Origin of the sequence: Nonomuraea sp. NPDC005650, from assembly GCF_040605375.1 — a bacterium.
Lineage (GTDB): Bacteria > Actinomycetota > Actinomycetes > Streptosporangiales > Streptosporangiaceae > Nonomuraea.
The window spans coordinates 169,479-226,121 of record NZ_JBEXCR010000018.1; the positions used below are offsets into that span (position 1 = coordinate 169,479).

At 70.8% G+C, this 56,643-nt stretch carries 52 protein-coding genes (2 of these 52 running past the window's edge); 22 read left to right on the top strand and 30 right to left on the bottom strand.

What is annotated here, in order from left to right:
- Together ABZS69_RS30155 and ABZS69_RS30160 are read left to right on the top strand one after the other, a co-directional pair.
- On the top strand, positions 1-1,345 hold the 3' portion of the coding sequence (locus ABZS69_RS30155; protein WP_355378493.1) for a DUF1996 domain-containing protein. It extends 647 nt beyond the left edge of the window; the window shows 1,345 of its 1,992 coding nt (coding positions 648-1,992); its start codon lies beyond the left edge, outside the window; the stop codon is at positions 1,343-1,345.
- A 122-nt stretch (positions 1,346-1,467) separates the two neighbouring features.
- On the top strand, positions 1,468-2,112 hold the full coding sequence (locus ABZS69_RS30160) for a protein-L-isoaspartate(D-aspartate) O-methyltransferase (RefSeq protein WP_355378495.1): 645 nt from the start codon (positions 1,468-1,470) through the stop codon (positions 2,110-2,112).
- Between the two features lie 6 nt (positions 2,113-2,118).
- On the opposite strand, the gene ABZS69_RS30165 is transcribed toward ABZS69_RS30160, so the two are convergent.
- Positions 2,119-3,096 carry a hypothetical protein gene (locus ABZS69_RS30165; RefSeq protein ID WP_355378496.1) on the bottom strand — a complete coding sequence of 326 codons (978 nt, stop codon included), beginning with the start codon at positions 3,094-3,096 and terminating at the stop codon, positions 2,119-2,121.
- A 532-nt stretch (positions 3,097-3,628) separates the two neighbouring features.
- Between ABZS69_RS30165 and ABZS69_RS30170 the strand changes: the two genes are divergently transcribed.
- Positions 3,629-4,093 (top strand): ATP-binding protein, encoded by a 465-nt coding sequence (locus tag ABZS69_RS30170; RefSeq protein WP_355378498.1) that lies wholly within the window; start codon positions 3,629-3,631, stop codon positions 4,091-4,093.
- Between the two features lie 60 nt (positions 4,094-4,153).
- Here ABZS69_RS30170 and guaA read toward each other — a convergent pair whose 3' ends face one another.
- Positions 4,154-5,701 (bottom strand): glutamine-hydrolyzing GMP synthase, encoded by a 1,548-nt coding sequence (gene guaA / locus ABZS69_RS30175; RefSeq protein ID WP_355378499.1) that lies wholly within the window; start codon positions 5,699-5,701, stop codon positions 4,154-4,156.
- A gap of 97 nt (positions 5,702-5,798) precedes the next feature.
- On the opposite strand from guaA, the gene ABZS69_RS30180 reads away from it, so the two are divergent.
- Positions 5,799-6,749: a hypothetical protein gene (locus tag ABZS69_RS30180; protein WP_355378501.1), complete on the top strand. Its 951-nt coding sequence runs from the start codon at positions 5,799-5,801 to the stop codon at positions 6,747-6,749.
- On the opposite strand, the gene ABZS69_RS30185 is transcribed toward ABZS69_RS30180, so the two are convergent.
- Both ABZS69_RS30185 and ABZS69_RS30190 read right to left on the bottom strand, forming a co-directional pair.
- On the bottom strand, positions 6,740-7,561 hold the full coding sequence (locus ABZS69_RS30185) for an SDR family NAD(P)-dependent oxidoreductase (RefSeq protein WP_355378502.1): 822 nt from the start codon (positions 7,559-7,561) through the stop codon (positions 6,740-6,742). The genes ABZS69_RS30180 and ABZS69_RS30185 overlap by 10 nt on opposite strands.
- A gap of 167 nt (positions 7,562-7,728) precedes the next feature.
- A complete protein-coding gene (locus tag ABZS69_RS30190; RefSeq protein WP_355378504.1) occupies positions 7,729-9,222 on the bottom strand; it encodes a DUF885 family protein in 1,494 nt (497 codons plus the stop codon).
- A gap of 80 nt (positions 9,223-9,302) precedes the next feature.
- Between ABZS69_RS30190 and ABZS69_RS30195 the strand changes: the two genes are divergently transcribed.
- Positions 9,303-10,046 (top strand): N-acetyltransferase, encoded by a 744-nt coding sequence (locus ABZS69_RS30195; RefSeq protein WP_355378506.1) that lies wholly within the window; start codon positions 9,303-9,305, stop codon positions 10,044-10,046.
- Positions 10,047-10,052: 6 nt separating this feature from the next.
- Here the strand turns inward: ABZS69_RS30195 and ABZS69_RS30200 are convergent, their stop codons facing one another.
- Complete coding sequence (locus ABZS69_RS30200; RefSeq protein WP_355378508.1) at positions 10,053-11,030, bottom strand: pyridoxal-phosphate dependent enzyme; 978 nt, start codon at positions 11,028-11,030, stop codon at positions 10,053-10,055.
- 141 nt (positions 11,031-11,171) lie between these two features.
- Positions 11,172-12,677, bottom strand: coding sequence for a succinic semialdehyde dehydrogenase (locus ABZS69_RS30205; RefSeq protein ID WP_355378510.1), 1,506 nt, complete (start codon positions 12,675-12,677; stop codon positions 11,172-11,174).
- A 73-nt stretch (positions 12,678-12,750) separates the two neighbouring features.
- Here ABZS69_RS30205 and ABZS69_RS30210 point away from each other — a divergent pair, with 73 nt between their 5' ends.
- The 3 genes from ABZS69_RS30210 to ABZS69_RS30220 all read left to right on the top strand — a co-directional run bounded on the left by ABZS69_RS30210 (position 12,751) and on the right by ABZS69_RS30220 (position 18,431).
- Positions 12,751-14,967 (top strand): protein kinase, encoded by a 2,217-nt coding sequence (locus ABZS69_RS30210; protein WP_355378512.1) that lies wholly within the window; start codon positions 12,751-12,753, stop codon positions 14,965-14,967.
- A gap of 31 nt (positions 14,968-14,998) precedes the next feature.
- The gene (locus ABZS69_RS30215) at positions 14,999-17,008 is read left to right on the top strand and encodes a beta-propeller domain-containing protein (RefSeq protein ID WP_355378515.1); all 2,010 of its coding nucleotides are present in this window, start codon (positions 14,999-15,001) and stop codon (positions 17,006-17,008) included.
- 169 nt (positions 17,009-17,177) lie between these two features.
- Entirely contained in the window at positions 17,178-18,431 is a 1,254-nt protein-coding gene (locus tag ABZS69_RS30220; protein ID WP_355378517.1) for a S8 family serine peptidase, read from the top strand.
- Between the two features lie 59 nt (positions 18,432-18,490).
- On the opposite strand, the gene ABZS69_RS30225 is transcribed toward ABZS69_RS30220, so the two are convergent.
- From ABZS69_RS30225 to ABZS69_RS30235, 3 genes are all read right to left on the bottom strand, one after another.
- Positions 18,491-18,970, bottom strand: coding sequence for a DinB family protein (locus ABZS69_RS30225; RefSeq protein WP_355378519.1), 480 nt, complete (start codon positions 18,968-18,970; stop codon positions 18,491-18,493).
- A 67-nt stretch (positions 18,971-19,037) separates the two neighbouring features.
- Positions 19,038-20,774, bottom strand: a complete 1,737-nt coding sequence (locus ABZS69_RS30230) for a glycerol-3-phosphate dehydrogenase/oxidase (RefSeq protein ID WP_355378521.1) — start codon at positions 20,772-20,774, stop codon at positions 19,038-19,040.
- Between the two features lie 102 nt (positions 20,775-20,876).
- Positions 20,877-21,647 (bottom strand): DeoR/GlpR family DNA-binding transcription regulator, encoded by a 771-nt coding sequence (locus ABZS69_RS30235; RefSeq protein WP_355378523.1) that lies wholly within the window; start codon positions 21,645-21,647, stop codon positions 20,877-20,879.
- 128 nt (positions 21,648-21,775) lie between these two features.
- Between ABZS69_RS30235 and ABZS69_RS30240 the strand changes: the two genes are divergently transcribed.
- Genes ABZS69_RS30240 through ABZS69_RS30255 form a run of 4 tightly spaced genes read left to right on the top strand, consistent with a single transcriptional unit; the run spans position 21,776 to position 25,521 of the window.
- On the top strand, positions 21,776-22,648 hold the full coding sequence (locus ABZS69_RS30240) for a sugar isomerase (RefSeq protein WP_355378525.1): 873 nt from the start codon (positions 21,776-21,778) through the stop codon (positions 22,646-22,648).
- Positions 22,645-23,778, top strand: coding sequence for an N-acetylglucosamine-6-phosphate deacetylase (nagA, locus tag ABZS69_RS30245; protein WP_355378526.1), 1,134 nt, complete (start codon positions 22,645-22,647; stop codon positions 23,776-23,778). The genes ABZS69_RS30240 and nagA overlap by 4 nt, the downstream gene beginning before the upstream one ends.
- Entirely contained in the window at positions 23,778-24,686 is a 909-nt protein-coding gene (locus ABZS69_RS30250) for a 1-phosphofructokinase family hexose kinase (protein WP_355378528.1), read from the top strand. The genes nagA and ABZS69_RS30250 overlap by 1 nt, the downstream gene beginning before the upstream one ends.
- Before the next feature lie 10 nt (positions 24,687-24,696).
- Positions 24,697-25,521 carry a class II fructose-bisphosphate aldolase gene (locus ABZS69_RS30255; RefSeq protein ID WP_355378529.1) on the top strand — a complete coding sequence of 275 codons (825 nt, stop codon included), beginning with the start codon at positions 24,697-24,699 and terminating at the stop codon, positions 25,519-25,521.
- On the opposite strand, the gene ABZS69_RS30260 is transcribed toward ABZS69_RS30255, so the two are convergent.
- Genes ABZS69_RS30260 through ABZS69_RS30270 form a run of 3 tightly spaced genes read right to left on the bottom strand, consistent with a single transcriptional unit; the run spans position 25,511 to position 27,300 of the window.
- The gene (locus ABZS69_RS30260) at positions 25,511-25,945 is read right to left on the bottom strand and encodes a GNAT family N-acetyltransferase (RefSeq protein WP_355378531.1); all 435 of its coding nucleotides are present in this window, start codon (positions 25,943-25,945) and stop codon (positions 25,511-25,513) included. The two genes, ABZS69_RS30255 and ABZS69_RS30260, sit on opposite strands and share 11 nt — an antisense overlap.
- Positions 25,942-26,718, bottom strand: a complete 777-nt coding sequence (locus ABZS69_RS30265) for a phosphotransferase (RefSeq protein WP_355378533.1) — start codon at positions 26,716-26,718, stop codon at positions 25,942-25,944. Before ABZS69_RS30265 ends, ABZS69_RS30260 begins: the two co-directional genes overlap by 4 nt.
- A gap of 9 nt (positions 26,719-26,727) precedes the next feature.
- Positions 26,728-27,300, bottom strand: coding sequence for a TetR family transcriptional regulator (locus ABZS69_RS30270; protein ID WP_355378535.1), 573 nt, complete (start codon positions 27,298-27,300; stop codon positions 26,728-26,730).
- Between the two features lie 69 nt (positions 27,301-27,369).
- On the opposite strand from ABZS69_RS30270, the gene ABZS69_RS30275 reads away from it, so the two are divergent.
- Entirely contained in the window at positions 27,370-27,930 is a 561-nt protein-coding gene (locus ABZS69_RS30275; protein WP_355378536.1) for a dihydrofolate reductase family protein, read from the top strand.
- On the opposite strand, the gene ABZS69_RS30280 is transcribed toward ABZS69_RS30275, so the two are convergent.
- The 3 genes from ABZS69_RS30280 to guaB are packed head-to-tail and all read right to left on the bottom strand — an operon-like array spanning position 27,908 to position 31,714.
- Positions 27,908-29,101 (bottom strand): sigma-70 family RNA polymerase sigma factor, encoded by a 1,194-nt coding sequence (locus ABZS69_RS30280; protein WP_355378538.1) that lies wholly within the window; start codon positions 29,099-29,101, stop codon positions 27,908-27,910. The genes ABZS69_RS30275 and ABZS69_RS30280 overlap by 23 nt on opposite strands.
- A 5-nt stretch (positions 29,102-29,106) precedes the next feature.
- Entirely contained in the window at positions 29,107-30,228 is a 1,122-nt protein-coding gene (locus ABZS69_RS30285; protein ID WP_355378540.1) for a GuaB3 family IMP dehydrogenase-related protein, read from the bottom strand.
- A gap of 4 nt (positions 30,229-30,232) precedes the next feature.
- Positions 30,233-31,714 (bottom strand): IMP dehydrogenase, encoded by a 1,482-nt coding sequence (gene guaB, locus ABZS69_RS30290; RefSeq protein WP_355378541.1) that lies wholly within the window; start codon positions 31,712-31,714, stop codon positions 30,233-30,235.
- A gap of 643 nt (positions 31,715-32,357) precedes the next feature.
- Between guaB and ABZS69_RS30295 the strand changes: the two genes are divergently transcribed.
- Together ABZS69_RS30295 and ABZS69_RS30300 are read left to right on the top strand one after the other, a co-directional pair.
- Complete coding sequence (locus ABZS69_RS30295) at positions 32,358-33,347, top strand: LuxR C-terminal-related transcriptional regulator (protein WP_355378542.1); 990 nt, start codon at positions 32,358-32,360, stop codon at positions 33,345-33,347.
- 39 nt (positions 33,348-33,386) lie between these two features.
- A complete protein-coding gene (locus tag ABZS69_RS30300) occupies positions 33,387-33,764 on the top strand; it encodes a DUF5319 domain-containing protein (protein WP_192789930.1) in 378 nt (125 codons plus the stop codon).
- A 109-nt stretch (positions 33,765-33,873) separates the two neighbouring features.
- Here the strand turns inward: ABZS69_RS30300 and ABZS69_RS30305 are convergent, their stop codons facing one another.
- Positions 33,874-34,509, bottom strand: a complete 636-nt coding sequence (locus tag ABZS69_RS30305; protein WP_132334441.1) for a sigma-70 family RNA polymerase sigma factor — start codon at positions 34,507-34,509, stop codon at positions 33,874-33,876.
- A 647-nt stretch (positions 34,510-35,156) separates the two neighbouring features.
- On the opposite strand from ABZS69_RS30305, the gene ABZS69_RS30310 reads away from it, so the two are divergent.
- Complete coding sequence (locus ABZS69_RS30310) at positions 35,157-36,365, top strand: sialidase family protein (protein ID WP_355378544.1); 1,209 nt, start codon at positions 35,157-35,159, stop codon at positions 36,363-36,365.
- A gap of 93 nt (positions 36,366-36,458) precedes the next feature.
- Here the strand turns inward: ABZS69_RS30310 and groL are convergent, their stop codons facing one another.
- Together groL and groES are read right to left on the bottom strand one after the other, a co-directional pair.
- Positions 36,459-38,078: a chaperonin GroEL gene (gene groL, locus ABZS69_RS30315; RefSeq protein ID WP_355378545.1), complete on the bottom strand. Its 1,620-nt coding sequence runs from the start codon at positions 38,076-38,078 to the stop codon at positions 36,459-36,461.
- Between the two features lie 73 nt (positions 38,079-38,151).
- A complete protein-coding gene (gene groES, locus ABZS69_RS30320) occupies positions 38,152-38,466 on the bottom strand; it encodes a co-chaperone GroES (protein ID WP_197093639.1) in 315 nt (104 codons plus the stop codon).
- A 250-nt stretch (positions 38,467-38,716) separates the two neighbouring features.
- Between groES and ABZS69_RS30325 the strand changes: the two genes are divergently transcribed.
- Together ABZS69_RS30325 and ABZS69_RS30330 are read left to right on the top strand one after the other, a co-directional pair.
- Positions 38,717-39,979 (top strand): class I SAM-dependent methyltransferase, encoded by a 1,263-nt coding sequence (locus ABZS69_RS30325; protein ID WP_355378547.1) that lies wholly within the window; start codon positions 38,717-38,719, stop codon positions 39,977-39,979.
- A gap of 184 nt (positions 39,980-40,163) precedes the next feature.
- Entirely contained in the window at positions 40,164-42,152 is a 1,989-nt protein-coding gene (locus ABZS69_RS30330; protein WP_355378548.1) for a hypothetical protein, read from the top strand.
- A gap of 310 nt (positions 42,153-42,462) precedes the next feature.
- Here ABZS69_RS30330 and tsaD read toward each other — a convergent pair whose 3' ends face one another.
- From tsaD to ABZS69_RS30390, 12 genes are all read right to left on the bottom strand, one after another.
- The gene (gene tsaD, locus ABZS69_RS30335) at positions 42,463-43,494 is read right to left on the bottom strand and encodes a tRNA (adenosine(37)-N6)-threonylcarbamoyltransferase complex transferase subunit TsaD (RefSeq protein ID WP_355378550.1); all 1,032 of its coding nucleotides are present in this window, start codon (positions 43,492-43,494) and stop codon (positions 42,463-42,465) included.
- A complete protein-coding gene (gene rimI, locus ABZS69_RS30340) occupies positions 43,487-43,918 on the bottom strand; it encodes a ribosomal protein S18-alanine N-acetyltransferase (RefSeq protein WP_355378552.1) in 432 nt (143 codons plus the stop codon). The genes tsaD and rimI overlap by 8 nt, the downstream gene beginning before the upstream one ends.
- Positions 43,919-43,929: 11 nt before the next feature.
- On the bottom strand, positions 43,930-44,574 hold the full coding sequence (tsaB, locus tag ABZS69_RS30345; RefSeq protein WP_355378554.1) for a tRNA (adenosine(37)-N6)-threonylcarbamoyltransferase complex dimerization subunit type 1 TsaB: 645 nt from the start codon (positions 44,572-44,574) through the stop codon (positions 43,930-43,932).
- 43 nt (positions 44,575-44,617) lie between these two features.
- Positions 44,618-45,547 (bottom strand): aminoglycoside phosphotransferase family protein, encoded by a 930-nt coding sequence (locus ABZS69_RS30350; protein WP_355378556.1) that lies wholly within the window; start codon positions 45,545-45,547, stop codon positions 44,618-44,620.
- 44 nt (positions 45,548-45,591) lie between these two features.
- The gene (locus ABZS69_RS30355) at positions 45,592-46,128 is read right to left on the bottom strand and encodes a class F sortase (protein ID WP_355378558.1); all 537 of its coding nucleotides are present in this window, start codon (positions 46,126-46,128) and stop codon (positions 45,592-45,594) included.
- A gap of 2 nt (positions 46,129-46,130) precedes the next feature.
- Complete coding sequence (locus ABZS69_RS30360; protein WP_355378559.1) at positions 46,131-46,796, bottom strand: hypothetical protein; 666 nt, start codon at positions 46,794-46,796, stop codon at positions 46,131-46,133.
- Between the two features lie 168 nt (positions 46,797-46,964).
- Positions 46,965-47,423: a tRNA (adenosine(37)-N6)-threonylcarbamoyltransferase complex ATPase subunit type 1 TsaE gene (tsaE, locus tag ABZS69_RS30365; RefSeq protein WP_355378561.1), complete on the bottom strand. Its 459-nt coding sequence runs from the start codon at positions 47,421-47,423 to the stop codon at positions 46,965-46,967.
- Positions 47,420-48,472, bottom strand: coding sequence for an alpha/beta hydrolase (locus tag ABZS69_RS30370; RefSeq protein ID WP_355378562.1), 1,053 nt, complete (start codon positions 48,470-48,472; stop codon positions 47,420-47,422). Before ABZS69_RS30370 ends, tsaE begins: the two co-directional genes overlap by 4 nt.
- Before the next feature lie 45 nt (positions 48,473-48,517).
- Complete coding sequence (alr, locus tag ABZS69_RS30375) at positions 48,518-49,651, bottom strand: alanine racemase (RefSeq protein ID WP_355378627.1); 1,134 nt, start codon at positions 49,649-49,651, stop codon at positions 48,518-48,520.
- Between the two features lie 104 nt (positions 49,652-49,755).
- Positions 49,756-51,213, bottom strand: coding sequence for an NAD(P)H-hydrate dehydratase (locus ABZS69_RS30380; RefSeq protein WP_355378564.1), 1,458 nt, complete (start codon positions 51,211-51,213; stop codon positions 49,756-49,758).
- Positions 51,214-51,222: 9 nt separating this feature from the next.
- Positions 51,223-51,573, bottom strand: coding sequence for a holo-ACP synthase (locus ABZS69_RS30385; protein ID WP_355378566.1), 351 nt, complete (start codon positions 51,571-51,573; stop codon positions 51,223-51,225).
- A 13-nt stretch (positions 51,574-51,586) separates the two neighbouring features.
- The gene (locus ABZS69_RS30390; RefSeq protein ID WP_355378568.1) at positions 51,587-52,993 is read right to left on the bottom strand and encodes an alkaline phosphatase PhoX; all 1,407 of its coding nucleotides are present in this window, start codon (positions 52,991-52,993) and stop codon (positions 51,587-51,589) included.
- A gap of 194 nt (positions 52,994-53,187) precedes the next feature.
- On the opposite strand from ABZS69_RS30390, the gene coaA reads away from it, so the two are divergent.
- The 4 genes from coaA to ABZS69_RS30410 form a co-directional block, all read left to right on the top strand.
- A complete protein-coding gene (coaA, locus tag ABZS69_RS30395; RefSeq protein ID WP_355378629.1) occupies positions 53,188-54,090 on the top strand; it encodes a type I pantothenate kinase in 903 nt (300 codons plus the stop codon).
- 161 nt (positions 54,091-54,251) lie between these two features.
- The gene (locus ABZS69_RS30400; RefSeq protein WP_355378570.1) at positions 54,252-55,187 is read left to right on the top strand and encodes a DUF389 domain-containing protein; all 936 of its coding nucleotides are present in this window, start codon (positions 54,252-54,254) and stop codon (positions 55,185-55,187) included.
- A gap of 40 nt (positions 55,188-55,227) precedes the next feature.
- A complete protein-coding gene (locus ABZS69_RS30405; protein ID WP_355378572.1) occupies positions 55,228-56,136 on the top strand; it encodes an ABC transporter ATP-binding protein in 909 nt (302 codons plus the stop codon).
- Positions 56,129-56,643, top strand: the 5' portion of a protein-coding gene (locus ABZS69_RS30410; RefSeq protein WP_355378574.1) for an ABC transporter permease. It continues 343 nt past the right edge of the window; only the first 515 of its 858 coding nucleotides appear in the window; it begins with the start codon at positions 56,129-56,131; its stop codon lies off the right edge, out of view. Before ABZS69_RS30405 ends, ABZS69_RS30410 begins: the two co-directional genes overlap by 8 nt.

Consider the following 56,643-nt stretch of genomic DNA (forward strand, 5'->3'; position numbering starts at 1 on the left):
AGTCGACCGCAACCTCGCCCAACTCGACAAACAACTCCAGGAGGCCAACAACCGACTCGCCACCTCAACAGGACAAGGCGGCCCCAACTTCGTCCAGAACGCCATCCTCGGCCCCCTGGCCGACAAACGCGCCGCCGCCCTCGACCGCATCGCCATAGCCATCGGACGCGTCGCAGAACGCCCCACCGGCCTCGACAAACTCGCCACCTGCTCGCTCGGCGACTCCGCCCAGAACTCGGCGGACGCCGGGCTGTCGGCCGACGACTACGTCGACATCCGCGACGTGCCCAAGGCAAAGCAGCCGCAGCAGGGTGCGGACGCCTCAACGGGCACGTACGCCTCCCGATGCGGCACGAACCGCGACGGCCACTCCAACACCGACAACCTCATCCTCGCCCCGGGCATGTCGGACGGGGCCCAGCTCACGCTGGACTACGTGGGCAACATGTCCACGGACGCGTTCTCGACCAACGAGAGCCTGGCCGCCGCGGACACCACCTGCCGCGCCAGTGCCGACCGGTCCGCCTACTTCTGGCCGACCCTGCGCGTACGCGGATCCGACGACGCATCCGCCACCCCATCAGCCACCCCGTCCAACGACAAATCCGCCACCGCGTCAGCCACCCCGTCCGTCGACAAATCCGCCACCGCGTCCGACGCACCGTCCGACGCCCAATCCGACGCCCCGTCGGACTACGCGTCCGACGCCCAATCCGATTACGCATCCGACGCCCCGTCCGACGACGTATCCGCCTCCCCATCCGCCACTGGGGCCGACACGAACAGCGACACGAACAGTGGCACCGACAGTGGCACGAACAACGCCGGCACCCCCGTACAGCCGACGTCGGTGAAGCTCGAATACCGCGGCAATCCCACCTCGGAGGTGACGGCGGCTCCGCGGTTCCTCAGGATGCTCTCCGGCGACGCCCGGGCTGTCACCAACGGCGCTGACAACGCCCGGCCGACGTTCACCTGCACGGGCTTCACGGACCGGGTGACCGACAAGTACCCGCTCTGCCCCTCCGGCAGCGACCTGGTCCGCGTCTTCGACATGCCCAGCTGCTGGGACGGCCAGAACCTCGACAGCGCCGACCACCGCACCCACCTCGTCTTCCCTGACGAGAGCGGCGCCTGCCCCAGCGGCACCGAAGCCGTGCCACAGCTCCGGATGACGCTGACCTACGACGACGTGCCCAACTCGGGAGACACCCCCTTCGCGGTGGACGGGTTCCCGAGCGAGCAGAACGACCCGAGCACCGACCACGCCGGCGCCATCGGCGTGATGTCGCAGAAGCTCATGAACACCGTCGTCAACTGCGTCAACAGCGGAAAGAACTGCTGAACAGCCGGGCACCACACCCGCGGAGGGTGTGGTGCCCGCGGCTTCGAGCCCGACCTGTGGGGAAGCAGGTGGGCATGGCTCGGAGCAGCGCACCGGCGGGAACCCGTGACCGGTGATCGCCGATGCGGTACGACACACTGGTGACGGCCGCCCAGTGGGCCGGGGTGGAAGATCCACGGCTGCTGGCGGCCCTCGCCACCACACCGCGCGACCGGTTCGTGCCGCCGCGCTACGCCATCCGCGCCCCTTTCGACGAGCCGATCCCGATCGGTCACGGCCAGCCCACCTCGCAGCCGTCCCTGATCGCACAGATGATCGACGCGCTGCGACTGTCGGGCACGGAGACGGTCCTGGAGATCGGCACCGGGTACGGCTACCAGACCGCCCTGCTGGCCCGCCTGGCCCGCCAGGTGTATTCGATGGAGCGCCACGCCGACCTGGCCCGGCATGCGCGGGCCAACCTCGGCGCGACCGGGGTCGCCAACGCCGAGGTGACGGTCGGCGACGGCACCGCCGGCCTGCCGGAACACGCGCCCTTCGACGCCATCGTGGTGTCCGCCACGGCCCGGAGGGTGCCCGCCCCGCTCATCGAGCAACTGACCGAGGGCGGACGGCTGGTCATGCCGATCCACGAGGAGCTGGACGAGACCGTCGTGCTCTTCGGCAAACGACACGGCCGCCTGGTGCAGGTGCGTCCGCTGACACCCGCCCGCTTCGTCCCCTTGATCGGCGAGCACGCGGACGACCCGCCACCCGGACCCCACTAGGCCCGGTCAGCCGCCCTGCTTGTCCTTCTCGGCGAGGCTGCCGCAGGTGAAGCCCTTCTCCCGCTCGGGATCGAGCTGGATGTCGATCAGGATCGTGCTCTCCGAGAACTTGCGGAAGGTCATCTGCTTGTCGCAGTCGTAGAAGGCGTACCCGCCCTCGAACTCGCCCAGCAGCATCATCCAGCGCCCGTCGTAGAGCGTCTTGCCGCTGCTGTCCTGGAGCGTGGCCCACTGGTCCTGGAAGCCGAGGCTGTCGAGCAGCAGGTTGGCCTGCCCGGACTTCTGCACCTCCGCGGCGCCGAAGACCATCTGGATGATGAGCAGGTATCCCAGCCCGACCCCCGTGAAGGCGCCGATCAGGACTTTCATCCCCGCGCGGCCGATTGATTTGCGGCGCAGCAGCCGGAACGGCACCACGTAGGACAGGAAGCCCAGCAGGATCACGAAGACGACCTCACCGCCGCCCAAGGGCTCCTCCAGCGCGGTGTACACGTACGTGAGGAAGCCCAGGTAGGACAGGCCGGCCCAGATCGCGGCGATCAGGGCGACGATCCAGGGACGCTTCCGGACGGCCTGGAACACGCGCCCGGCCCAGCCGCGGGTGATGACGTTGAGCAGCCAGCCCACCCCGATGAGCAGGCCGATGCCCGAGGCGGTGATCAGCGTCAGCGGCAGCAGGGTGCCCAGGAGCCGCCCGAAGAGCACGGACTGGTCCATGCCGGCCTGCTCGGGCGTGATGCCGAAGACGCCATACATCTCCTTGAAGCCCATGTAGAGCAGCGCGTACAGCGTGACACCGGCCGGGACCACCACCGAGCCGATCTTCTCGAGGACGTCCAGGACGCCGCCTTTGTCCTCCTCGCCCGCTGCCGCGGCCTTCGCGGCCTCGGCCGGGGGCTCCTGGGGGTACGCGGTCTGCGGCGCCGGCGGCTGGGCCGGACCGGCAGGAAGCGGCTGATCTAAGGGATAAGACTGATAAGTCATGATAAATCGGAATCCATGCCTGTATGACGAGTACGGGGAATGACATGATCATTTTCGCTCGGGAGCAGTGCGGATTAACTCCGTCCCAAGGGCCCCAAGAGCGACGATCAGCCCCATACCGTAGCGGTCGAGAGGGCACCGCTGCTACAGGACCCCCCTCAATGCCGCTACGTACCGACAAGCCGCCACAAATACATGAAATTTTCCATTGACTGATGTATTTACCAGGCCCGTCCTGCGCTCCATTACGCATTCACCTGCTGCCGGTCCGGCTCAGCCCGCAGGCCGACGATCCGGTGCCGAGCGCGCGCCGCTGCCCGGTCAAGGGTGTCGAGCCGAGTCGCCTCACCGGCACCTCGGGCATCAGCAGGCACCCACAGTCCCTGCCGTGCAGCAACTACATAGGTGGAATAGGTACCTATATGGGGAGTTCTCACCTCTTCTTGAGGTACCTCACTGAGGCAGTCTCGATGGTGTGAGCAACCCAGGCTCACCCAGCTGCCACCCACGACAGGACATGAACAGGCTTTCGATGAGCGACATCTTGAAGGCGGTGACCGGCCGCCACACGACGCGCCGCACGGTCTCGTGGTGGCTCTCGCCTGACCTCGGCTCGGTGGGCGAGGCCCGCCGGCTGACCCGTGAGAAGCTCACCGACTGGGGCTTCGACGACCAGGTGGAAGTCGCCGAACTGCTCGTCAGCGAGCTGGCCGGCAACGCGCTCGGTCACGCGTACGGGCGGGTCCGCCTCAGCTTCTCCGCCGAGGATGGCCTGCTGCGCGGCGAGATCGAGGACGAGAACCCCGAGCTGCCCCGGATGCGCGTCGTCGACGCCGACGCCGAGCGCGGCCGCGGGCTGTTCCTCGTCGACATGCTCTCCTGCTGCTGGGGCGGCGTCCGTACGGATCGTGGCAAGGCCATCTGGTTCGAGCTGCCGGCGTTCGCCCACGCCGAGACCGGCTCCCCCGTCGACACCCTCGCCCCGATCGCCGCCTGAACCCCGAGCGGCCTACCCCGCCCCCGGCCCCCGCCCGGACCCGCCCCCGCTAGCGAAGAACTACTCCCACTCGATGGTGCCCGGGGGCTTGCTCGTCACGTCGAGCACCACCCGGTTGACTTCCCGAACCTCGTTCGTGATCCGCGTGGAGATGCGCGACAGCACGTCGTAAGGCACCCGCGACCAGTCCGCAGTCATCGCGTCCTCGGACGTCACCGGCCGCAGCACCACCGGATGCCCGTACGTGCGCCCGTCGCCCTGCACCCCCACCGAGCGGACGTCGGCCAGCAGCACCACCGGGCACTGCCAGATCTGCCGGTCGAGGCCGGCGCGGGACAGCTCCTCGCGGGCGATCGCGTCGGCCTCGCGCAGCAGGTCAAGGCGCTCGCGGGTGACCTCGCCCACGATGCGGATGCCGAGGCCGGGGCCGGGGAAGGGCTGGCGCCACACCATGGCGGAGGGGAGCCCCAGCTCCTCGCCCGCCCGGCGGACCTCGTCCTTGAAGAGCGCGCGCAGGGGCTCGACCAGCTTGAACTGGAGGTCTTCGGGCAGGCCGCCGACATTGTGGTGGGACTTGATGTTGGCGGTGCCGGTGCCGCCGCCCGACTCCACCACGTCGGGGTAGAGCGTGCCCTGGACCAGGAACTCCACCGGCCCGTCGGCCATGATCGCGCGCTGCTCGTCCTCGAAGACGCGGATGAACTCGCGGCCGATGATCTTCCGCTTCTCCTCCGGGTCGGAGACGCCCTCCAGCGCCTTCAGGAAGCGGTCGGAGGCGTCGACCACGCGCAGTTTCACGCCCGTGGCGGCCACGAAGTCACGCTCGACCTGCTCGGCCTCGCCCTTGCGCAGCAGACCATGGTCGACGAAGACGCAGGTCAGCCGCTCGCCGATGGCGCGCTGGACGATCGCGGCGGCCACCGCGGAGTCGACTCCGCCGGACAGCGCGCAGATCGCCCGGCCGTCGCCGACCTGGCGGCGCACGGCGGCGATGGAGTCTTCGACGATGTTCAGCATGGTCCACGCCGGGCGGCATCCGGCGGCGTCGAGGAAATGCTTGAGCACGACCTGGCCGTGCTCGGAGTGGAGCACCTCCGGGTGGAACTGCACGCCGTAGAGGCCGCGACCGGGGTGCTCGAAGGCGGCGACCGGAGTCTCGCTCGTCGAGGCGGTCACCGTGAAGCCCTCGGGGGCGGCGGCGACGCTGTCACCGTGGGACATCCAGACCGTCTGGGCGGCCGGGAGACCGGCGAAGATCACGCCCTCCTCGACCACGTCCAGCGCGGTGCCGCCGTACTCGGCCACGCCAGTGCGGGCCACCTCACCGCCCAGCGCCTGCGCCATGGCCTGGAAGCCGTAGCAGATGCCGAACGTGGGCACACCCGTGTCGAACAGCCCGTGCGGCACCGGCGGCGCGCCCTCGGCGTAGACCGAGGAAGGCCCGCCGGACAGGATGATCGCCTTGGGGTGCTTGGCCATCATCTCCTCGACCGGCATGGTCGAAGGCACGATCTCGGAGTAGACGTGGCACTCGCGCACACGCCTGGCGATGAGCTGCGCGTACTGTGCGCCGAAGTCGACCACGAGCACTGTGTCGAATTCAGACACCGTGAGAACCCCCCAAAGGCGATATGCGGTGACTACAGTCTATCGGCCTTGTGCATTACGCCTGGCCTGCCACCGGTACTCGTGCTAACACAGAACAATGGATCTTGTCTGGCCGGCGACGGCGTGGGCCCTGTGGGCCGCCACGCTGGCCGCCGCCTTCAAGGTGTCCAGCCGCGAACGCCCGCAGCGGGCGCCGCGCCACGAGACGCCACCGCCCGTGGTCGAGCTGTTACGGGGAATGCGGGTTCAGGAGGTGTTCCACTCGGCGCTGTTCGAGCTGGCCGCACGCGGGTGGCTGATGATCGAAGACGACCGCCTGTCTCTGGCGTCCGCGCGGCAGGAGCCGCTCCTCCCGTACGAGCGATGGGTCCTGGAACGGGTGACCGCCTGCCTGACGGGCAAGCCGCACGTGCCCGTGATGGCGGTCATGCCCGAAGGGTCCGACCTGGACGGCGCGCTGGTCCCGCTGGTCCGGCAGACCGCCATCGACCTCGGCCTGGCACGGCGGCGCTGGCCGACCATGATCGTCCCGGTGCTCATGGCCGCGGCGCTGTTCATCCCCTGGTACGCCACAGTCTCCGCGGCCGGGCTGTCGTGGCCGGGGATGATCGCCACGATGGTGTCGTTCGTGGCCGGGGTGGGGCTGCTCATGGCGGGGCGGGGGTTCCTGCTGACACCGGCGGGGCTGGAGGTCGCCGGGCCGGACGCCGAGCCGACCGATCCCGAGCAGGAGTGGATCTTCACCGGCAGCGGCTGGCACGGCGTCGAGATCGAGCCGCCCGGATCCGCCGCGCCCGGCCCCAACCGGCAGGAGGTCTCCGGTTACGTCGTCAAACGCTGGGCCGTCGCCGACGCGGACCCCGAGACGACCGGCAGCACGCGCGCCTACCACCTGGCCGTGCACGATGGCAGCTCGGAACAGGCCAGGTCGTTCCTGGTCACGGAGGGCCTCTACCGGGACGTGCTGCCTGGCGACCACGTCCGGCTGCTGGTCAGGCTGCGCAGCGGCAGGGTGGTGCGGATGCTGGACCACGAACATCACTGGTAGGGCGGCAGGTTCCCGGTGAGCAAGGTCTCGGTCTGCAGGCGCAGCCGGGCGGCGTGCCCGGGATCGGTCAGCACCAGGAACCGCTCCTCCCGGATGGCCGCCACGACCAGGTCGGCCACCTCGGCCGGATCGAGGCCGCGCTGGGCCGCCCGGCCGACCCACGCCTGCACGTCGGCCTCGTCCTGGGTGGGGGTGGTGACCAGGCCGGGCGGGCGGAGACGTTCGGAGTCGGCGATGCGGGTCCTGACCGCGCCGGGGCACAGCGCGGTCACGCGGAGTTTGGAGCCCGTGGCGGCCAGATCCTCGGCGAGGGCCTGGGACGCGGCCATCGCGGCGTATTTGGTGACCGCGTACCCGCCCGATCCCGGCGAGGTGAACAGCCCGGCCACCGACACCGTGTTGACGATGTGCCCCTCGGTGTCCTGCTCGATCATGCGCGGGACGAACTCGTGGATGCCGTGCAGCACGCCCCACAGGTTCACGCCGAGCAGCCAGGCGAAGTCCTCCTCGCCGCGGGTCCACATGCGGCCGCCCTGGAAGACGCCGGCGTTGTTGCAGAGGACGTGCACGGCGCCGAACTCGCCGAAGCAGCGGTTGGCCAGGTGCCGTACGGCCGCCGCGTCGGAGACGTCGGTGACCTGCGTGAGCACCTTGCCGTCGCCTGCCTGGTACGCCGTCTCGGCGAGGCCGCCGGGATCGACGTCGGCGAGCATCAGCGTCATGCCCTCGGCCGCGAACCTGAGCGCCAGCGCCCGCCCGATGCCGCTGGCCGCGCCGGTCACCACGGCGACCTTGCCGGAGAGCTCCCGCACAGGATCATCCTCCCCTCGCTCGTGATCGACGCTACCGGACGGGCCGCCGCCGCCCTAGAGAACCGCTCGGAGAATGCCGCCCCCCTGTACTCCGGCTGGGTCCCTTGGGAGTACAGGGAGGAGGGTGTCCCGCTGAGGTCCCTTCGGCGAGGAGAGGGGGCCGGGGTCTAGAGGATGCGGTCGAGCAGGCCCAGGGGTGGCGAGCCGAGGTCGAGCAGGGCCTTGTGGTAGCGCTGCAGGCTGAAGTCCGCGCCCCACTCCGCCCGCGCCCGCTCCCGCAGGTCGAGGATGAGCAGCTTGCCCCACGTGTAACGCCCGTACGTCGGGTCGAACGTCGCCCGCCTGGCCTCGGACAGCGCGGCCGGCCCGGCCAGGTGCGTGTCGGACTCGAAGCGCCGGGCGCCCTCCTCGACCGTCAGCTGCCCGGTGTGCACGCCGATCGCGCAGGCCAGCCGGGTGACGCGGAGCAGCGCCTCCACCCAGACCCCGATCTCGAACCGCGGGTCGTCCGGCTCGAAGCCTTCCTCCACGCACAGTTCCTCGGCGTAGTGCGCCCAGCCCTCGATGAACGCGACGGACTGCAGCAGCCGGCGCACGTCCGACTTCGCCCGCCGCAGCGCGCGGGCGTGCGAGAAGTGCCCGGGCGCGACCTCGTGCACGTTGATCGCCGGCAGCGTCGCGTGGCTGAAGACCTCCAGCCACTCCTCCTGGTCCTGCTCGGGCCAGGACGGGTCCGGCGGCGTGATGTAGTACCAGGACGGGCCCTCGGGCTCGCCGGGCGAGTTCCAGGCCATCATGGCCATCGCCCAGCGTCGCGACTCGGGCGCCAGCCCCACCAGGCACTCGCCGTCGTGGTAGGGCACGAGGTCCTTCTCCCTGGTGAACGCGATGGCCTTCTCCGTGCCGATCCGCGCCGCCTCGATGACCCCGTCGGCGTCGGGATGGTGCTTGACGAGCTCCCGTACGACGTCCAGCGGCGCCTTGTCCCGCTCCCCCAGCTTGGCGCAGGACTCGGCGAGCAGCCCCATCAGCCGGTCCCGCTCGGCGTCGGCGCGCTCGGCGAGCCTGCCCAGGTCGACGGGCAGGCCCTCGGCCGTGCCCATGAGCCTGGCCAGGGCCTCGCCGCCGAGCGCCGCGTTGGGGTCGCCCTCCGCCGCGGCCAGCTCGACGTGCGCCACGAGCCGGGCGTGCGCCTTGAGCGCGGCCTCGTCGGTGACCCCGGCGGCCAGCCCCTTGGTCGCGGCGAGCAGGGACTGCGCGACGGGGGCCGCGACCTGGTCGAGCGAGTCGATGGCCTGCTCCACCGCTTCGGGCCAGAGCGCGAGGTGGGCCGCCTTGGCCGCCGCGCGATCCTCCTCTGGGGCGTAGTCGCGGTCGTAGCAGGCGAGGTCGAGGTTCGAGAGGTGGATCAGCGGGTTCTTTCGATGCAGCTCCAGCTCGCCGAACTGAGTGCGCATGCTCTGCTCGAACACCTGTAGGTGTTCGGCGTCATGCGCGTCCGCGGGCAGCGGCCCCTCGCCGAGCCGCGCCAGCCCGGCCCGCACGCCCTCAGGCGAGAGGTCCTGGATCCGGCCGTCGTACTCGTGTCTGCCGCCGCCCTCGCGCGCCTCGGCCACGATCAGGTCGGTGATGGCCCGCAGCCTGGCGTCAAGTTCTGTCATGCGGCCGACGCTAGCGCACCCCCATTCGTCCTGATTTATTCGAGCACGTACCGGTCGGCCGTAATGTGAGAATGATCCCCATGGCCCTCAAGATCACGACGCTCGCGGAGCGTCCGGAGTTCGCGCCGTCGCTGTTCGAGATGGACCACACGTGGCACGAGTTCCTGCTCGAAGATCCGATCGCGGACCTGTTCTACCCGTTCGCCACCACGACGTACGCCGAGTACGTGCTGGTGGCCGACTCCGACGAGGAGCCGGGGCGGCTGGCGGCGCGGGCGTGCATGATCCCGTTCCTCGCCGACGGCCCCGAGCTGCCCGACGACGGGTGGGACGGCGTGATCAGGTCCGGCTGGCTGGCCCGCGAGCGCGGCGAGGAGCCCGACGGCATCTCCGCCCTGGAGATCTCCGTCCGCCGCGACCTCCAGGGCACGGGGCTCTCCTCCCTGATGCTCGCGGCCATGCGCGAGCGCGCCGCCGCCCTCGGCCATCGCGAGCTGGTGGCGCCGGTCAGGCCCAACAGGAAGCACCTCGAACCGCGCACCCCCATGACCGAGTACGCCTTCAGGACCCGCGCCGACGGCCTGCCCCATGACTCCTGGCTGCGGGTGCACGTGCGGGCGGGCGCGAAGATCGTCAAGGTGGCGCCGCGCTCGATGGTGGTGGCGGGCACGCTGGCGGAGTGGCGGCAGTGGACGGACCTGCCCTTCGACCGCCCGGGCCCGGTGGAGGTGCCCGGCGCGCTCAACTCGGTGCACTGCGACGTGGAGCAGGATTACGCCGTGTACGTCGAGCCGAACGTCTGGGTCAGCCACCCCCTGACCTGAGCCCGTTCAGACGCCGGTGCGGCGCCGCAGCTCGTCGGCGTGTTGCCCGGCGTCCAGCCCCTTGGCGGCGGCCCACGCGTCGTCGTGGCAGGTCACCAGATGCCGGTCGGCGGCATCGCCCACCAGCGACACCACGGTGCCGCTCTCGCCCCTGGCCCGCATGCGCTCGACCAGCTCCAGCGCCGCCCAGAGCGCCGTGCCCGACGAGCCGCCCACGGCGAGCCCCGTCACCGCCCTGATGTGCCGGGCCGCCGCCACGCTCGCCGCGTCGGGCACCGGGATGACGAGGTCGACGAGGTCAGGCCGGAACCCCGGCTCGATGCGGGGCCGCCCGATGCCCTCGATCCGTGACGGCATCCCGGTCGCGTAGTCGGGCACGTCGAGCGTCCAGCCCGGGAAATATGCCGAATTATCGGGATCTGCCACCGCGATCCGGCAGGGAATGTCATGATCGCGGGCCCACCGCCCGAGCGTGGCGGAGGTGGCCCCCGTGCCCGCGCCCGTCACCACCCAGTCGGGCCGCACCTGGGCGAACAGCTCCGCCCCCAGGTCATGCTCGGCCGCCCGCCCGAACTGGTCGAGGAAATGGCCCGGGATCCCGCGCGCCGCGTCATAGATCGCCAGGGGCGGCGTCACGAACCTGCACTCCCCGCCCAGCGCCTCCACCGCGCGGGCCCGCGCCGGGCTCCGCTCGCCCGGCATGACCACGATGTACGGCAGCCCGAGCCGCCGGGCGAACCACGCCTGCGCGACGGCCGCGTTGCCGCCCGTGGCCTCCACGACGGTCGTGCCCTCGGTGACCAGCCCGTCGAGGACGGCCTGCCGGAACAGCGCCCTGGCATGGCGGTGCCGCAGGCTCCCGGTCGGCTGCGCGGACTCGTCCTTCAGCAGCAGCCTGATCCCGGGCGCCGGCACCGGGAAGTCGATCAGCGGGGTGGGCTCCCCCGCCGCCAGCACGTCGAGGGCCCGCGCGTTCCAACTCACGCCTCCACCCTGCCAGCCCAGCACGCGCCAGGCGGCGCCGTTCGCCACGAGCCGACCGCCACAGGCCAAGCCGTCGTTCGCCACGAGCCGACCGGCCCGGCCCCCAGGATCTCGGCGGCGTATTCCGTCGTGGCGCGGACGTCACTTCATCCGGAGCCGCCGCATCGTCTTGAGCGTGCCGGCCAGGGCGTCGGCCCACTTCTCGTACGGCAGCCCGAACGGCGGCTCGAAGCCCAGCCAGCCGGCCTGCGAGGCCACGGTCTTGGACTCGGTGTAGCGCAGCAGGCCCTCGGAGCCGTGCCGGCGGCCCAGCCCGGACGCCTTCATGCCGCCCATGGGAGCGTCGTAGGAGGCGTAGGCCGAGGCGTACCCCTCGTTGATGTTGACCGTGCCGGCCTTGACGCGGGCGGCGAGCGCCCGGCCGCGCGGGAGGCTGGAGGTCCAGATGGAGGCGTTCAGGCCGTAGATGGTGTCGTTGGCCAGCTCGACCACCTCGTCGTCGGAGTTGAACGGGGAGAGCGCGACCACCGGCCCGAACGTCTCGTTGCGGCACAATTCCATGTCCCCGGCGACGCCGGTGAGCACGGTCGGCTCGTAGAACAGCGGGCCCAGGTCGGGCCTGGTCCGGCCGCCGGTCAGCAGCCGCGCGCCCTTGGCCAGGGCGTCCTCCACGTGCGCGCTGACCGTGTCGAGCTGACGCTGCGAGGTGAGCGAGCCCATCTGCACCGACCAGTCGTGCCCCGCGCCCAGCTTCATGCCGCGGACCTGCTCGACGAAACGCTCGGCGAACGCCTCGAAAACGGACGCGTGCACGTAGAGGCGCTCGATCGACAGGCAGAGCTGCCCGGCGTTCGTGAAGCAGGCCCGGATGGCACCCTGCACGGCCACGTCGAGGTCGGCGTCGTCGAGCACCACCATGGGGTTCTTACCGCCGAGCTCCAGCGAGCAGCCGATGAGCCGCTTGGCCGCCTCCTCGGCGATCTTCCTGCCGCCGCGCGTGGACCCCGTGAACGCCACGTAGTCGGCGTCGTCCAGCAGCGCGTCGCCGATCTCGGCCGGTTCGCCGAGCACGACCTGCCAGATCTCGCGCGGCATGCCCAGCTCGGCCAGCAGGTCGATGGTCCACAGCGTGGACAGGGCGGTCTGCGTGTCCGGCTTGTGCACGATCGCGTTGCCGGCCAGCAGCGCGGGCACCGCGTCGGTGACGCCCAGCGCGAGCGGGTAGTTCCACGGGGAGATCAGCGCGACCACGCCCTTGGGCTGGCGCAACTCCACGACCCGGGTGGCGACGGGGAAGATGCCCTTGCGGGCGCGCGGCGCGAGCAGGGCGGGCGCGCGGCGGGCGTAGTGGAGGGCGCAGCCCGCGACGTCGAGCACCTCCTCGAAGGCGTGCTTGCGAGCCTTGCCCGTCTCGTTCTGGACGATGTCGAGGATCTCTGCGCGCCGGTCGAGAATCGCGTCGTGCAGCCGCAGGAACGGTCTCGCCCGTTCCGCCGCGGGCCTGCGCGCCCACTCGACCTGGGCGGCCCTGGCCTTCTCGTACGCCCTGCGGACGTCGTCGGCGTCCGACAGAGGCAGCTCGGCGAGGGTTTCGCCGGTGAAAGGGGCGAGGATGTGCCGTGTCCTACCGCTGGACGTCACGTGCATGCCAGAAGGATATTCCGCCTGGCTACCCACGGGTAGTTTTTGCGGATTCGCGCCGTAGCGACAGAATCCCTACATGGCAATCTTCGCGCCGCTACGCCCCGGAGATCCACAACGGCTCGGGGGCCTGGATCTCCTCGGCCGGATCGGGGAGGGCGGCCAGGGCGTCGTCTATCTCGCCAAAGGTCACAATGACTCCCGCGTGGCCGTCAAATGGCTGCGCCCCGACCTGTCGGGCGACCAGGTGAGCGCAGAGAGGTTCACGCGCGAGGTCCAGGTGGCCCAGCAGGTGGCGCCGTTCTGCACCGCCGCCGTTCTCGGCACCGGGGTCGAGCAGGACCGGCCGTACATCATCAGCGAATACATCGAAGGGCCGTCGCTGCACCGGGTCGTGACGGAGGACGGGCCGCGCACCGGGACCGTCCTGCACCGGCTGGCCATCAACACCGCCACCGCGCTGGCCGCCATCCACCAGGCGGGCATCGTCCACCGCGACTTCAAGCCGGCCAACGTGATCATCGGCGCCGACGGACCCCGGGTGATCGACTTCGGCATCGCCAGGGCACTGAACGCCACCTCGACGATCAGCAGCATGGTCGTGGGCACGCCGGCGTACATGTCGCCCGAGCAGATCATGGGGCACACGGTCGGCCCGGCCTCCGACATGTTCGCGTGGGCGAGCGCGATGATCTTCGCCGCCTCCGGGCAGGCGCCGTTCGGCAGCGACACGATGCCCGCGGTGATCAACCGCGTCCTCAACCAGCATCCCGACCTGGGCATGCTGGACGGGCACCTGCATGACGTGGTGGCCGCGTGCCTGTCCAAGGACCCGGCGCAGCGGCTGACGGCCGAGCAGGTCATGATGCGGCTGCTGCGGCACCCGGCGCCGGGTGCCGCGCCGAACCCCGGGCCACACTCCGGTCCGAACCCCGGGCCCGCCCCGTCGCTTCCGTTCGCGTCGCCGTCGGGCCCGCCGTCCGGCCCGCCGGGCCCGCCGTCAGGTCCCGTGCCCGGCCCGCCGTCAGGTCCCGTGCCGGGGCCGCCGTCGGGACCCGTCCCGTACCAGGGGCCCGGCGGGTACTCCGGCCCGGTCCCGCACACGGGCTCCGTCGCCCCTTCCCCCCAGCAGCCGTGGCAGCCTCCTGGGCCCTATGCCCAGACCACCGCCCCGAGCTGGGGCGAGCACCCGCCGCGGAAGAAGAGCAGGGCGCCGCTGATCGCGGGCGTCACGGTGGCGGTCGCGCTGCTGATCCTGGCCGGCGTGGTCGTGTACATCCAGGTCGACAAGGCGTCGCTGGCCGGCTCGACCGGCACCCCGAGGCCCAGCGCGACGAAGTCCAGGACGACCGCCACCCCGTCCCCCACCCAGGCGGCCGTGCCGGCGACGGGCGTCAAGAAGGCGCTCCCCGGCGGGAACATCTCGGTCTACGAGGACCCGGGCGACGCGGTCGTGCTGACCTCCTACGAGATCTACGACAAGAAGAAGGACGACTGGATCGACTACGCCAGGGGCTCGTTGCGCGGCACGTTCACGAAGTACGCCGGCAACTGGGAGTCGATGGTCTCCCCCGACGGCCGCTACCTCGCGGAGCGGGGCAGGAGCTACAGCTCCGACGACTTCGACTACATCGTCCTCTCCGACCGCCGGTCGGGCGACCGTACGACGATCAAGACCGTCAAGAAGCCGCTGATCAGCAGCATCAGGGCGTGGTCGAGGGACGGCTCGAAGATCCTGCTCAACACCGAGCGCAAGGTCGGGAGCAAGTGGCTCTACCTGGGCTTCGTCCTCATCGACGTGGCCAGGAAGCAGGCCACCCAGGTCGACGTCAGCGACACCTCCATCCGCCAGACGGCCTTCGGCTTCGACGGCACCGAGGACGGCGCGGTCAACGTCTACGGCGACGAGAAGAACCGCAGCCTGCGCTTCTTCAACGCCCTGGGCAAGGCCACGCACTCGGCGAACGAGATCGGCACGCTGTCCGCCGGCACGCAGGACATCTTCTCGCCCTCGGGCAAGACGTTCGTCACCAACTGCCCCAACGGCGGCGACGGCGACCACTGCATCTGGGACACCCAGTCGGGCGAGCGCCTGCGCAAGTTCTCCTCCGACTGCGACAAGGTCCTCGGCTTCTACGACGAGAACCACCTCTACTGCTGGGAGCAGGACAACGGCACCGACGACGAGGTCCAGGTGGTCGACTTCAACGGAAAGCTGGTGCGCAAGCTGCTGGAGGTGCCCGACGAGATCGACTTCAGCCCCGTCTTCACCGCGAACCCGAACAAGGGCTCCTGAACCATCCGCCTGAGGCAGCCGTCTTGAGGGCATGAAGACGCTGATCCGCACCGCCGCGACCGTCGCGGCGCTCGCGACGGCCGCGGTCGCCTGCACCTCCACGACCGCGGGCGCGCCGCCGAAGCCCAAGGTGAGCCCGCTCGGCGCGATCCGCCTGGTGGCCTACACCGGCTGCGACGACCTGCTGTCCGGGCTGCGCGAGCACGCCGCCCAGCGCGTCACCCCGTACGGGTTCGACAACGTCATGCCCCTCGCGTACATGGAGGACGCCGCCCGCTCGGTCACCGCGAACGCCAAGCAGAGCACCCCCGAGCACTCCACGACGAACGTGCACGAGGCCGGCGTGGACGAGCCCGACGTGGTCAAGACCGACGGCAATCGGGTCATCACCGTCAAGGACGGCGTCCTGCGGATCATCGACACCGCCACCAGGAAGGTCACCGGCTCGCTCAAGCTGACGGAGGGCGAGAACGGCCGCGGCGTGCCCGCCGACCTGCTGGTCTCGGGCGACCGCGCGCTGGTGCTGATGCGCGGCGGCGACATCATGTACAAGCGGATGGCCGCCTTCGCCCCGCCGGCCGACACCAGGTACGTGCTGGTCGACCTGTCGGGCCGGCCCAAGGTGCTGAGCACGATCAAGCCGCAGGGCTCGTACGTGGACGCCAGGATGGTCGGCTCCACGGTCAGGGTGGTCACCCGCAGCCAGCCGGACATCGCGTTCCCCGAGTTCAAGGACGACGTCTCCGAGGCCGAGCGCCTCAAGCGCAACCAGGCCGCGGTCCGCCAGGCCCCGGCGGACGCCTGGCTCCCCAAGGTCGAGATCACCGACGCGTCCGGCACCGTCAAGAAGGACTCGGTGCAGTGCGAGCGGATCAGCCACCCGGCCGACTACACCGGCACCTCGCTGCTGACCGTGCACACCATCGACCTCGCGCAGGGCGTGACCGCCGCGGGCACCGACCCGATCAGCCTGGCGGCCGACGGCGACATCGTGTACGGCACCGGGAGCAGCCTCTACGTGGCCAGCAACCCGCGCTGGTGGATGCCGGTGGTGATCAGTGAGCCGGTGGTGGACGACGCCCCGGCGACCACACCGCCGGCCTCGGGAGACGTCGCCCCGGCCGTGGAGCCCACGCCCACGCAGCCCCCTGCCTCCGAGACGCCCAGCCCGTCGCCCACAGGGACGACGGCGTCCGCCCTCCCCGAGCCCACCCCCACGCTCCCGCCGGAGGAGACCGAGGTCCACCGCTTCGACATCTCCTCGGCCGGCGCGCCCTCCTACGTGGCCTCCGGCAAGGTCCCCGGCCGCCTGCTGAACCAGTACTCACTGTCGGAGTACGACGGCCACCTGCGCATCGCCACCACGCTCAACTCCCCCGACGGCAAGACCAGCTCCAGCGCCGTGTACGTGCTCAAGGCCGACACCATGGCCAAGACGGGCGAGGTCGGGGGCCTCGGCGAGGGCGAGCGCATCTACTCGGTCAGGTTCATCGGCCCGGTCGGCTACTGCGTCACGTTCAAGCAGGTCGACCCGCTCTACACGCTCGACCTGCGCGACCCGGCGGCGCCCAGGGTGACGGGCGAGCTGAAGATCACCGGCTACTCCGCCTACCTGCACCCCGGCGCCGACGGCCGGCTGATCGGCATCGGCCAGGAGGCCAGCGAGAAGGGCAGGACGCTGGGCACGCAGGTCTCGCTGTTCGACGTCAGCGACCCGGCCGGCCCGCGCAGGTTGTCGCAGCTGTTCCAGAAGGACTCGGGCTCGACGGCCGAGTGGGACCCGCACGCGTTCCTGTACTGGCCCAAGACCGGCCTGGCGGTGATCCCGCTGTACCAGCAGAACGAGGCGGGCGGGCTCGTCCTGAAGATCGACGACTCGGCCGTGACGAAGGTCGGCATGATCAAGCACCCGGGCAAGGACCAGGGCGGGATCGAGCGGGCGATGGTCATCGGCGACTCGATCTGGACGCTCTCGTACGACGGCATGCAGGTCAACGACGCCGCCACGCTGGCACAGCAGGCCTGGATCCCGCTCCGCTGAGCCCAAACATACCTAGTTAAAAGGTGCTGATTCGTATGGAATCAGCACCTTTTTCCATGGACAGGGTCCGACAATTGATGAAAACTTTACTAACCATGTAATGTCGGACTTAGTGGATTTGTCATGACATAGGTCCCCTGGGTCCGCGACACAGGAAGGGCTCACGCTGATGCGAACACGCACCCCCCTGCTCGCATTGCTCGTCAGCGCCATGGCCTTAGCCATGACGCCGCTGCCCGTCTCCGCCGCCACCCAAGAGGCCCAGGCCGCGGAAGGGACGTACATCGTCGAGCTCAAGCCGACCATGCGGGCCGCCCCCCGCACCGCCGCCCAGGACCAGGTGTCCCAGGCCGGCGGCCAGCTCGTCGGCGTCTACGAGCACGCGTTCAAGGGCTACACCGCCCGCCTGACGGCGAGCGCGGCCGAGCAGCTCAAGCGCAACCCGAACGTCCTCAGCGTCGAGGCCGACGCCGAGGTGACCGCCTTCGTGCAGACCACTCCCACCGGCCTACGGCGCATCTTCGGCCCCAGCAACCCGAACCTGGACATCGACGGCACCGATGACGTGCGCATCGACACGGACGTCGCCGTCATCGACACCGGCGTCGACTACACCCACCCCGACCTGAACGTCGTCGCCCGCGCCAACTGCGTGTCGGGCGTCTGCACGAACAACGCCGGCGTCGACGACAACGGCCACGGTTCGCACGTCGCGGGCACCGTCGGCGCGATCGACAACTCCATCGGCTCGGTCGGCGTCGCGCCCGGCGCCCGCATCCACGCCGTCAAGGTGCTCAACTCGGCCGGCTCCGGCACCCTGGCCGCGATCGCCGCCGGCATCGACTGGGTGGTGGCCCGCGCCTCCACCATCGAGGTCATCAACCTGAGCCTGGGCTGCAACGGCTGCACGAGCAGCGCGATCAGCAACGCGATCACCAATGCCGTCAACGCCGGCATCGTGGTCGTGGTGGCCGCGGGCAACAACCACGCGAACACGTCCTCGTTCTTCCCCGCCAACCACGCCGACGTGGTCACCGTCTCGGCGCTGACCGACAACGACGGCCTGGCCGGCGGCGCCGGCGGCAGCACGCTCTCGTGCCGCAGCGAGACCGACCAGGACGACACCTCGGCGTTCTACTCCAACTACGGCGCCTCCGTCGAGATCACCGCACCCGGCACCTGCATCTACTCGACGTGGATGAACGGTGGCTACAACACGATCAGCGGCACCTCGATGGCCAGCCCCCACGTGGCGGGCGCGGCCGGCATCCTCACCGCGGGCGCCCGCAAGCCGACGACCAGGGCGGGCTCCCTGGCCGTACGGACCAAGCTGATCTCCACCGGTAACTCCAACTGGACCGACGACTCGGGCGACGGCGTCAAGGAGCCCCTGCTCGACGTGCACGACGCCACGCAGTACTGACAGACCATCCCGGATAGGGCGGTACGCGGATCCCGCAGCGCCGCGTGCCGCCCCCTCCTTTACGACCCGGCCAGCTCGCGGGCGATGTCCAGGTGGCCGGCGTGCCGCATGTACTCCTCCAGGACGTGGAACATGATCCACCCCAGCGTCGGCGGCTCCTTGGGCGGCTGGAACCTGCCGATCCGCGAGGCCACGTCCGACAGGCTCGCCCCCGCCACCACCTGCCTGGACCGTTCGCACTGCGCCAGGTAGAAGTCCTTGATCTCCTCGAACGACTCGGCCGCGACGAACACGCCGTCCTCGTCGCGGTCGCCCCCCACGTCCTCGACCTGCTCGCCCGCGAAGTCCCAGACGAACCAGCGCCGCTCCATGTACGCCAGGTGCTTGAGCATCGACAAGGGCGTCCACCCGGACGGCACCCGGCTCACCTCGGGCTCGGGGAGCCCCTCCAGCGTCCGCAGGATCTCCTCGCGGTAGTGGTCGAGGTAGCCTTCCAGCAACTCGCGGGGATCGGACAGCTTCTTCGAGGGTTCACTCATACGCCCTCCTTCGTCGGCCGCACGAGCGAACCGTTCGCGTGTCTGATTATTCGCTCGCTACGCTCGCTCATGACTGCTCCGGGATGACGACGGGGACGATCTCCGGCGCGCCGAGCCTGATCGCGTCGGCCTCCTGGTCGGAGTCCTGCTCCTGCGAGCGGCGCTCGGCCTCGACACGCTTCGTGTAGTACTCCACCTCCCTTTTCACCTGCTCGCTGTCCCAGCCGAGCGGCCCCGCCATCAGCTCGGCGGCCTCCTGGGCCACGGCCAGACCGCGGTGGAAGGTCTCGATCGAGATGCGCGTACGCCGGGTCAGCACGTCGTTGAGATGCCTGGCCCCCTCGTGGGTGGCGGCGTAGACGATCTCGGCCCGCAGGTAGTCGTCGGCCCCGGTCAGCGGCCTGCCCAGCGACGGATCGCGCTCGACCAGCGCCAGCACCTCGTCGAGCATCGAGCCGTAGCGCTGCAGCAGGTGCTCGATCCTGGCCACGTGCAGCCCCGAGGTGTGGGCGATGCGGTATCTGGAGTTCCACAGCGCCTGGAAGCCCTCGGCGCCCGCCAGCGGGATGCGGTCGGTGCACGAGCGCGGCACCCGCTGGTCCAGCCCGTGCGCCACCGCGTCCACCGCGTCCTTGGCCATGACCCGGTAGGTCGTGTACTTCCCGCCGGCGATCAGGACCAGTCCCGGCACCGGGTGCGCCACCACGTGTTCCCTGGACAGCTTGGAGGTCTCCTCCGACTCGCCCGACAGCAGCGGGCGCAGCCCCGCGTAGACGCCTTCGACGTCGTCGTGGGTCAGCGGCACGGACAGGACGGCGTTCACGTGGTCGAGCAGGTATTCGATGTCCGCGCGGGAGGCGGCGGGGTGGCTCTTGTCGAGCCTCCAGTCGGTGTCGGTGGTGCCGATGATCCAGTGGCGGCCCCAGGGGATCACGAAGAGCACGGACTTCTCCGTGCGCAGGATGATCCCGGTCAGCGAGTGGATCCGGTCCCGCGGGACCACCAGATGGATGCCCTTGGAGGCGCGTACGTGGATCTGGCCGCGGCCTCCGACCAGTTCCTGGATGTCGTCGGTCCAGACGCCGGTGGCGTTCACCACCTGCTGGGCGCGTACGTCCAGCTCGTCGCCCAGCTCCAGGTCGCGCACGCGTACGCCGGTGACCCGCTCGCCCTCCCGCAGGAAGCCGACCGCCTGCGCCCGCGGCGCGATCGCCGCGCCGTAGGTGGCCGCGGTGCGCAGCAGGCTCACCACGTAGCGCGCGTCGTCCACCTGCGCGTCCCAGTACTGGACGGCGCCCGTGAGGGCGGACTTCTTGAGCGCCGGGGCCAGCCGCAGCGCCCGCGACCTGGACAGGTGCCGGTGGCCCGGCACGCCGCGGGTGGTCCCGGCCGCGGCGCCGAGCGTGTCGTAGAGCGCCACTCCCGCGCCGACGTAGATCCGCTCCCACACGTAGTGGGTCAGCGGGAAGAGGAACGGCACCGGCCTGACCAGGTGCGGGGCGATCCGCTGCAGCAGCAGCGCCCGCTCCCGCAGCGCCTCGCGCACCAGCTCGAAGTTGAGCTGCTCCAGGTATCGCAGGCCCCCGTGGATCAGCTTCGAGGAGCGCGAGGAGGTGCCGGAGGCGAAGTCTCTGGCCTCCACCAGGGCCACGTCGAGCCCTCTGGTCGCGGCGTCGAGCGCGATCCCGGCGCCCACGATGCCGCCGCCGACCACGACCACGTCGAAGACCTGACCGGCCATGCGCTCCAAGGCTTCGGTCCGCTCCGCCGGCCCGAGCCGAGCCTCGCGCCTTCCCGACGTCATATCTTCCCCCTGGTACGGCTTTGTCGCCTGCGCCTGATACCTACCCGCGGGGCAGTCGGGCTGTAACGCGGCCGTCCAGAGCGCGCGAGCTCAGACACCGACTCAGGCGCGGACGACCTTCACGCCCGCCTCCGTCAGCTCCGCGGCCATCGCGTCGGAGAGCCGGGCGTCGGTGACCAGCGTGTCGACCTGCCCGATGGGGCAGATCCGGGAGAAGGCCCGCTTCCCGACCTTGGAGGAGTCGGCCACCACGACCACGTGCGCGGCCCGGCTGATCAGCAGGTGGTTGACGCTCGCCTCCCCCTCGTGGTGGGCCGAGGCGCCGAGCTCGACGTCGAGCGCGTCCACCCCGAGGAAGGCCACGTCCAGCGTCACCTGCTCCAGCACTCCGGTGGCCAGCGGCCCGATGAGCTCGTACGACTGCTGCCTGGCCACCCCGCCGGTCACCACGATCTTGACGTGCTGGCGGACGGTCAGCTCGGCCGCGATGTTCAGTGCGTTCGTGACGATCGTGAACCCGCTCTCCAGCGTGGACAGCGTGGCGAGCGTGCGGGCCAGCTCGGAGGTGGTCGTGCCGCCGTTGAGCCCCACCACGGCGCCGGGCGTCACCAGCTCGGCCGCCGCCGTCGCGATGCGGTGCTTCTCGTCGGCGTGCCTGGCCGTCTTGTAGCGCAGCGGCAGGTCGTAGCTCACGCTCTGCGCGACCGCGCCGCCTCGCGTGCGCATGAGCATCTGCTGCTGGGCGAGCTGATCGAAGTCCCGCCTGATCGTCGCCGTGGAGACGCCGAGCGCCTGGGCGGCCTCCTCCACCGACAGCCTGCCTTCCTGGGCCAGCAGCTCGAGGATGGCGTTCCAGCGGTCATAGCGGGACACAAGGCCTCCTAGGCGATGGGGACAAGGGCAAGCGTGGCACAACCAGCCGGGCCAGGGCCAACAGTGTCCATTAATGCACTTTCCTGGTATAAAACCAGCAGAAACAATCAATCGTCGGGAGGCAAGTGGTGACCACCCACACCGAGGCCGAGATCGCGTCCCAGCCGTCGTGCTGGCGCCGCGCCATCGCGAGCGTCCCCGCCGACGCGCTGCCGCGCCCGGGCGAGCGGGTCGCCGTGGTGGGGTGCGGCACGTCGTGGTTCATCGCGATGGCGTACGCCTCCCTGCGCGAGCGGGCCGGGCTCGGCGAGACCGACGCGTTCGCGGCCTCCGAGGCCCCGATCGGGCGCTCGTACGACCGCGTGCTCGCGCTGACGCGTTCCGGCACCACGACCGAGGTGCTGGAGCTGCTGGCCAGGACCACCACGAGGACCACTGCCATCACCGCCGACCCCGACACGCCGATCATGACGGCCGCCGACGAGGTCGTCGTGCTCGACTACGCCGACGAGCAGTCGGTCGTGCAGACCAGGTTCGCGACCACGCAGCTTGCCCTACTGCGCGCCAGCCTCGGCGAGGACCTCGACCAGGCCGTCGAGGACGCCGAGGCGGCATTGGCCGCGCCGCTGCCCGACGAGCTGGTGGGGGCCGGGCAGTTCAGCTTCCTCGGCACCGGCTGGTCGGTCGGCCTGGCCCAGGAGGCGGCGCTGAAGATGCGCGAGGCGTCCCGCTCGTGGACGGAGGCGTACCCGGCAATGGAATACCGGCACGGCCCGATCAGCATCGCCGCGCCCGGGCGCGTGACGTGGATGCTCGGCACCGCCCCAGAGGGCCTGCGCGCGCAGGTCGAGGAGACCGGCGGCACGTTCTTCGAGACCGCGCTCGACCCCATGGCCGAGCTGATCCGCGCCCAGCGGGTGGCCGTCGCCCGGGCCTTCGCCCAAGGGCTGAACCCCGACGAGCCCATGCACCTCACGCGATCTGTGATCCTTTCTTCATGAGCCTTACTCTTGCCGACGCCAGGATCGTGACCCCCGAGGGGGTCCACGAGGGGTGGCTGACCATCGAAGACGGCCGCATCACGCACGTCGGCCGCGGATCCGCCCCCGGTCAGGGCCTGAGCGTGGGCGGGCGGCACGTCATCCCCGGGTTCGTGGACATCCACAACCACGGGGGCGCGGGCGGCTCGTTCCCGACCGGCGAGCAGGACAAGGCGCGCACGGCCGTCGAGCTGCACCGCCGCCACGGCACCACCACGACGATGGCCAGCCTGGTCACCGACACGCTCGACGGGCTGACCGCGGCCGCGGCCGCGCTGGCCGAGCTGTGCGAGGAAGGGCTGCTGGCCGGCATCCACTTCGAAGGCCCCTACATCGCCAGGGCCCGCTGCGGCGCGCACGACCCGACGCTGCTGCGGGAGCCGTCGCGGCAGGAGCTCACGGCGCTGCTGAAGGCCGGGCGCGGGCACGTCCGCATGGTGACCATCGCGGCCGAGCTGCCCGGCGCGCTCGACGTCATCCGCATGGCCGCCGCCGAGGGCGTGATCGCGGCCGTGGGGCACAGCGACGCCGACTACGAGACGACGATCCAGGCCGTCGAGGCGGGCGCGAGCGTGGCCACCCACCTCTACAACGCCATGCCGCCGCTGGGTCACCGCGCGCCCGGCCCGGTGGCCGCGCTGCTCGACGACGAGCGGGTGACGGTCGAGCTGATCAACGACGGCGTGCACGTGCATCCGGCGATGCTGCGCCTGGCGTACGAGGTGGCGGGCCCCGGCCGCACGGCGCTGATCACCGACGCGATGTCGGCCACCGGGCTCGGCGACGGCGACTACGTGCTCGGCCCCATGCGGGTGCGGGTGGAGGACGGCGTGGCCAGGCTGGTCGAGGGCGGCTCGATCGCGGGCTCCACGCTGACCATGGACGTCGCGTTCCGGCGCAGCGTCCAGGAGGTCGGCATGTCGCTGCCCGACGCCGTCCAGGTGGCCTCCCTGACGCCCGCGCGGGTGCTGGGCCTGGCCGGCCGCATCGGCTCGATCGCCGTGGGCAAGGCGGCCGACCTCGTGGTGCTGTCCGACTCGCTGGAGGTGGCCGGGGTGATGAAGGACGGCGTCTGGATCACGGAGCCCTGATGATCCTCACCGTGACGCTCAACGCCGCCCTCGACGTGACCTACCAGGTCCCCGACGTCGACTGGGACGGGGTCAACCGGGTCAGCGCGGTGCACCGGCGCGCCGGCGGCAAGGGCGTCAACGTCGCCCGCGTGCTGGCCGCGCTGGGCCAGGACGTGCTGGTCACGGGGCTGGCGGGCGGCCCCACGGGGCGGGCGATCGAGGACGACCTGCGGGCGGCCGGCCTGCCCGGCGCCCTGCACCCCGTCGCCGCCGACTCCCGCACGACGCTGGTCGTCTCGGAGCGGCCGGGCACGCGCACGGCGCTGTTCAACGAGCCGGGCCCCGAGGTCACCCCCACCGAGCTGGCGGGCTTCGTACGGCGTTACGAAACGCTCCTCGACGGCGCCGGCGCGGTCGTGATCTCGGGCAGCCTCCCGCGCGGCGTCCCCGCCGACACCTACGCCACGCTGGCGGCCGTCGCCGCCGGCAAGGGGGTCCCGGCCATCGTCGACGCCGACGGCGACCCGCTCCGACACGCCCCCAAGGGCCGTCCGTCCGTGGTCAAGCCCAACCGGGAAGAGCTGGCCAGGGCCGTTCCCGGCGGCACCCCGGCGGAGGGCGCGCAGGCGCTGCGGAGCCAGGGCGCCGGGGCCGTGGTGGTGTCCATGGGCGCCGACGGGCTGCTGGCGGTCACCGAGGAGGGCACCTTCACGGCGCGCATGCCGTACACCGTGCGGGGTAATCCGACGGGGGCGGGCGACTCGCTGGTCGCCGGGCTCGCGCTGGGCCTGGTGGAGTCGGCGCCGTGGCCCGACAGCCTCCGCCGGGCGGCGGCGCTCGGCGCGGCCGCCGTGGCCGCGCCCGTGGCCGGCGACTTCGACCCCGACGTCTACGCCGACATACACCCCCAGATCATCATCACGTAAGGAGCACGCCATGCCCCTCGCCGCCATCGGCGACATCATCCGCCAGTCGCCCGCTGGGGTGGGCGCGTTCAACGTGATCCAGCTCGAGCACGCCACCGCCATCGTGGCCGGCGCCGAGGCCCTGGGCCTGCCGGTGGTGCTGCAGATCAGCGAAAACTGCGTGCGCTACCACGGCGCGCTGGAGCCCGTCGCGCTGGCCTCGCTGGCGGTGGCCAGGCGGGCGGAGGTGCCGGTCGCGGTCCACCTCGACCACGCCACCGACCGCGCGCTCGTGGAGGAGGCGGTGGAGCTGGGGCTGGGCTCGGTGATGTTCGACGCCTCGGCCCTGCCCGACGACGAGAACGTGCGCGCGACCGCCGAGGTGGTGGCGTGGTGCCACGAGCGCGGCGTGTGGGTGGAGGCCGAGCTGGGCGAGGTCGGGGGCAAGGACGGCGTGCACGCGCCGGGCGCGCGCACCAAGCCCCACGAGGCGCTCGACTACGTGACCAAGACCGGCGTGGACGCCCTGGCCGTGGCCGTGGGCACCTCGCACGCCATGACGACCAAGGACGCGGTGCTGGACCTGGGGCTCATCGCCGAGCTGCGGGCCACGGTGCCGGTGCCGCTGGTGCTGCACGGGTCGTCGGGGGTGCCGGACGACGTGCTGCGCGAGGCCGTGCGGAACGGCATGAAGAAGATCAACATCGCGACCCACCTGAACAAGGCGTTCACCGGTGCCGTGCGCGACTACCTGGCCCACGACGAGCGCGTGGTCGACTCGCGCAAATATCTCAAGGCCGGGCGGGACGCGGTGGCCAGGGAGGTCAGCCACCTCCTGGGCGTCCTCACGGGGTGAGCCGCTTGCGCATCATGACCGCGGAGCGGCCCTCGACGCCCATGCGGCCGGTCTCGACGTAGCCGAGCGACTCGTACAGGGCGATGTTGGCGGTCATCCTGGTGTTCGTGTAGAGGCGCAGCGCGGGCAGCCCCAGCCAGCGCGCCTCCTGCTCGGCGTACGCCATCAGCGCCCGCCCGAGCCCCTTGCCCTGGCTGCCGGGCTGTACGGCGACGTTCTCCACCAGCAGGACGCCGTCCTCGGGCACGAGCACGATGAGCCCGTCGAGCGCGTCGGTGACGTGCACCCGCCCGGCCGCGATGAGGGCGCCGTAGTCGGCCTCCATGGGCAGCGGCCGCATGCCGACGATCTCGATCCACGGCGAGTAGGCGTCGTGGACCAGCAGCTCCACGGCGTCCTTGTCGGTGTGCACCGCCAGTCTCATGCGGCCAATGTTGCCAGCACGCGTTCGACCTGTCGCTCGAAGGTGCCCGGCGGATTGCGCGGGTGCTCGTGCGAGAGCAGGAACAACCAGACGAGCGCGTGCAGCTTGCGGCACTCGCGCATCCGCCGTTCCTCCTGCGGGCTCAACTCGAACCGGTGCGCGATCTCCACCTCGCCGTCCACCCACATCGACACGTGCTCGGCCGCCTCCGCCAGCTCGAACGCCACGTCGCTGCGCCCCGACTCCTCGTAGTCGACGATGCGGACGCGGGTGCCGTCCCACAGGAAGTTCGCCAGGTTGCCGTCGCCCGCCCCGAACACCGGTGTGATCCCCAACTCGCCCGGCGACCAGCTCTCCAGCCACCGCGTGCCCTCCCTGACCGCCCGGTCCGCCAGCGGGCCCCTGGGTTCCCAGCACGCGCCGCGCCGCCCGGCCCAGTCGGCGAGCGCCTCAAGCTGCCACGGGCGCAGCGGGACGGACCGGAGCACGTGCGGCGGCACCGCGGCGTGCAGCTCGGCCAGCGCCTCGACCAGGGCCGCGACGTGCACGGCCGTCGCGAGCAGCCCGCGCAGCGACACCCCGTCGATCCTGGACATCGTCACCACGCCGTCCTCGTAGCCGATCGGCTCGGGGGCCAGGCCGGGGGCGTACTCGGCCAGCAGGGTCAGCGCGCGCCACTCGCGCTCGGCCGCGCCTGGCTTGCTGTCCATGTAGCGCTTGATGACGACGTCGCCGGCGAAGGCCAGCTCGTGCGTGTGGCGTAGGTCGGCCATGCCCGCATGCTAGGGCAACAACCGCTCAACGGCGCTGGTCACGAGCTTGTGGATCTCCTCCTCGCCGAACACGTCGGGCAGCGTGAGCCGCTCGACGATCAGCCAGTTCATGGCGAGGTAGAGCAGCACGACGGTCGTCGCGTCGCCGGGGAGGCCCGATTCGAGGTGGTTGCGCACGTTCGCGGCCACATCGGCGCGGATCCGCTCGGTCAGCACGGCCCGCAGCTCCGGCCGCCGGGTGGCCTCCAGGCGCAGCTCCAGCAGCGCCAGATAGCCCGATCTGTACGCCGCCACCCGATCCACCACCTCGTGCATCAGCGCGACCACCCGGTCGCGGTCACGCGGCCCGCTCATATGGGCGGCGGTCATAGCGGCGTCCGGCTGCAGGAGCTCGTAGATCCGGCCGCCCGCCTGGGTGAACAGCTCGTCGCGACTGGGGAAGTAGTTGGACGCGGTGCCCGGGGGCACCTCCGCCTGCGCGTCCACCGCCCTGAACGTCAGCCCGCGGGCCCCTTCCCTGGCCAGCACCTCGATCGCGGCATCGACCAGCGCCGCCCGCCTGGCGACGTTCTGCCTGACCACGTTGACACCACTCCATCTGTAGTACTACGGTTAAACCACTTCAACCATAGTACTTTATCTGGAGTCATTTTGCGGAAGCTCGTGTACTACGTCGCCACTTCCATCGACGGCTACATCGCGGGGCCGAACGGCGAGTTCGACTTCTACCCGTGGGCCGACGACATGATGGCCGACATCAACGCCCGTTACCCCGAGACCGTCCCCACCCACCTCCGCGCCATGATCGGCCTCGACGCACCCAACCAGCGCTTCGACACGGTGCTCATGGGCCGCGCCACGTACCAGATCGACAAAAGCGTGACCAGCCCGTACGCCCATCTGCGGCAGTACGTCGTGTCCAGCACCATGGAGATCGCGGACCCTGCCGTCGAGCTGGTCACCGGCGACCCGCTCGGCCTGGTGCGCCGTCTCAAGCAGGAGGACGGCCTGGACATCTACCTCTGCGGGGGCGGCAAGCTGGCCGGCGCCCTGCTGCCGGAGATCGACGAGCTGATCGTCAAGTGCTACCCGGTGGTGGCCGGGGCGGGCATCCCGGCGTTCGACGGCGAGTTCCGGCCGACCGTGTTCACGCTGACCGGCTCGAAGACCTACGACAACGGGGCGGTGGTCATGACGTACGCCCGCCAGTGATCAGCCGCCCGCGCAGGAAGTCCCGCTCCACCTCGTTGCCCGCCCGCGCGGCCGCGGCCTCGTACGCCGTCGCGGCCTCCTCCTCGCGCCCGAGCCGCCGCAGCAGGTCGGCCCGCACCGCGTGGAACAGGTAGTAGTCGTCGGGCCCCCTGAGCAGCCCCAGCGCCGCCTCCAGCCCCTCCACCTCGGCCACCGCCACCGCCCGGTGCACCGCCACGACCGGGCCGGGGTCGAGCTCCGCCAGCAGGTCGTAGAGCCGCACGATCTGCCGCCAGTCGGTGTCCTTCGCTCTCGCCGCGTCGCTGTGCACGGCGTTGATCGCGGCCTGGATCTGGTACGGGCCGGGCTCGTCCCGCCGCAGGCAGCGCCGTACGAGCTCCTGGCCCTCCGCGATGAGCTCGCGATCCCACAGCCCGCGGTCCTGCTCCCCCAGCAGCACCAGCTCGCCCTCCTCGGACGTACGGGCGGCGCGCCGCGACTCGGTCAGCAGCATCAGCGCCAGCAGCCCCGTGACCTCGGGTTCGTCCGGCAGGAGCTCGGCCAGCAGCCGCCCGAGCCGGATGGCCTCGGCGCACAGGTCCTCGCGGATGGCGGTGTAACCCTCGTTGAAGATCAGGTAGACCACGGCCAGCACCGCGCGCAGGCGCTCGGGCAGGTCGGCCTCCCCCGGGATCCGGTACGGGATCCCGGCGGCCCGGATCTTGCCCTTCGCCCGCACCAGCCGCTGCGCCAGCGTGGCCTCGGGCACCAGGAACGCGCGGGCGATCTCCGCCGTCGTCAGCCCGCCGAGCAGCCGCAGCGTGAGAGCCACCCGCGCCTGCACGGCGAGCGCGGGGTGGCAGCACGTGAAGATCAGCCGCAGCCGGTCGTCCTGAACGGGTCCGACGTCCAGGGGCTCGTCCTGGGCGTGCAGGAGCGCGGCCTGCGCGTACTTGCCGGGCCGCGCCGACTCCCTGCGCAACCGGTCGATGGCCCGGTTGCGCGCGGTCGTGATGATCCACCCGGCCGGGCTCGGCGGCGCCCCGGCGGACGGCCACTGCCGCACCGCCACGCTGAACGCCTCCTGCACCGCCTCCTCGGCGACGTCGATGTCGCCGAAGACCCGCACGAGCACGGCGACGGCCCTGCCGTACTCCTCGCGGAACACCCGCTCGACCGCGCTCTCCGGCATGGGCGTCAGCGCTGGATCGGGGCCACCACGACCTCGACGCGCTGGAATTCCTTGATGTCGGAGTAGCCGGTGGAGGCCATGGTCCGCTTGAGCGCGCCCATCAGGTTCATCGAGCCGTCCGCCACGCTCGACGGCCCGTGCAGGATCTGCTCCAGCGTGCCGACCGTCCCGAACTCCACCCGCCGGCCACGCGGCAGGTCGGGGTGGTGCGCCTCCGAACCCCAGTGGAACCCGTGACCTGGCGCCTCGGCGGCCCTGGCCAGCGGCGAACCCACCATCACGGCGTCGGCGCCGCAGGCGATGGCCTTGGCGATGTCGCCGGAGGTGCCCATGCCGCCGTCGGCGATCACGTGCACGTAGCGCCCGCCGGACTCGTCCATGTAGTCGCGCCGCGCCGCCGCCACGTCGGAGATCGCCGTGGCCATCGGCACGGCCACGCCCAGCACGTTGCGCGTCGTGTGCGAGGCGCCGCCGCCGAAGCCCACCAGCACGCCCGCCGCGCCGGTGCGCATCAGGTGCAGGGCCGCCGTGTACGTGGCGCAACCGCCCACGATAACCGGAACGTCCAGCTCGTAGATGAACTGCTTGAGGTTGAGCGGCTCGGCCCGGCCCGACACGTGCTCGGCCGAGACGGTGGTGCCGCGGATGACGAAGATGTCGACACCCGCGTCGATCACGGCCTTGTGGTACTGGACCGTGCGCTGCGGCGACAGCCGCACGGCGGTGGTCACGCCGGAGGCCCGGATCTCCTCGATCCGCCGGCCGATCAGGTCTTCCTTGATCGGCGCCGCGTAGATCTCCTGGAGCCGCCTGGTGGCCGCCTCCGCGTCGAGCGCGGCGCACTCCTCCAGCAGCGGCGACGGGTCTTCGTACCGCGTCCAGAGTCCTTCGAGGTCGAGCGGCGCGAGGCCGCCGAGCCGGCCGATCTCGATGGCGGTGGCCGGGGACACCACGCTGTCCATGGGGGCGACCACTACCGGCAGCTCGAACCGGTAGGCGTCGATCTGCCAGGCGATCGAGACCTCCTCCGGGTCCCGGGTGCGCCGCGAGGGGACCAGGCCGATCTCGTCAAGCGAGTACGCCCGCCGCCCGGCCTTGCCCCGGCCGATCTCCACCTGCTGAGTCATGAACTTACCTTCTGTGATAGTTCGGAGCTTCCACGGTCATCTGGATGTCGTGGGGGTGGCTCTCCTTGAGGCCCGCCGACGTGATCGGCATGAGCTCGCAGTCGGTGTGCATCTGCGCGATCGTGCGGCAGCCGGCGTACCACATCCCCTGGCGCAGGCCGCCGATGAGCTGGTGCGCGACGGCCGCGACCGGGCCACGGTAGGGCACCTGGCCCTCGATGCCCTCGGGGATGTACTTGTCGTCACCGCCGACGTCGGCCTGGGCGTAGCGGTCCTTGCTGAAGGACATGCCGCCGCGCTCGCGGTTGCGCACCGCGCCGAGCGACCCCATGCCCCGGTACGACTTGAACTGCTTGCCGTTGATGAAGATCAGCTCACCGGGCGACTCCTCGCAGCCGGCGAGCAGCGAGCCCAGCATGACCGTGTCGGCGCCGGCCGCGATGGCCTTGACGATGTCGCCGGAGTACTGCAGGCCGCCGTCGCCGATGACCGGCACGCCCGCCGGCCCGCACGCCCTGGAGGCCTCGTAGATGGCCGTGACCTGCGGCGCGCCGACCCCGGCCACCACCCGCGTGGTGCAGATCGAGCCGGGCCCGACGCCCACCTTGACCGCGTCCGCGCCCGCGTCGACCAGCATCTGCGCCCCGGCCCTGGTCGCGATGTTGCCCGCGATGACCTGGACCTTGCTGTTGGCCTTGATCTTGCCGACCATGTCGGCCAGGCCCTTGGAGTGACCGTGGGCCACGTCGACGACCACCACGTCGACACCGGCCTCGATCAGCGACTTGGCCCGCAGCTCGGCGTCGCCACCGACGCCGACGGCCGCCCCCACGATCAGCCGGCCGTCGGCGTCCTTGGTGGACAGCGGGTACTGCTCGCTCTTGGTGAAGTCCTTCACCGTGACCAGGCCGCGCAGCCTGCCGTCGGGGTCGACCAGCGGCAGCTTCTCGATCTTGTTCCGCCGGAGCAGGGCGAACGCCTCGTCACGCGAGACCCCGACCGGGGCGGTGACGAGCGGCATCTTGGTCATGACCTCGCGTACGGAGCGCGAATGGTCAGCCTCGAAGCGCATGTCGCGGTTGGTCACGATGCCGAGCAGCGTGCCGTCGACGTCCGTCACCGGGACGCCCGAGATCCGGTACGTCGCGCAGAGCTTCTCGACGTCGGCCAGCGTGTCGTCGGGGCTGCAGGTCACCGGGTTGGTGACCATGCCGGCCTCGGACCGCTTGACCAGGTCGACCTGCTGGGCCTGCTCCTCGACCGACAGGTTGCGGTGCAGGATGCCGATGCCGCCCTGGCGGGCCATGGCGACCGCCATGCGGGCCTCGGTGACGGTGTCCATGGCCGCGGAGACCAGCGGGATGGACAGGGTGATGCCTCGGGACAGCCGTGACCTCGTATCGGCCTCGCCTGGTTGCAGGTCTGAATATCCCGGCACCAGCAGCACGTCATCGAAGGTCAAACCCATCTCGGTGAACTTGGACATGCTGCGGCCCCCTCCTGCCGTGGCTCTGATTGAGCCCAAGTCTAGGCCCTGCCTCCAAACCACGCCGCAGCACCCACACCAGGCGCGCCCACGCCCTTCCACCCACCCCACCTCCACGGCCCGCACCCCACCACCCTGACTGCGCGCCACCGCCCTCTCACACCGCACCACCCTGGCGGCGCACCATCGGCTCCGGCCAACCGCCCACAATCGCGCGCCCCCTCAGCCGAGGGGCACCTGGGCCGAGACGACGGCCGGGAACAGCGATGCCGGGAGCACGATGACCCCCACGGCCCGTCGTACTCCCGGCATCGAAAAGTGCCGAGACACGGGGCGGTCGGTGATCCGTCCCGTGTCTCGGCCACCGGCATCCGGGCCAAGGCGACGCGTGGCGCCACCGAACCCCCCTCCGCGTCCTGATGGCCCGACGTCACTTCAGCCCTCGCAGGATGCCGACGCTAGGTAAAGCCTGCGTTACTCAACGGAACAACGCAATGTGAAAACGTGCAATTGCACGAAGTTGCACACCGCGCTCCGACCAGTCGCCGCAACGGGGGGACACGAGCGTAATGCGGGGTTATCCTCACGGCACGCCCGTGTCCCCCCAACGGAGCCGCCCATAATGCGCAACGAGCCCCGTACCATGCCTGATCCTTTCGAGACGTTGGGCCTCGACCCGGCGCAGAGCGCGGTGTACACGGCGGTCCTGCGCCTGCACCGGGCGACCCGGACCGATCTCGCACAGGCCATGGACGGTCCTATCGAGAAGGTCGGCCGCCAGCTCGACGACCTCGTCAAGCTGGGCGTGATCGACGAGCAGTCCGGGCAGTACCTGGCCAGGCACCCGGCCGCGGCCCTCGGCAGGGTGATCGCCGAGCGGCTCGACCGGCTGGCGGAGGAGAGCCGCAGGATCGACTCGGCGCTCGGCTCCATCCGGACGCTGATCCGCGACTACGACGCCGGCCGCGACTACCAGAGCGGCACCTTCACGGTGGAGATGGTCAACGGGGCCGACGTGTTGTACGAGAGCGTGGTCGGCATGGCCGTGCAATCTCCGCCGATGGAATTACTGACGGCGGTTCCCGACGAACGCACGATGATTGATTTTGCGCGCAAATTTGCGGAACTCTGGATTGACGCGCAAGAACGAAAACTTCTCACGGTTCACGCGATCATTCCGGTTTCGACCCTGGTTTTGCCCGGCGTACGCGACCAGCTCACCCGGGTGCTGGAGACGGGCGGCAAGGTACGCACGCTGGACCGGGTGCCGAGCTGGTTCATGACCGCTGGGCCCGAGGTCGCGGGCCTGCCCCCGTTCTGGGGCGGCAACCTGCCCGACCACGCGTACAACTTCTATCTCGTACGCACGCCGATCGTCGTGGGCATGCTCCGCACGCTGTTCAGGGAGCTGTGGACCAGGGCCGTGCCCCTGCCGTGGGGCCGCAGGGGCGACGGCATGGTCCAGGTTCTCCGCCTGGCCGCCCAGGGCATGTGCGACGACTCCATAGCCCGCCAGCTGGGGGTCTCGGTGCGCACGGTCCGGGCGCGGTTCGCGGACGCCATGTCCGAGCTGGGCGCTCAGTCGCGTTTCCACGCCGGCGTGGAGGCGGCCAGGCGCGGATGGCTGAGGTAATGTCCACCGCTCGGGCCGCTTCGGTCATATGGTGGGAAGGTGCTGGAAGACGTCCCCCGCGACCCGTTCGCGGACGACCCGAACGACCCTTCCTCGGCGATGGGCGCCCTCGACGACGCCGAACCCCTCTCCGCGGCCGAACGCGACGAGGCCATCACGGACCTCGCTGACGTCGAGGTCTTCCGCTCCCTGCTCGAACCGCAGGGAGTGCTGGGTCTCGTACTCGACTGCCCTGAATGCGGCGAGCAGCACTTCTTCGACTGGGAGCTGCTGCGCGGCAACCTACGACAAATGATCGAGAAAGGCCAGCCGCAGGTCCACGAGCCGGCCTTTCACCCGGACCCAGCCGACTACGTCAGCTGGGAGTACGCCAGAGGCTATGTCGACGGCGTCATCGACACGGAGGAGCGCCGCTGACCGACATCATCGAGCAGCACGGCCAGCAACCGCACGGCTGGATCGCCTGAGTCAGGGCTCTCTCCACGGCCGAGCGCGTCGAGCAGCGCGTCGGTCTCTTCCTCTGGCGTCAAGCCGACTCCAGCTCGGCCATCTGCCGCAACCTGGCCAGCGCCCGATGCTGGGCGACACGGACTGCACCCGGTGACATACCGAGTACATTACCGGTCTCCTCGGCCGACAACCCCGACACCACTCGCAACAGCAGCAGCTCGCGCTGGTTCTCGGGCAACCTGGCCAGGAGCCTGCGCGCGTGCTCGACCTCGATGTAGCGGACCACCGTCTCCTCGGGCCCGGGCCCGTCGTCCGGCCCATCGGGCAGATCCTGAGTCGGTACGGCCGAGCGCACCGAACTCCGCAGCGCGTCGGCCACTTTGTGCGAGGCGATCCCGAACACGAAGGAGGCGAACGGCCGCCCCATGTCTCGGTATCGCGGCAGCGCGGACAGGACCGCGATGCACACCTCCTGGGCTACGTCATCGGCAATGTGATATTGCCCTGAAACCCTGCCCAGCCGGGCGCGGCAATACCGCACCACCATCGGACGCAACTCACCGAGCAGGGATTCGATCGCACTGCGATCTCCCTGCACGGCGAGGCTCGTCAGTTCCCTAAGGTCGGAGTCATCCGTCCGTGCCGGAAGTCTCGACGCGAGCCTTACCCCAATTTTGGCGTCGGCGACGCTTCCCTCGCTCACGATAGGCATGATGCCCGCACTGATCCGGCCTGTCGTCATGGCGAACGGCTACGGATTGGTCACATTGAAGCGACGATAACGGGCAGTAATCAAATGACCACACTAAGGCTTATCTAGTGACATTATGTTTCATCCCATAACCTGAAATGCACGACAATTGTCAGACCCCGGACGTCTATCACCCCCTGCCGGTTTACTCCAATAATCCACCTTTTCCCCCACTTCCCCCCAAAGCGCCGAACCCGCGACCTCACCCAGGCCGCTCCTCGCCGATCGCGCGCACCTGATCGCAGAGCGCGAGCGGCCGTCGATGCCGGTGCCACCGGCCGGGTGCTCGCTTTCGTGCCGGGCGGTGCGAATGCGATCGGCCATGCGGATCGCCAGAAGATCGATATCGACCGGGGCGGGTCCGGGCTCGCCGCGCATCCGCGCCACCCCGGGCTGAAAGCAAGGGCCGTCTCCATGCCACCCACGCTTGCCGGTTCCTCGCCGAGAACCTAAGCCGGGCCGAGGACCGCCGAACCGCGCTCTTGATCGCCTATGTAGGTGAACATCTGTACCGCACAGATGATCCGAGAGCAGAAGATCGAGAAAACGGCCCGGATCCTTCAAGCAGTGAGACGATCATGGCCGCGAACGCGTAAATGGAGGCATTGATGCGCACATTACGAACGTTCACCGCAGCGATGGGGGCAGTCATGACCGTGGCCCTCACCGCGTCACCCGCGGCGGCCGCGCAGCCGCCCACGTACACCTTCCACAAGCAGACCCTGTGGAAGTCGATCCCCGCCAGTGGATCGCAGGGGGCCACCTGCTACCGGCTGCCGGCGGTCGTGAAGACCAGCAACAACGTGCTGCTCGCCTTCGCCGAGCGGCGCAACAAGAACAACTGCAGCGACCACGGCGCGTTCGACGTCGTCATGCGGCGCTCGACGGACAACGGCGTCACCTGGGACGGCAGCCGGGTCGTGCTGGCCAGCAAGACCGGAGCGGCCCTCCAGGGGAACGCGACCGTGGTCGCGGACTCCAGCGGGCCGGTGTTCCTGTTCACGACCTCGGAGCCGACCGCGTCCCAGACCACGCCGCGTACGCCGAAGGTCCAGGTCAGCACGGACGACGGCGGCACCTGGTCGGACCCGGAGGACCTGTCGGGCGTCATCAAGGCGCCCGCGGGCGCCGGGGACTGGTTCGCCACGGGGCCGGGGCACGGCATCCAGCTGACGCGGCCCGCCCACAACGGGCGGCTGGTGGTGCCCGTCTACTTCAGCGTGGGCGACACGCAGAGCGTACGGCTGATCTACAGCGACGACCACGGCGGGACCTGGCGGATCGGCGCGACCGCGACCTACGACAAGTCGGTGCTGAAGCTGGGCGAGCAGACCCTGGTCGAGCGGGCCGACGGCAGCATCCTCGTGATCGCCCGCAACGGCGCCGTGCCCGACGACCAGACCTCAGTCCACGGCCTGGCCCGGGGCGTGAGCACGGACGGGGGCCAGTCCTTCGACGGCGATTTCCGGGCCGACGGCGCGATCACGGCTCCGCCCACCCACCCGGCCCTGCTGCGCCAGCGCGACCAGGCCCCCTACACGCGGATCCTGCTGTCCGCGCCCGCCACCCCGAAGACCGACAACAACCCGGTGGGCATGAACGTACGCTCGTCGTTCGACGAAGGCGCGACCTGGCGGAACTACGACAACTCCACCAACAACGCCGGTGTCCGGATCGACGGCGACCACGCCGGATATTCCGACCTGGCGCTCCTCGGCAACGGCGCGATCGGCGTCCTGTACGAGGCCGGCGTGAACCGCTTCCGGGACGAGATCCGCTGGAACTGGTTCTGGGAGAGCGCCATCGGCCTGCGCTGAGCCAGCGCCATCGGCCTGCGCTGACCCCTCCCCGAGATGCCGAACGGCCCGCACCCGAGGAGGGTTGCGGGCCGTGGCGAGCGAAGAGACGGGTCAGTGGCCGTGGCCGTGACCGTGACCCCCGCCGGCAGCCGGGGCCTCCTCCTCGGGCTTGTCCACCACGAGCGCCTCGGTCGTGAGGAGCATGCCCGCGATCGACGCGGCGTTCTGGACGGCCGAACGCGTGACCTTGACCGGGTCGATGACGCCCTGAGCGATCAGGTCGCCGTATTCGCCGGTCGCGGCGTTGAGACCGTGGCCGGCCTCCAGCTCGGCGACCTTGTGCGTCACCACGTAGCCCTCGAGACCGGCGTTCTCGGCGATCCAGCGGGCCGGCTCGACCAGGGCGCGGCGCACGACGCCGACACCCGTGGCCTCGTCGCCCGTCAGGCCGAGGTCGTCGAGGCTCTTGGAGACGTGGATCAGCGCGGAGCCACCGCCGGAGACGATGCCCTCCTCGATCGCGGCGCGCGTCGCGGAGATCGCGTCCTCGAGGCGGTGCTTCTTCTCCTTCAGCTCCACCTCGGTGGCGGCGCCGACGCGCAGCACGCACACACCGCCGGCGAGCTTGGCCAGGCGCTCCTGCAGCTTCTCGCGGTCCCAGTCGGAGTCGGACTGCTCGATGGCGAGCCTGATCTCCTTGACGCGGTCCTCGATGGCCTGCGGGTCACCGGCGCCGTCGACGATGGTGGTGTTGTCCTTCGTGACGACGACGCGGCGGGCCGTGCCGAGCACCTCGAGACCGACGTGCTCCAGCTTGAGGCCGACCTCCTCGCTGACGACCTGGCCGCCGGTGAGGATGGCGATGTCCTGCAGCATGGCCTTGCGGCGGTCGCCGAAGCCCGGGGCCTTGACGGCCACGGAGGTGAAGGTGCCGCGGATCTTGTTGGTGACCAGGACGGCCAGGGCCTCACCCTCGACGTCCTCGGCGATCACGAGGAGCGCCTTCTTCGTCTGGGCGATCTTCTCCAGCAGCGGCAGGAAGTCCGCGATGGAGGCGATCTTGCCCTGGTTGATCAGGATGTAGGCGTCCTCGAGGACGGACTCCATCCGCTCGGGGTCGGTCACCATGTACTGCGACACGTAGCCCTTGTCGAACTGCATGCCCTCGGTGAACTCGAGCTCCATGCCCATGGCGTTGGACTCTTCGACGGTGAGGACACCGTCCTTGCCCACCTTGTCGAACGCCTCGGCGATCAGGTCGCCGATCTGCGCGTCCTGAGCGGAGATCGTGGCTACGTTGGCGATCTCCTTCTTGTCGGCGACCTCGCGGGCGCTGTCGAGCAGCTTGTCGCTGATCGCCTTGGCGGCCTTGTCGATGCCGCGCTTGAGCGACAGCGGCGAGGCGCCGGCGGCCACGTTGCGCAGACCCTCGCGGACCATGGCCTGGGCCAGGACGGTGGCGGTGGTGGTGCCGTCACCCGCGATGTCGTTGGTCTTGGTGGCAACTTCCTTGGCGAGCTGGGCGCCGAGGTTCTCGTAGCGCTCCTCCAGCTCGATCTCACGAGCGATGGTCACACCGTCGTTCGTGATCGTCGGCGCACCGAACTTCTTGTCGATGACGACGTTACGGCCGCGCGGGCCGAGGGTTACCTTGACGGCGTCGGCGAGAGCGTTCACACCGCGCTCGAGCGCGCGGCGGGCACCCTCGTCGAACTCCAGGATCTTCGCCATTGCTTGAAAGTCCTCTCCTAGCGTCGAAAGCCCCGGCCGCCCTCAAGAGCGCCCGGGGCTCGACACAACCGGCTTACTTCTCGATGATCGCGAGAACGTCGCGGGCGGAGAGCACGAGGTACTCCTCGCCGCCGTACTTGACCTCGGTGCCGCCGTACTTGCTGTAGAGGACGATGTCGCCCTCAGAGACGTCGAGCGGAATCCGCTTGTCGCCGTCCTCATCCCAGTTGCCCGGGCCCACCGCGAGGACCTTGCCCTCTTGCGGCTTCTCCTTGGCGGTGTCAGGGATGACCAGGCCGGAAGCGGTGGTCTGCTCGGCCTCAAGCGGCTGAACCACAATGCGGTCGCCGAGCGGCTTAACGGGAACCTTGGTGGCGGTCGTCACGATCGGACCTCCCCTTCAGATTTGAATGATCTAGAAGAGGCGACCAGCTGGGCCTGCCGTCGCGGGTGTCAGACCTGCCTCGTCGCACGTTGGCACTCTCAAGGGGAGAGTGCCAACAGGAAACATATGCAAGAGGGGCTTGACAGTCAACACGAACGCGTCTGCTGAGAGCGATCAGACCGAAGCTACCCCCCTCCAGATACGTTACGCCCACGGTCCGACCGGGTCGGACATGGCGCTAACGTCGGGTGATGTGGACCTTGACGCCTTCGACGAACTGCTGACCCCGCGCGGGCAGCGGGCGCTCGCGGAGGCCCGGGAGCTGGTGGGCACGGACCCCGTGGCCGCCGCCACAAGGCTGCGCAGGACGTACGACGCCGCCCTCACCTCCGCCGCCCTCACCCAGGCGGGGCTGCGGGAGCGCGGCAGGGCCAAGTTCGGCGAGGACGCCGAGCGGATGTACTTCACGCCGCACGGCCTGGAGCAGTCCACGCGGATGGAGGTCGCCGACCACCGCGCCCGCCGCCTGACCGGCGGAATGTGGACGAGCACCCCCGGGAGAGCACCCGCGCAAGGGCTCATGAGCACGGACGCACCCCCGCGAGGGCTCGGCGGCGCGAGGGCGGTCCGGCACGGGCTCAGGGTCGTGGACGCCTGTTGCGGCATCGGCGGCGACCTCCTCGCGCTGGCCCGCGCCGGCTGCACCGTGGACGCCGTGGACGCCGACCCGCTGACCGTCGCGGTGGCCAGGGCCAACGCCGACGCGTTCGGGCTGGGCGACAGGGTGACGGTGTCCCTGGGGGACGCGGCCGAGGTCCGGCCGGAGGAGTACGACGTGCTGTTCGCCGACCCGGCCAGGCGGACGGGCCGGGGCAGGACGTTCGACCCCATGGCCTACTCCCCTCCCTGGCCGGTGGTGCTCGACCTGGTCGCCAGGGCCTCCCGGGCGTGCGTGAAGGTCGCCCCGGGCATCCCGTACGAGTTCATCCCCGGCGACGCCGAGGCCGAGTGGGTCTCGTACAAGGGAGAGGTCAAGGAGGCGGTCCTCTGGACCGGCCAGGAGGGGGCGCCGCGCCGCGCCACCCTGCTGCCCGGCGGCCACACGCTGACCGCCGCGGGAGCCGAGGCCCCGGTCGGCCCGGCCGGCAGGTACGTCTACGAGCCGGACGGCGCGGCCATCCGGGCGCACCTCGTGGGCGAGGTGTCGGAAATCGTGAACGGACGCCTGCTCGACCCGATGATCGCCTACATCACCGGTGACGACCTGATCGACACCCCATGGGCGAGCAGATATGAAATCGAGGACGTTATCCCGTTCTCGGGGAAAAGGCTGCGCGCCGCGCTCCGCGAGCGACAAGTCGGAAATGTCACCATCAAGAAGCGTGGCTCCGCCGTGGACATCGAGCGCCTCCGCACAGATCTCCGGCTAAAGGGCGATAAATCAGCAACTATCATCCTTACCCGGATCCTCGACAAGCCATCGGTCATCATCTGCGACACCTCTCCACCTGCTTAAACCGGTCATTCAACCGTTAACCTCGATCTTTCAATTCGCCCCTGACGGACCTTGATCGAGAGGCTAAGGTGGGCGGTCGGGAGTTCTCCCCTAATGCGTTTTCCGCGTACCCGCTTGTTCATCTGAAAATCGGCCCTATCCCACCGCTGCGCGGCAGACCGTCGGCGAGCCAAAGGAGCTTTCGGTGGATCATTCCAACCACACCACCCTTCTCCAGGCAGGAGGCCAGTCCGGCATCTCCGAGAGGATGCGGGACCTGCTGGCGCGCGCCTCGCAGGATCATGTGTACGAGCAGCGCACGCAAGGGGCGGTGCTGGACGAGATCCGCCAGCGGCTTGAGGGCATGGAGTGGCTGCTGCGCGAGGTGCGCGAGCGCGAGCTCGGCGGCCTCAGCGGCACGCTGCAGGCGGTCAGCGGGCGGCTCGACGACATCACCGCCAAGCCGCCGATGTGGGCGGAGGGGCTGGCTCAGCACGTGGAGGCGGTACGCGACCACGTGGACGCCGTCGGGGAGCGGGTGGGAGACATCGACGCCCGCGTCGCCCCCGTGGCCGGCCTGCCCGACCTGCGGGCCGACCTGGGCACGATGGGCGAGGGCGTGGACGAGGCGCTCACCCGCCTGCAGACGGTGCTCGACACCACGAGCGGCCTCACCAAAGGCATGTCCGACTTCACCGCCAAGCTGGCCACGCTCAACACCAGCATGGAGGCCGCCGCGAGCCGCTTCACCAGGCTCGACAAGTCGATGGCCGACCTGAACACCCGTACCGACCGGGTCGAGATCGCGGTCGGCGACCTGTCGGACCACCTCACCACCCGGCTGGACGAGCAGGACCAGCAGCTCACCGTCCGGATGGACGAGACGGACCGGCGGCTGGCCGGCCGCCTCGACGAGGCCGACCAGCACCTCACCACCCGCCTGGACGCCACCGACCAGCGGCTCACGGCCCGGTTCGACGCCACCGACCAACAGCTGACGGCCCGCCTGGACGCCACCGACCAGCGGCTCACGGTCCGGCTCGACGAGACCGACGATCGGCTCTCCAGCCGGCTCGACGAAACCGACCAGCGGCTCTCCAGCCGGCTCGACCAGACCGGCCAGCGGCTCTCCGACCGCCTCGACCAGACCGGTCAGCGGCTGACCGCCCGGATGGACGAGACCGACCAGCGCCTGGCCACCAGCCTCGTCGAGGCGGACGAGCGGCTGGCCAGCCGCCTCAAGGAGTCCGACGAGCAGCTCGGCAGCCGCCTGTCCGACGTCGAGCTGCGGCTCACCGCCCGGCTCGACGAGGCCGACCAGCACCTCGCCGTCCAGCTCGGCGAGAGCGAGCAGCGCCTGAGCGCCCGGCTCAGCGGCGTGGACGCCCGGCTCGACCGGGTGGAGGGCAGGCTCACGGGCCTCGACTCCAGGCTCACCGGCTTCGACAGCCGCCTGGAGTCCGCCGACGAGTGCCTGGCCGACATCGACACCAGGCTCGACGGCCTCGACGGCAGGATGGCCGGCGTCGACAAGCGGCTCCTGTCCGTGGACAACCAGCTCGGCGGCGTGGACAAGCGCCTGGGCACCGTGGACGGCCACCTCGGCCGCCACGACGACAGGTTCGACGCGCTCGACGTACGCATCGACGCCCGCTTCGGCGCCCTCGACGAGCACATGGGCACCTCCGACCAGCGCCTCGGCGAGCTGTCCACGCGCAACGAGGGCCGCTTCAACAAGCTCGACACCCAGATCGACTCCATCGACGAGCGCCTGGTCGAGGCCGAGGAGCACCTGGGCAGCCGCTTCGACGGCCTCGACACCCGCTTCAACGGCCTCGACACCCACCTCAACGGCCTGGCCACCCGCGCCGAGCAGACCAGCGCCCACCTGGAGTCCGTCGACGACCGCATCGAGACCGTCAGCGAGCGCGTGGGCCGGCTCCCCGAGGCCCTGGCGGGCCAGAGCGAGCTGCTCCAGGCGCACGCCGGAGAGCAGGCCGAGCGCCTGACCGCCGCCGCGAGCGCGCTCACCGAGCTGGTCACGTCGCGTCCCGACCACGACCAGCTCACGCAGACGGTCACCGGCATCGTCCAGCCCGCGACCGACGACCTCACCAAGCGGCTGGGCGCCCTGGAGGAGACCATGCTGGCGCTGGCCGAGGCCCTGCTGCGCCCCACCAGGGCCAAGGACTGACCGTCTGACCCATCCCGAGGGCGACTTTCAGCCGTGCCCTTCGGCACATGGCCCCGGCGGCCGTGCCGCCGAAGGGCACGGCTCGCCACATTTCGGCCAGGGCCCTCACGAACCGGAGTCCCTCACCGCGCCCGAGGTCGCCCGGGGAGCGCCGGGACGCGGCGAGCGCCACCTGGAGTCGTGGACACGGCCTCAGGGCCTTCACGGCCTCCTGAGCGCGCGCCACCGAAGGCACGCCCACCGAGCGCCACGGCGCCTTCGGCGGGAAAGGCAGCGCGACGACCGCGGAGGCACGCCCAGACGGCGGCGCTCACACGTGAACGGTCGTGATCGGCAGCGAGGAGTCGGCCGGGATCTCCAGCGTCGACGGCATGATCCCGGCCGCGACCAGGTCGGAGCCCAGGGCGGCGACCATCGCGCCGTTGTCGGTGCACAGCCCGGGCCGGGGCACGCGCAGCCGTACGCCGGCCGCGTCGCACCGCTCCTGGGCCAGCGCGCGCAGCCGCGAGTTGGCCGCCACGCCACCGCCGATCAGCAGGTCGTGCACGTCGTACTTCCGGCACGCCTGCAGCGCCTTGCGGGTCAGCACGTCGACCACGGCCTCCTGGAACGAGGCGGCCACGTCGGGCACGTGGATCGACTGCCCGGACGCCTCGCGGGCCTCGACCCAGCGCGCCACGGCCGTCTTGAGCCCGGAGAAGGAGAAGTCGAGCGTCCCGTCGTCGATCTTGCCGCGCGGGAACGCGATCGCCGCGCCCGCGCCGTCGCGCGCCGCCCGGTCGATGTGCGGGCCGCCGGGGAACGGCAGCCCGAGCACCCGCGCGACCTTGTCGAACGCCTCGCCGGCCGCGTCGTCGACCGTCGAGCCGAGCGAGATCACGTCCGCGGCCACGTCGGGCACGAGCAGCAGCGACGAGTGGCCGCCCGACACGAGCAGGGCGATGCACGGCTTGGGCAGCGGCCCGTGTTCGAGCTGGTCGACGGCCACGTGGGCGGCCAGGTGGTTGACGCCGTAGAGGGGGACGCCGAGGCCCAGCGCGTAGGACTTGGCGGCGGCCACGCCCACCAGCAGCGCCCCCGCCAGCCCCGGGCCCGCGGTGACGGCGATGGCGTCGATGTCGGAGAACTTCAGGCCGGCCTCGGCCAGCGCGGCCTCCACGGTCGGCGTCATGGCCTCCAGGTGGGCGCGCGAGGCCACCTCGGGCACCACTCCGCCGTAGCGGGCGTGCTCGTCCATGCTGGAGGCGATCGTGTTGGCCAGCAGGGTGTGGCCCCTGACGATGCCGATGCCGGTCTCGTCGCAGGAGGTCTCGATGCCCAGGACCAGTGGTTCGTCAGTCATCAAGATTCCTTCTCATCATGAGCGCGTCGGTGCCGTCGTCGTAGTAGCGGCGGCGGGTGCCGATCTCCTCGAACCCGTAATGCCGGTAGACGGCCTGCGCGCGCGGGTTGTCGGCGCGTACTTCCAGGAAGATCTCCCTTGCGCGCCTGCGGCCCGCCTCGGCCAGCAGCGCGGTCAGCAGGGCGCCGCCGATGCCTGTGCCCTGGTGCTTCTCCAGCACCGCGATGGTCTGCACGTCGGCCTGGTCGGCCGCGGAGGCGAGCCCGGCGTAGCCGATGATCTCGTCGTCCACGACGACCACCACGTAGTGGCGCGAGCGTGGCATGTCGGCCAGCTCGCCGCGCATCATGCCTTCACTCCACGCGTCGAGCGGGAACGTGGCCCGCTCGATCGCCATGACCGCCGGCAGGTCGGCCTCGGTCATCGGCCTGAGTATCACGCCGTCACCCGCTTGGGCGCTCCCGGCACGACGGCGTCGGGCCTGCGCAGGTAGATCGGGCGGGGCGGGTCGAGCGGCGTGCCCTGGGCGAGCCGCTCGGCCGCGAGGGCGGCCAGGGCCCCGGCGTAGGGATAGGGGGGCGCGTCGCTCTCGCCGAGGAGCTCGGGGTAGAGCCCGGCGCCGGCGCCCACGACCGGCAGGCCCGCGACGGGCACGTCGGCGGGCCGGTCGACGAAGGGCCCGTCGACCCTGGTGCGCATGTCGGCGTAGCGCGCCCAGAACACCTCTTTGCGCCGCGCGTCGGTGGCCGCCAGGAACGCCTCGGCGAGCCCGCTGCCGTAGGCGACGGCGTCGAGCGTGCAGATGCCGTACGCGGGGACGCCCAGCGTGGTGGCGAGCCCCTGCGCGGTCATCAGCCCGACCCGCAGCCCGGTGTAGGGGCCGGGGCCGCTGCCCGCCACGACGGCGGTCACGTCGCGCAGCGCCGCGCCCGCCTCTTCCAGCACGCGTTCGATGGTGGGGACGAGCAACTCGCCGTGACGCCGGGCGTCGATCGTCGTGTGCTCGGCGAGCACCCGTCCACCGTCATGAAGCGCGGCGGTGACGGCGGGTGTCGCGGTATCAAAGGCCAGGACCAGCACGGCTGTCTAGCCTACCCGCCGTACGGCCCGCCGCCTCCAAAAGTCAAGACCAGCCCGTACGACGCTTGAGCCAGTCGAGCGCGACCACCCCCTGCGCCCGCTGGAACGCCCTGACCGTGGGCAGTCCCGGCGGGTCCGGCAGGCGGCCGTGACGGACGAAGTAGCCGGTGAGCCCGGCGACCACCGCGGTCACCGCGGGATCGGGATCGGTGAACAGCTCGTGCGGCATCGGCCCGCCCTGCATGCCGATCGACGGCAGCATGCAGACCAGATCGAACCAGGGCGCGCCCACGCAGGCCCACGGCCAGTCCACGACGTAGACGCGGTCGCCGCTGAGCAGGACGTTGTCGGCCCGCAGGTCCCTGTGGAGCAGGGTGTCGCCCGCCGCCGCCGCGGCCCAGCCGGACTCGAGTTCGGCCAGCTCGCCGAGGTGGCGCAGCGCCCACGGGTCGAGCCCGTCGGTGTCCTCCTCCAGCAGGTCGCGCCAGCCGCGGAACGAGGAGTCGAGGGCCTCAGCTATGGGCGGCGCGGCGATCGGGGCCGGGGTGAGCGCGGCCGACATCCGCCTGACGGCGTCGAGCACCCGGTCGAGCTGGTCCTGCCGCCACGGCAGCTCGGGATGCTCGCCCTCGATGTCCTCGAAGACCAGCGCGACCCAGCCCTCCAGCTCGAAGCCGGTCAACATCCTGGGCGCGGGCACGGACTCCGGCAGCGCGGCGGCGATCTCCAGCTCGGCGCGGTAGATGCGGACGCTGTCGGCGTTCGGCTCGGGGCCGACGGCCTTGACGAAGGCGCGCCTGCCGTTCGCCGCGCGCAGCCGGACTGCGGCCGCCGGCGAGAAGCCGCCCGGCTGGGTGACCGCCTCGGTCACGCGCGCCCCGAGGAAGTCCTCGATCGCCGCGCGCACCTGGGGGTGCACGCTCTCCCAGGGCACGCGCACACCGGTCGCGGGCGGGTTGGTGTCTACGCTCACGCCCCCATCGTCCCGGAAGCCGGGTGGGGGCCCGCAAACCGTTTTCAGGCGCGGGAGGCGTACACGATGATGTTGTCCAGGTATTCGCCCTTGGCGTAGTCGAACTTGCCGCCGCAGGTGACCAGCTTCAGGCCGTCCTCCAGGTACACGCGCCTGGTGGGGAAGCTGTCCTTGTGCACCTGCTCGATCGCGTCGACCTTGAAGCTCACGACCTTGCCGTCGCTGCGCTCGACCTTGACGGTCTCGCCCTTGCGTAACTGCCTGAGCTTGTAGAACACGGCGGGGGCCGTCTTGGTGTCGACGTGGCCGATGATCACCGAGGCGCCCTTCTCGCCGGGCACGGCGCTGCCGGAGTACCAGCCGGCGAGCTTCGGCTTCTCGTACGGGGGCAGCTCGACCTCGCCGTCCTTGGACAGGCCGAGCTTCATGAGCGGTGCGTCGACGTCGATCGAGGGGATGTCGATGCTTTCTGGCACGATCGACGCGGTGGGCGTGGTGCCGGTCTGCATGCCCTTGCCGAACGCGACCAGCAGCAGACCCGTGGCGGCGCCGGCGAGCACCACCCGTCCAGGACGGGCCATCGCTAGGCCTTGCGGCGCTTGACCGCGTAGCCGACGCCCGCGGCCACGGCGAGGCCGACCAGCAGACCCGCGGGGCCGATCGGGAGCGAGGAGTCGTCGCTCTCGTCCATCCCGTACGTGCCGCCGCCGCCCGCCTTGGGCGCCTTGCTCGGCACGGTGGACGGCACGGCCTCGGCCGAGGCGACCCTGAGCGTGGCCCGGCCCATGTCGTTGGTGCCGTCGCACTTGACGTCGACCCGGTAGGAGCCGCGCCGGACCGTTCCCGAGACCTGCGCCTCACCGCGCACCCAGGGCGAGCCGTTGGCGGACGTGGCGGTCGCAGTGGGGGTCGCCGAGGCCCCGGTGACCGGGTTGAGCACGACGCCGTTGACGAACGCCCGCGAGGTGCCGGTGCCGGTGTGGGCCGGGCCGCCGGTCGGCACGGGGCAGTTGGCCAGGATCCACACCTTGGAGGTCTCGCCCGCGGTGACGCGGTCGGGGTTGAGCTGGACCGAGATGGTCTGCCTGGTGGTCGTGGGCCGCGGGCTGCCCGTGGCGGTCGGGGCGGCCGTGCCGCTGGCTGTGGGGGTCGGCGTGCCTGTTGGATTTGTGTCGGCGGAGGCCGTGCAGCCGGTCAGACCGACCATGACGATGGCTCCCGCGTACGCGACTCGCCTGACCCTGAGCACCGGCCGCACCCCACTCCGCCGTCGTACAATCCAGCATCCATCGGAAATATGGATGTTGCCCCTCCTGATACCCAGAAAATCTGGGCCAATCCCTGACCAACGATCATGATTTATGTCTTTGGCCGGGTACGTCAAGGGTGCCAGTATTGCCGAAAATTGACTGCGGTTTTAGCCTTCTACCGGCTCAGACGGCGTGTCGGCCCATCGCGGACCCACGCCGCGCAGGGTGACAATGCGGGCCTCCTCGCCCGCCTCGCGGTCGATGTGGATCTCCAGCCGGTCGTCGGCCAGCCCCTCGACCAGCCCCTCGCCCCACTCCACGACGGTGACGGAGTCTTCCAGCGAGGCGTCGAGGTCGAGGTCGTCCACCTCCAGGTCGCCGCCCAGCCGGTAGGCGTCCACGTGCACGAGCGGCGGCCCCTGGCGCAGCGAAGGGTGCACCCGGGCGATCACGAACGTGGGCGAGGTGATCGGGCCCCGCACTTTGAGCCCTTCGGCGATGCCCTGCACGAGCGTGGTCTTGCCGGCGCCGAGCGCGCCCGACAGGACGAGCAGGTCTCCGGCGCGCAGTCGCCCGGCCAGGCGGGCGCCGTACGCGCGCATGTCCTCGGCGGTCGCCAGCCTCACTGCATCTCCACCCTCTTGATCAGGTCGCGCAGCGCGTCGTTGACGACGCCCGGCCGCTCCAGCTGGATGAGGTGGGACGTGTCGGGCACCTCGGTGAGCTGCGCCTTGGGCAGCGCGGCGGCGATGGCCTTGCTGTGGTCGGGCGGGGTGAGCCAGTCGCGCTCGCCCACCATGATCGCGGTGGGCACCGGGGCGAGGACGTCGAGCGCGGAGAGCTTGTCGTGGTTCATCAGCGCCGGGTAGAAGTCGGCGAACACCTCGGTCGGCGTCGCCCTGATCATCGACTCGGCGAAGTCGACCACGGTCGGGCTGACGTTCTTGGAGTCGCCGAAGCCCATGTAGCGGGTCATGAGGAACGCGATGTCGCTGCCCGCGCTGCGGGTGCGGTCGACCAGTGCGCCGCCCTTGCCCAGGATCGAGATCGTGGACGGGGCGATCTTGTGCACGGCCTTGGACAGCATCGCGGGCAGGCCCAGCGTGAGCTCGGCCAGCTTGCCCGCCGAGGTGGCAATGAGCGCCACGCCGCGGATCTTGTCCTCGAACAGCTCGGGGTGGCTGTCGGCCAGCGCCATGATGGTCATGCCGCCCATGGAGTGGCCGACCAGCACGCACGGGCCCGGCACGTACTGCTCGATCACTTCGGCCAGGTCGGCGCCCAGCCGGTCGATCGTGCTGCCGTCGGCGCCCGCGCGCTGCGAGCGCCCGTGGGAACGCTGGTCCCACAGCACCATGCGGTAGTTTTCGCGCAGGTCCTTGCGCTGGTAGTGCCAGGACTCCAGGTTGAGGCAGTAGCCGTGGCAGAAGACGACGGTCAATTCGGCGTCGTCCGGCCCGTCGATCTCGATGTGCAGCGCCTTGCCGTCGGAGGTGACGAGCGTGCGCTCCCTGCCCCGCAGCTCGCCGAACGGCTCGCTGGCCTCGGCGTCGGGGCGCAGCCTGATCCGGCCGACCGCGTACCGCTTGGCCAGAGCCGCCGCCGCGACGCCGGCGGAAGCCGCACCGACGAGCGCGCCGGCGATGCCTACCCTGCGCCGTGTTGTCGTCGTCATCTCCCCGATCCTTCTCCGCTCATGCCCGCCGCGAAGTGCCCGTCGTCACTCCGAGCGCCTGTGCTCGTAGACCCGCGGCACGCGCGACCCGATCCTGGTCACGATCTCATGCGTGATCGTGCCGAGATTATCCGCCCACTCCTGAGCGGTCGGCTCGCCCCCGTCACCGGGCCCGAACAGCACGACCTCGTCGCCCGCCGACAGGGCGTCGTCGCCCATGTCGATCATGAACTGGTCCATGCACACCCGGCCCGCGATCGGCCTGCGCCGCCCGCCGGCCAGGACCTCGGCACGCCCCGTCGCGTGCCTGAGAATCCCGTCGGCGTAGCCGAGCGGCACGAGGCCGAGCGTGGTCTCGCGGTCGGTGACGTACAGGTGAGCGTATGACACGCCCGAGCCCTCCGGAACCCGCTTGACCAGGCCGGCCTGCGCCACCAGCGTCATCGCCGGCCTGAGCCCGAAGTCGCCCAGCTCGGGGATGGGGCTCAGGCCGTACATCGCGATGCCGGGCCTGACCAGGTCGTAGTGGGTCTCGGGCAGCGTCACGGTGGCCGCGGAGTTGGCGAGGTGCCTGATCACGCCGGAGCCCGCCGCGCCGGCCCGCTCGGCCAGCTTGAGCGCCGTGCGGTACGCCTCCTGCTGCTGCTCGATCGACGGGTGGCCGGGGATGTCGGCGCAGGCGAAGTGGGACCAGAGCCCGACGATCTCGACGACGCCCTCTGCCCGCAGCTTCAGCGCCCCGTCGAGGAGCCCCGGCCAGGCGGCCAGCGGCGAGCCGCCCCTGCTCATGCCGGTGTCGGCCTCCAGGTGCAGCTTGACCGTGCGCCCCGTGCGACGGGCGGCGGCCTCGATCTCGCCGAGCCGCCCCTCGTCGGAGGCCGACAGCTCGATGTCCTCGGCGATGGCCTCGTCCAGCGGCTCGCCCGGGGTGACGAGCCATGCCAGGACCGGCGCGGTCACGCCGGCCGCCCGCAGCTCCAGCGCCTCCCGGACGAACGCGGTGCCCAGCCGGCTCGCCCCTCCCTCCAGCACGGCCTCGGACGCCGGCACCAGACCGTGCCCGTACGCGTCGGCCTTGACGGCGCCCATCAGCTCCGCGCCGCCGGCCCGCTCCTTGAGCAGGGCCACGTTGTGCCTGATCGCGGCCAGGTCGACCCGCGCCTGCGCGGGCGTGGCCATCGAGGAGTACATCCTTCTAGTGTGGCAGCTCACGCGGGTGGTCGAGCGCGATTTCCGCCCCAGGCCACCCCCTACGAGGCACGGTCACAGCCCGGGGCGGCCCCCTACGAGGCGCGGCCCTCGCCGGTCACCGCGCGGATGGCCGCCGGCACCGCAGTGGCCACGTCGGCCGCGGTCAGCGGCGCGCCGTCGGCAGCGCGCCGCCCGGCCAGCCCGTGCAGGAACGCTCCGCAGGACGCCGCGTCGTAGCAGCTCAGCCCCTGGGCGAGCAGCGCCCCGGCCACCCCCGCCAGCACGTCCCCCGTCCCCCCTGTGGCCAGCCAGGAGGTGCCGGTGACGTTCGCCCGGACCGGTCGCGACTCCTCGGCCACCACCGTGGTGGACCCCTTGAGCAGCACGGTCACGCCCAGCTCGGCCGAGGCCCGGCGGGCGTGCTCCAGCCGGGCGGCCTCGATGGCGTCCCGGTCGGCGCGGATGAGCCGCGCCAGCTCCCCGGCGTGCGGCGTGATCAGGACGGGCGCCGGCCGCCGCAGCAGCCCGCGGTCGCGGGCCACCAGCGTCAGCGCGTCGGCGTCGACCAGCACGGGCACGTTGGAGGCCAGCACCTGGGCGGCCACCTGGTGCGCCCACTCCCCGGTGCCCAGCCCCGGCCCGAGCACCCACGCCTGCACCCGGCCCACGTCGTCGATGGAGGGCCGGTCCAGCTCGGTGACCACGGCCTCCGGCCAGTGCGCGCGCACCTGCGCGACCGGCGCGGCGGGGCCCGCGTACCGCACCATGCCGGCCCCCGCCCGCAGCGCGCCGCCCACGGCCAGCACGGCGGCGCCGGTGAACAGGTCGCTCCCCGCGGCCACGCCCAGCACGCCCCTGCGGTACTTGTCGGACTCGTTGCCGGGCCGCGGCAGCAGGACGTCGACGTCGCCGCCGGTCAGCGCCGCGACGTCTGGGTCGGGCAGGTAGGGCCCGAGCCCGATGTCCACCAGCTCGACCGCACCCGCGTGCTCGGCGCCGGGATCGACGAGCAGCCCCGTCTTGTACGCCCCCATGGTCACGGTCACCCGGGCCCGCACCGCCGGGCCCTCCACCCGGCCGCTGCTCGCGTCCACGCCGCTCGGGACGTCCACCGCGACGATCGGCGCCGGGGCCGCGTTCGCCTCCTCGACGAGCTCGCGGTACGGGTCCCGCAGCGCCCCTGAGGCCCCGATCCCGACGAGCCCGTCGATGATCAGGTCCGCGCGCCCCAGGGAGCCCCGGTCGACGACCCGCCCGCCGGCCTGCCTGAACGCGGCCAGCCCCGCCTCGTGCGTCTTGGACCCGGCCAGGACGGCGCCTGCCCACGCCCCGCGCCTGGCCAGCCGCTCGCCCGCGTAGAGCGCGTCACCGCCGTTGTCCCCGCTGCCGATGAGGAGCACGACGCGTTTGCCGTACACCCTGCCGAGGAGGTCGGCGCAGACGGCGGCGAGCCCGGTCGCGGCCCGCTGCATGAGCGTGCCCTCGGGCAGCCGCGCCATCAGCTCGTGCTCGGCACCCCGGATCTGGTCGGCGGTGTAGGCAGTCTTCATGATCCGAAGCTATCCCTCCGCGATCACGTAGGCCACGGCCACGCCCGCGTCGTGGCTGAGCGAGACGTGCCAGCGCTTGACCCCGAGGTCGTAGGCCACCTCCGCGGCCTTGCCGGTGATCCGCAGCTCGGGCTTGCCGTTCTCGTCGCGGCGCACCTCGGCCTCCAGGTGGGCCAGCCCCCTGGGCGCGCCGAGCGCCTTGGCCACGGCCTCCTTGGCGGCGAACCTGGCGGCCAGCGACCGCACCGGCAGCTCTATCTCGGCGTCGGTGAACAGCCGCTCCTTGAGCTGCGGCGTGCGCTTCAGCGCCGCCTCGAAGCGGTCGATGTCCACGACGTCAACGCCGATGCCAAGGATCATCACCCCAGCGTACTCAGAACAGGCCGCGCTCCCACGGACCCCAGATCGCGAACGACCTGCCCTGTTTGGCCTGGACGTTGACGTACAGGGTGTGGCCGCCTGGCCCGAACGTCGAGCCCGCGAACTCCGCCCCCGGGTCGTCGGCGATCGGCTCCAGGCGGCAGAAGTCGAAGATCTGCCCCGACTTCGTGAGCCCGCGCAGGTAGTTGTCGCCGTCGCCGTCCTCGCACAGCACGAGCGTGCCGCGCCTGCTGGCCGTCACGTTGTCGGGCAGGTCGAGCACCGCCGAGCGCGGCGACTCGTAGGCGAGCCTGAGCCGCCCGCTCCACGTCTCGTACGCCCACACCTGCCCCCGCCCCTTGCCGAACCCGGAGGGCGGCGTGTCGCCGGACGCGGTGGCCCCGCCCTGCGTGGAGACGAAGTACACGACGCCCTGGTGGAAGACGGCCCCCTCCAGCCGGGAGAAGATCGCCGCGCCCTGCTCGCGCCCCTGGCTGCCCACGGCCTGGACGGCCTTGTCGTAGGCGGGCCTGCCGGTGAAGGCCGGGTCGGGGTCCTCGATGTCCACCCAGGCGGTCTGGAACGTGGCTCCGGGCTGCTGCCCCACGGACAGGTCCTTGCGCTTGGCGCCCTTGACGGCGAGCATCTGCAGCCGCCCGCCGTCGAGCAGCCGCCCGGCCTGTACGGGGTGCTTCGGCGGCAGGTAGCGGTAGAAGCCGGAGGGGAAGGAGAAGTTGTCCTCGGTCATGTAGAGCGCGCCCGTGGAGGGGTCGAACGCCACCGACTCGTGCGGGAACCGGCCGGCCGACTTGATCGGCCTGGCGGTGGCGGTGCCGCTGACCGGCACCTCGAAGATGTAGCCGTGCTTGCGCGTGAGCTTGGCGTTGTCGCCGCCGGCGAAGTCGTCGGCCACGTCGGGGCCGTTGACCGTCTCCTCGCAGCTCACCCAGGCCCGCCACACCATGGGGCCGCCCGAGCAGTTCATCATGGTGCCGTTGAGCGAGGGGCCGCTCTGGATCACCTCTCCGTAGCGCGTGACGCGCAGCGTGGAGGTGCCGCCGCCGGCCATCGGGTCGTACGCCCTGGACTTGTCGCCGAACGCGCCCACGGGGCCGTTGACCTCGTGGTTGCGGATGAGGATCGCGCTGTCCTTCGGGCCGGAGAAGGCCGCCATGCCGTCGTGCCTGCCGGGCACGGCCGAGCCGTCGCTGAACTTCTCGCCGGCGGCGCTGAAGGAGCGGTATTTGAACCCCTCGGGCAGGTGCAGCCGCACCTTCCCGTCACGCAGGTCGGGCACGGGCCGCAGCCGCCCGTAGCCTCCCTGCACCGGCTTGACGCCCCCTTGCGCTCCAGCGCACGCGACCCCGGCGAAGGGGCCCGCCACGGCGATCACGTTCGTGATGAAGCGACGACGGTCCATGAGACCTCCCAGCCCTGCACAGTAGCCGCCGGCACATTCTCATACGCGTGATTCGGCAAGACTGATCTTCCTTCCCCGAACTGAGTCTCGGTAATCCCACGTCTTTATCCACAGGCTGTGGATCTCGTGGCGCACACCCGGCCATGATCCGGCTTGTCGCCCATCGCTACGCTGCCAAGGTGAACAACGGCTACGTGGAACTGAGCAGGGAGCAGTGGAGCGAGCTCCGCAAGAACACGCCCTTGACTCTCACCGCAGACGAGCTGGAAGAGCTTCGCGGCGTCGACGACCCCATCGATCTCACTGAAGTCACGGACATCTACCTCCCCCTGACCCGGCTGCTGAATCTGCATTTCACCGGGTCAAAGGAGCGCAGCAGCGTGCTGAGCGCGTTCCTCGGGCATCCGGAGCAGCGGGTGCCGTACATCCTGGGCATCGCGGGCAGCGTCGCGGTCGGCAAGTCGACGACGGCGCGGCTCCTGCACACCCTGCTGGCCCGCTGGCCCGAGCACCCGCACGTGGAGCTGATCACCACCGACAGCTTCCTCTACCCCAACGCGGTGCTGGAGTCCAAGGGGATCATGCAGCGCAAGGGCTTCCCGGAGAGCTATGACCGCAGGGCGCTGGTGCGGTTCGTGGCGGAGGTGAAGGCCGGGGCGGCTGAGGCGCACGCGCCGATCTACAGCCATCTGGAGTACGACATCGTGCCCGGAGAAACCCAAGTCGTGAAAAATCCGGATATCTTGATCATCGAGGGGCTCAACGTCCTCCAACCGGCCCCGCCCACGTCCCTCGCGGTCAACGACTACTTCGACTTCTCCATCTACGTGGACGCCAAGGTCGAGGACATCCGCACCTGGTACGTCGACCGCTTCCACAAACTCCGCCGCACCGCCTTCGAGGATCCCAAGTCGTACTTCCGGTACATCGCGGAGCTCTCGTACGACGAGGCCACGACCTTCGCGGTCAACGTCTGGCGCGACATCAACGAGCGCAACCTGGTCGAGAACATCGCCCCCACAAGGGGCCGCGCCGACCTCGTCCTCAAGAAGGGCGCCGACCACTCGGTACGGCGGGTACGGCTCCGCCAGACCTGAAAACCTCCTCGAACAGGTAGCGGGCGAACCTGCCCCCGCACTCCTGGTCGTCCACGCCGGCGAACCAGCACTCCTCGTCGTGGTCGTGGCACCGATATCGGATCATGTACGTGATCCTCACGTGATGGTGTCAAAACGCCATCAACGTCCGATGAACGACAATGGCCCTCGTGCTACATCTGCGACTGATCAGCCCGGCGGCCCGGACGGACGAGGCGACGGCGGTGTTGGAGGACTGCCCAGGCGTCACCAACATCGTCGTCCTGCCCGGCGCGGCCCGCGAGCCGGCCGGCGACGTGATCCTCTGCGACGCCGCGCGCGAGTCGGCCAACGAGGTGCTGGACCGGCTCAGTTGGCTGAAGACCGAGGGCTCCATCGCCGTCGAGCAGGTCGATCTGTCACTGTCCAGGGCCGCCGCCGACGCGGTCGAGGAGGCGCCCGGCGAGCCCGACGACGCCGTGGTCTGGGAGGAGCTCGCGCACCGGGTGTCCGCCGACTCCCGCACGACGTGGGCGTACCTGGCCTTCCTGGCCATCGCCACGCAGATCGCGGGCATCGGCATCCTGCAGAACTCCCCCATCCTGATCGTCGGCGCGATGGTGCTCGGGCCGGAGTTCGGCGCGGTCGCGGCCATCTGCTTCGGCCTGCTGCGCGGCGGCTGGCACCTGGTCATCACGTCGCTGAAGACGCTGGTCGTCGGGTTCACGCTGGCGATCGCGATCACCTTCGCCTGCGCCCTCGTCTCGAACTGGCTCGGCTGGATCGACATCGGCAACCTCACCAGGAACGAGGAGGTCCAGTTCATCGTCAAGCCGGACCGCTGGTCGTTCATCGTGGCGCTGCTCGCGGGCGCGGCCGGGGTGCTGTCGGTCACGGCGGGCAAGTCCTCGGCCCTGGTCGGCGTCTTCATCTCGGTCACCACCGTGCCCGCGGCCGGCTACCTGGCCGTCGCGCTGGCGCTGGGCGACTGGAAAGAGGTCTACGGCTCGGTCTCGCAGCTCGCGGTCAACATCCTCGGCATGGTCATCGCGGGCACGGGCACGCTGCTGGTCCAGCGGAAATTCTGGCCTCAAGTAGGACAGCGTTCATCCGTCTGAACGAGGCGGCGGCCCCGCACAGGCGGGTACGGTCGGGCACATGCACATCCTCGCCACCGAGGGGCTGACCAAGCGCTTCCCCACCGTCACCGCGGTCGACCAGCTCACGGTCGCCGTGGGGCCCGGCGTCACCGGTCTGGTGGGGGCGAACGGCGCGGGCAAGTCGACGCTGCTCAAGATCCTGCTCGGCCTGCTGCCGCCCACCGGCGGCGCGGCCAAGGTGCTCGATCTGGACGTGACCGCGCAGGGCGCCGAGATCCGCCGGCTCGTCGGTTACATGCCCGAGCACGAATGCCTCCCGCCCGACGTCTCCGCCACCGAGCTGGTCGTCCACCTCGCACAGATGTCCGGTCTGCCGCGCGCCGCCGCCCGCGAGCGCGCCGCCGACGTGCTGCGCCACGTGGGCCTGGCCGAAGAGCGCTACCGCGCCGTCGGGGGCTACTCCACGGGCATGAAGCAGCGCGTCAAGCTGGCCCAGGCCCTGGTGCACGACCCCAAGCTGATCTTCCTGGACGAGCCCACCAACGGCCTCGACCCGCGCGGCCGCGACGAGATGCTGACGCTGATCAGGCGCATCGGCACCGAGTTCGGCATCAGCGTGCTGGTCACCTCCCACCTGCTGGGCGAGCTGGAGCGCATCTGCGACCACGTGATCGTCATCGACTCCGGGCGGCTGCTGCGCTCGTCCGCGATCGGCGAGTTCACCCAGGCCACGCAGACCGTCACGGTCGAGGTCGAGGAGGGGCTGGAGCCGCTGGCCGCCCGGCTGACCGAGGCCGGCCAGACGGTCTCGCAGCAGGGCCGCCTGCTGGTGGTCAAGGTCCTCGGGCCCGAGACGTTCGACGCGATCCGGGACGCGGCCGTCGACCTGGACCTCTGCCTCATCCGCCTCGAACAGGGACGTCACCGCATCGAGGACGTCTTCAGGGAGGAGGTGGCGGGTGTCTGAGATCTACGACATCGGCTACCGCCACTACGACGGGCCCCGGCTCGGCCGCGCCTACGCGACCCGGGCGCTGACCGTCCACAGCCTGCGCGGCATCTTCGGCCTCGGGCGCACCGCCCGCAGCAAGATCATGCCGTTCTCCCTCTTCGTCATCATGCTCCTGCCGGCCGTCGTGGCCGTCGCGACGATGGCCCTGGCCCAGCAGCGCATCCTCCCCTACAGCGGCTTCGCCGTCATCATGCAGGCCGTCGTCGCGGTCTTCCTGGCCGCGCAGGCGCCCACCGTGGTCGCGCCCGACCTGCGCTACCGCGTGCTGCCGCTCTACCTGTCGCGTCCCGTCTCGATCGCCGAGTACGTGGGCGCCAAGGTCACGGCGATGACCGCGGCGCTCTTCCTGCTCGTGGCGGTGCCCCTGACGTTGATCTACGTCGGCGAGCTGGTGGTGGACATGCCCGGGCCGCCGGCCACCGGCGAATATCTCGGCTCCGTCCTCATGGCCCTGCTGCTGGC

Coding starts and splice junctions, on each gene's coding strand:
- ABZS69_RS30160 (WP_355378495.1), top strand. CDS start 1,468: ATGCGGTACGACACACTGGTGACGGCCGCCCAGTGGGCCGGGGTGGAA.
- ABZS69_RS30165 (WP_355378496.1), bottom strand. CDS start 3,096: ATGACTTATCAGTCTTATCCCTTAGATCAGCCGCTTCCTGCCGGTCCG.
- ABZS69_RS30170 (WP_355378498.1), top strand. CDS start 3,629: ATGAGCGACATCTTGAAGGCGGTGACCGGCCGCCACACGACGCGCCGC.
- ABZS69_RS30180 (WP_355378501.1), top strand. CDS start 5,799: ATGGATCTTGTCTGGCCGGCGACGGCGTGGGCCCTGTGGGCCGCCACG.
- ABZS69_RS30190 (WP_355378504.1), bottom strand. CDS start 9,222: ATGACAGAACTTGACGCCAGGCTGCGGGCCATCACCGACCTGATCGTG.
- ABZS69_RS30195 (WP_355378506.1), top strand. CDS start 9,303: ATGGCCCTCAAGATCACGACGCTCGCGGAGCGTCCGGAGTTCGCGCCG.
- ABZS69_RS30205 (WP_355378510.1), bottom strand. CDS start 12,677: ATGCACGTGACGTCCAGCGGTAGGACACGGCACATCCTCGCCCCTTTC.
- ABZS69_RS30210 (WP_355378512.1), top strand. CDS start 12,751: ATGGCAATCTTCGCGCCGCTACGCCCCGGAGATCCACAACGGCTCGGG.
- ABZS69_RS30215 (WP_355378515.1), top strand. CDS start 14,999: ATGAAGACGCTGATCCGCACCGCCGCGACCGTCGCGGCGCTCGCGACG.
- ABZS69_RS30220 (WP_355378517.1), top strand. CDS start 17,178: ATGCGAACACGCACCCCCCTGCTCGCATTGCTCGTCAGCGCCATGGCC.
- ABZS69_RS30225 (WP_355378519.1), bottom strand. CDS start 18,970: ATGAGTGAACCCTCGAAGAAGCTGTCCGATCCCCGCGAGTTGCTGGAA.
- ABZS69_RS30230 (WP_355378521.1), bottom strand. CDS start 20,774: ATGACGTCGGGAAGGCGCGAGGCTCGGCTCGGGCCGGCGGAGCGGACC.
- nagA (WP_355378526.1), top strand. CDS start 22,645: ATGAGCCTTACTCTTGCCGACGCCAGGATCGTGACCCCCGAGGGGGTC.
- ABZS69_RS30250 (WP_355378528.1), top strand. CDS start 23,778: ATGATCCTCACCGTGACGCTCAACGCCGCCCTCGACGTGACCTACCAG.
- ABZS69_RS30255 (WP_355378529.1), top strand. CDS start 24,697: ATGCCCCTCGCCGCCATCGGCGACATCATCCGCCAGTCGCCCGCTGGG.
- ABZS69_RS30260 (WP_355378531.1), bottom strand. CDS start 25,945: ATGAGACTGGCGGTGCACACCGACAAGGACGCCGTGGAGCTGCTGGTC.
- ABZS69_RS30265 (WP_355378533.1), bottom strand. CDS start 26,718: ATGGCCGACCTACGCCACACGCACGAGCTGGCCTTCGCCGGCGACGTC.
- ABZS69_RS30280 (WP_355378538.1), bottom strand. CDS start 29,101: ATGCCGGAGAGCGCGGTCGAGCGGGTGTTCCGCGAGGAGTACGGCAGG.
- ABZS69_RS30285 (WP_355378540.1), bottom strand. CDS start 30,228: ATGACTCAGCAGGTGGAGATCGGCCGGGGCAAGGCCGGGCGGCGGGCG.
- guaB (WP_355378541.1), bottom strand. CDS start 31,714: ATGTCCAAGTTCACCGAGATGGGTTTGACCTTCGATGACGTGCTGCTG.
- ABZS69_RS30295 (WP_355378542.1), top strand. CDS start 32,358: ATGCCTGATCCTTTCGAGACGTTGGGCCTCGACCCGGCGCAGAGCGCG.
- ABZS69_RS30305 (WP_132334441.1), bottom strand. CDS start 34,509: ATGCCTATCGTGAGCGAGGGAAGCGTCGCCGACGCCAAAATTGGGGTA.
- ABZS69_RS30310 (WP_355378544.1), top strand. CDS start 35,157: ATGCGCACATTACGAACGTTCACCGCAGCGATGGGGGCAGTCATGACC.
- groL (WP_355378545.1), bottom strand. CDS start 38,078: ATGGCGAAGATCCTGGAGTTCGACGAGGGTGCCCGCCGCGCGCTCGAG.
- tsaD (WP_355378550.1), bottom strand. CDS start 43,494: ATGACTGACGAACCACTGGTCCTGGGCATCGAGACCTCCTGCGACGAG.
- rimI (WP_355378552.1), bottom strand. CDS start 43,918: ATGACCGAGGCCGACCTGCCGGCGGTCATGGCGATCGAGCGGGCCACG.
- ABZS69_RS30355 (WP_355378558.1), bottom strand. CDS start 46,128: ATGGCCCGTCCTGGACGGGTGGTGCTCGCCGGCGCCGCCACGGGTCTG.
- ABZS69_RS30370 (WP_355378562.1), bottom strand. CDS start 48,472: ATGACGACGACAACACGGCGCAGGGTAGGCATCGCCGGCGCGCTCGTC.
- alr (WP_355378627.1), bottom strand. CDS start 49,651: ATGGCCACGCCCGCGCAGGCGCGGGTCGACCTGGCCGCGATCAGGCAC.
- ABZS69_RS30380 (WP_355378564.1), bottom strand. CDS start 51,213: ATGAAGACTGCCTACACCGCCGACCAGATCCGGGGTGCCGAGCACGAG.
- ABZS69_RS30385 (WP_355378566.1), bottom strand. CDS start 51,573: ATGATCCTTGGCATCGGCGTTGACGTCGTGGACATCGACCGCTTCGAG.
- ABZS69_RS30390 (WP_355378568.1), bottom strand. CDS start 52,993: ATGGACCGTCGTCGCTTCATCACGAACGTGATCGCCGTGGCGGGCCCC.
- ABZS69_RS30400 (WP_355378570.1), top strand. CDS start 54,252: ATGGCCCTCGTGCTACATCTGCGACTGATCAGCCCGGCGGCCCGGACG.
- ABZS69_RS30405 (WP_355378572.1), top strand. CDS start 55,228: ATGCACATCCTCGCCACCGAGGGGCTGACCAAGCGCTTCCCCACCGTC.